44 protein-coding genes, 1 tRNA gene and 1 pseudogene (1 of these 46 cut by a window edge) are annotated in these 57,671 nt (G+C 70.5%); 17 read left to right on the top strand and 29 right to left on the bottom strand.

Features of this window, described 5'->3' with window-relative positions; all coding sequences use genetic code 11:
* The 4 genes from OHS16_RS20655 to OHS16_RS20640 form a co-directional block, all read right to left on the bottom strand.
* Window positions 1-1,153 carry the 5' portion of an LAETG motif-containing sortase-dependent surface protein gene (locus OHS16_RS20655; RefSeq protein ID WP_328538702.1) on the bottom strand. Its footprint begins 176 nt before the window's first position, so only the first 1,153 of its 1,329 coding nucleotides appear in the window; it begins with the start codon at window positions 1,151-1,153; its stop codon lies beyond the left edge, outside the window.
* 337 nt (window positions 1,154-1,490) lie between these two features.
* Entirely contained in the window at window positions 1,491-1,892 is a 402-nt protein-coding gene (locus tag OHS16_RS20650; RefSeq protein WP_328538701.1) for a single-stranded DNA-binding protein, read from the bottom strand.
* Between the two features lie 85 nt (window positions 1,893-1,977).
* On the bottom strand, window positions 1,978-4,023 hold the full coding sequence (locus OHS16_RS20645; protein WP_328538700.1) for a GTPase: 2,046 nt from the start codon (window positions 4,021-4,023) through the stop codon (window positions 1,978-1,980).
* Complete coding sequence (locus OHS16_RS20640; RefSeq protein ID WP_328540924.1) at window positions 4,020-5,624, bottom strand: dynamin family protein; 1,605 nt, start codon at window positions 5,622-5,624, stop codon at window positions 4,020-4,022. Before OHS16_RS20640 ends, OHS16_RS20645 begins: the two co-directional genes overlap by 4 nt.
* A 340-nt stretch (window positions 5,625-5,964) precedes the next feature.
* Between OHS16_RS20640 and OHS16_RS20635 the strand changes: the two genes are divergently transcribed.
* A tRNA-Arg gene (locus OHS16_RS20635) sits at window positions 5,965-6,037 on the top strand.
* 413 nt (window positions 6,038-6,450) lie between these two features.
* Window positions 6,451-6,906, top strand: coding sequence for a tellurite resistance TerB family protein (locus tag OHS16_RS20630; RefSeq protein WP_328540923.1), 456 nt, complete (start codon window positions 6,451-6,453; stop codon window positions 6,904-6,906).
* A 27-nt stretch (window positions 6,907-6,933) separates the two neighbouring features.
* Here the strand turns inward: OHS16_RS20630 and OHS16_RS20625 are convergent, their stop codons facing one another.
* From OHS16_RS20625 to iolC, 14 genes are all read right to left on the bottom strand, one after another.
* Complete coding sequence (locus tag OHS16_RS20625) at window positions 6,934-7,395, bottom strand: anthrone oxygenase family protein (RefSeq protein ID WP_328538699.1); 462 nt, start codon at window positions 7,393-7,395, stop codon at window positions 6,934-6,936.
* 110 nt (window positions 7,396-7,505) lie between these two features.
* The gene (locus OHS16_RS20620) at window positions 7,506-8,372 is read right to left on the bottom strand and encodes an ABC transporter permease (RefSeq protein WP_328538698.1); all 867 of its coding nucleotides are present in this window, start codon (window positions 8,370-8,372) and stop codon (window positions 7,506-7,508) included.
* Window positions 8,369-10,981 carry an alpha/beta fold hydrolase gene (locus OHS16_RS20615; protein WP_328538697.1) on the bottom strand — a complete coding sequence of 871 codons (2,613 nt, stop codon included), beginning with the start codon at window positions 10,979-10,981 and terminating at the stop codon, window positions 8,369-8,371. The genes OHS16_RS20620 and OHS16_RS20615 overlap by 4 nt, the downstream gene beginning before the upstream one ends.
* Before the next feature lie 9 nt (window positions 10,982-10,990).
* Window positions 10,991-11,731, bottom strand: a complete 741-nt coding sequence (locus OHS16_RS20610; protein WP_328538696.1) for a transposase — start codon at window positions 11,729-11,731, stop codon at window positions 10,991-10,993.
* A 250-nt stretch (window positions 11,732-11,981) separates the two neighbouring features.
* Entirely contained in the window at window positions 11,982-12,437 is a 456-nt protein-coding gene (locus tag OHS16_RS20605) for a hypothetical protein (protein ID WP_328538695.1), read from the bottom strand.
* A complete protein-coding gene (locus OHS16_RS20600) occupies window positions 12,437-12,856 on the bottom strand; it encodes a hypothetical protein (protein WP_328538694.1) in 420 nt (139 codons plus the stop codon). Before OHS16_RS20600 ends, OHS16_RS20605 begins: the two co-directional genes overlap by 1 nt.
* A 495-nt stretch (window positions 12,857-13,351) precedes the next feature.
* Window positions 13,352-15,232 (bottom strand): phospholipase C, encoded by a 1,881-nt coding sequence (locus OHS16_RS20595; protein ID WP_328538693.1) that lies wholly within the window; start codon window positions 15,230-15,232, stop codon window positions 13,352-13,354.
* A gap of 120 nt (window positions 15,233-15,352) precedes the next feature.
* Entirely contained in the window at window positions 15,353-16,582 is a 1,230-nt protein-coding gene (gene efeB / locus OHS16_RS20590) for an iron uptake transporter deferrochelatase/peroxidase subunit (RefSeq protein WP_328538692.1), read from the bottom strand.
* A complete protein-coding gene (locus OHS16_RS20585; RefSeq protein ID WP_328538691.1) occupies window positions 16,579-17,772 on the bottom strand; it encodes an EfeM/EfeO family lipoprotein in 1,194 nt (397 codons plus the stop codon). The genes efeB and OHS16_RS20585 overlap by 4 nt, the downstream gene beginning before the upstream one ends.
* A gap of 183 nt (window positions 17,773-17,955) precedes the next feature.
* Window positions 17,956-19,455 carry a CoA-acylating methylmalonate-semialdehyde dehydrogenase gene (mmsA, locus tag OHS16_RS20580; RefSeq protein WP_328538690.1) on the bottom strand — a complete coding sequence of 500 codons (1,500 nt, stop codon included), beginning with the start codon at window positions 19,453-19,455 and terminating at the stop codon, window positions 17,956-17,958.
* A gap of 11 nt (window positions 19,456-19,466) precedes the next feature.
* Window positions 19,467-21,344: a 3D-(3,5/4)-trihydroxycyclohexane-1,2-dione acylhydrolase (decyclizing) gene (gene iolD / locus OHS16_RS20575; RefSeq protein WP_328538689.1), complete on the bottom strand. Its 1,878-nt coding sequence runs from the start codon at window positions 21,342-21,344 to the stop codon at window positions 19,467-19,469.
* Window positions 21,341-22,213, bottom strand: a complete 873-nt coding sequence (iolB, locus tag OHS16_RS20570; protein WP_328538688.1) for a 5-deoxy-glucuronate isomerase — start codon at window positions 22,211-22,213, stop codon at window positions 21,341-21,343. The genes iolD and iolB overlap by 4 nt, the downstream gene beginning before the upstream one ends.
* Before the next feature lie 31 nt (window positions 22,214-22,244).
* Entirely contained in the window at window positions 22,245-23,135 is an 891-nt protein-coding gene (locus tag OHS16_RS20565; protein ID WP_328538687.1) for a Cgl0159 family (beta/alpha)8-fold protein, read from the bottom strand.
* Window positions 23,132-24,115 carry a 5-dehydro-2-deoxygluconokinase gene (gene iolC, locus OHS16_RS20560; RefSeq protein ID WP_328538686.1) on the bottom strand — a complete coding sequence of 328 codons (984 nt, stop codon included), beginning with the start codon at window positions 24,113-24,115 and terminating at the stop codon, window positions 23,132-23,134. Before iolC ends, OHS16_RS20565 begins: the two co-directional genes overlap by 4 nt.
* Window positions 24,116-24,243: 128 nt before the next feature.
* Between iolC and OHS16_RS20555 the strand changes: the two genes are divergently transcribed.
* A complete protein-coding gene (locus OHS16_RS20555; protein WP_328538685.1) occupies window positions 24,244-25,146 on the top strand; it encodes a sugar phosphate isomerase/epimerase family protein in 903 nt (300 codons plus the stop codon).
* Between the two features lie 288 nt (window positions 25,147-25,434).
* Window positions 25,435-25,632, top strand: a complete 198-nt coding sequence (locus OHS16_RS20550; protein ID WP_328538684.1) for a helix-turn-helix transcriptional regulator — start codon at window positions 25,435-25,437, stop codon at window positions 25,630-25,632.
* 5 nt (window positions 25,633-25,637) lie between these two features.
* Here OHS16_RS20550 and OHS16_RS20545 read toward each other — a convergent pair whose 3' ends face one another.
* Window positions 25,638-26,714 carry a zinc-dependent alcohol dehydrogenase family protein gene (locus tag OHS16_RS20545; protein WP_328538683.1) on the bottom strand — a complete coding sequence of 359 codons (1,077 nt, stop codon included), beginning with the start codon at window positions 26,712-26,714 and terminating at the stop codon, window positions 25,638-25,640.
* A gap of 154 nt (window positions 26,715-26,868) precedes the next feature.
* Here OHS16_RS20545 and OHS16_RS20540 point away from each other — a divergent pair, with 154 nt between their 5' ends.
* Window positions 26,869-27,126, top strand: a complete 258-nt coding sequence (locus OHS16_RS20540) for a heavy-metal-associated domain-containing protein (RefSeq protein ID WP_328538682.1) — start codon at window positions 26,869-26,871, stop codon at window positions 27,124-27,126.
* A 39-nt stretch (window positions 27,127-27,165) separates the two neighbouring features.
* On the top strand, window positions 27,166-29,331 hold the full coding sequence (locus OHS16_RS20535) for a heavy metal translocating P-type ATPase (RefSeq protein ID WP_443042657.1): 2,166 nt from the start codon (window positions 27,166-27,168) through the stop codon (window positions 29,329-29,331).
* Window positions 29,332-29,698: 367 nt separating this feature from the next.
* Here the strand turns inward: OHS16_RS20535 and OHS16_RS20530 are convergent, their stop codons facing one another.
* Together OHS16_RS20530 and recD2 are read right to left on the bottom strand one after the other, a co-directional pair.
* Window positions 29,699-30,988, bottom strand: coding sequence for a citrate synthase (locus OHS16_RS20530; RefSeq protein ID WP_328538680.1), 1,290 nt, complete (start codon window positions 30,986-30,988; stop codon window positions 29,699-29,701).
* Between the two features lie 128 nt (window positions 30,989-31,116).
* Window positions 31,117-33,390: an SF1B family DNA helicase RecD2 gene (recD2, locus tag OHS16_RS20525; protein WP_328538679.1), complete on the bottom strand. Its 2,274-nt coding sequence runs from the start codon at window positions 33,388-33,390 to the stop codon at window positions 31,117-31,119.
* A gap of 243 nt (window positions 33,391-33,633) precedes the next feature.
* On the opposite strand from recD2, the gene OHS16_RS20520 reads away from it, so the two are divergent.
* The 5 genes from OHS16_RS20520 (at window position 33,634) to rbsD (ending at window position 39,529) form a co-directional block, all read left to right on the top strand.
* Complete coding sequence (locus OHS16_RS20520; protein WP_328538678.1) at window positions 33,634-34,671, top strand: LacI family DNA-binding transcriptional regulator; 1,038 nt, start codon at window positions 33,634-33,636, stop codon at window positions 34,669-34,671.
* Window positions 34,668-36,212, top strand: a complete 1,545-nt coding sequence (locus OHS16_RS20515; RefSeq protein WP_328538677.1) for a sugar ABC transporter ATP-binding protein — start codon at window positions 34,668-34,670, stop codon at window positions 36,210-36,212. Before OHS16_RS20520 ends, OHS16_RS20515 begins: the two co-directional genes overlap by 4 nt.
* Window positions 36,202-38,157, top strand: a complete 1,956-nt coding sequence (locus tag OHS16_RS20510; protein ID WP_328538676.1) for an ABC transporter permease/substrate-binding protein — start codon at window positions 36,202-36,204, stop codon at window positions 38,155-38,157. Before OHS16_RS20515 ends, OHS16_RS20510 begins: the two co-directional genes overlap by 11 nt.
* 80 nt (window positions 38,158-38,237) lie before the next feature.
* Entirely contained in the window at window positions 38,238-39,143 is a 906-nt protein-coding gene (locus tag OHS16_RS20505; RefSeq protein WP_328538675.1) for a ribokinase, read from the top strand.
* Complete coding sequence (gene rbsD / locus OHS16_RS20500; protein ID WP_328538674.1) at window positions 39,140-39,529, top strand: D-ribose pyranase; 390 nt, start codon at window positions 39,140-39,142, stop codon at window positions 39,527-39,529. Before OHS16_RS20505 ends, rbsD begins: the two co-directional genes overlap by 4 nt.
* 285 nt (window positions 39,530-39,814) lie before the next feature.
* On the opposite strand, the gene OHS16_RS20495 is transcribed toward rbsD, so the two are convergent.
* From OHS16_RS20495 to OHS16_RS20485, 3 genes are read right to left on the bottom strand one after another with little or no spacing between them, the layout of a single operon-like run.
* A complete protein-coding gene (locus OHS16_RS20495) occupies window positions 39,815-40,663 on the bottom strand; it encodes a sugar phosphate isomerase/epimerase family protein (protein ID WP_328540922.1) in 849 nt (282 codons plus the stop codon).
* Window positions 40,664-40,695: 32 nt separating this feature from the next.
* Window positions 40,696-41,856, bottom strand: coding sequence for a dihydrodipicolinate synthase family protein (locus OHS16_RS20490; RefSeq protein WP_328538673.1), 1,161 nt, complete (start codon window positions 41,854-41,856; stop codon window positions 40,696-40,698).
* Window positions 41,853-43,004 carry a Gfo/Idh/MocA family protein gene (locus OHS16_RS20485; protein ID WP_328538672.1) on the bottom strand — a complete coding sequence of 384 codons (1,152 nt, stop codon included), beginning with the start codon at window positions 43,002-43,004 and terminating at the stop codon, window positions 41,853-41,855. Before OHS16_RS20485 ends, OHS16_RS20490 begins: the two co-directional genes overlap by 4 nt.
* 155 nt (window positions 43,005-43,159) lie before the next feature.
* Here OHS16_RS20485 and OHS16_RS20480 point away from each other — a divergent pair, with 155 nt between their 5' ends.
* The 3 genes and pseudogenes from OHS16_RS20480 to OHS16_RS20470 form a co-directional block, all read left to right on the top strand.
* Window positions 43,160-44,227: a LacI family DNA-binding transcriptional regulator gene (locus tag OHS16_RS20480; RefSeq protein WP_328538671.1), complete on the top strand. Its 1,068-nt coding sequence runs from the start codon at window positions 43,160-43,162 to the stop codon at window positions 44,225-44,227.
* A gap of 177 nt (window positions 44,228-44,404) precedes the next feature.
* Window positions 44,405-45,340, top strand: a complete 936-nt coding sequence (locus OHS16_RS20475; RefSeq protein ID WP_328538670.1) for a bifunctional helix-turn-helix transcriptional regulator/GNAT family N-acetyltransferase — start codon at window positions 44,405-44,407, stop codon at window positions 45,338-45,340.
* Between the two features lie 23 nt (window positions 45,341-45,363).
* Window positions 45,364-46,041 (top strand): annotated as a pseudogene (locus OHS16_RS20470) (sugar phosphate isomerase/epimerase family protein); the annotation flags it as partial.
* On the opposite strand, the gene OHS16_RS20465 reads toward OHS16_RS20470, so the two are convergent.
* Window positions 46,001-46,966, bottom strand: a complete 966-nt coding sequence (locus tag OHS16_RS20465) for an EamA family transporter (RefSeq protein WP_443042656.1) — start codon at window positions 46,964-46,966, stop codon at window positions 46,001-46,003. The pseudogene OHS16_RS20470 and the gene OHS16_RS20465 overlap by 41 nt on opposite strands.
* Before the next feature lie 104 nt (window positions 46,967-47,070).
* Here OHS16_RS20465 and OHS16_RS20460 point away from each other — a divergent pair, with 104 nt between their 5' ends.
* Both OHS16_RS20460 and OHS16_RS20455 read left to right on the top strand, forming a co-directional pair.
* Window positions 47,071-47,979: a LysR family transcriptional regulator gene (locus tag OHS16_RS20460; protein WP_328538668.1), complete on the top strand. Its 909-nt coding sequence runs from the start codon at window positions 47,071-47,073 to the stop codon at window positions 47,977-47,979.
* Between the two features lie 155 nt (window positions 47,980-48,134).
* Window positions 48,135-49,964 carry a glycoside hydrolase family 3 protein gene (locus OHS16_RS20455; RefSeq protein ID WP_328538667.1) on the top strand — a complete coding sequence of 610 codons (1,830 nt, stop codon included), beginning with the start codon at window positions 48,135-48,137 and terminating at the stop codon, window positions 49,962-49,964.
* Window positions 49,965-50,143: 179 nt separating this feature from the next.
* On the opposite strand, the gene OHS16_RS20450 is transcribed toward OHS16_RS20455, so the two are convergent.
* Window positions 50,144-51,568, bottom strand: a complete 1,425-nt coding sequence (locus tag OHS16_RS20450) for a S28 family serine protease (protein ID WP_328538666.1) — start codon at window positions 51,566-51,568, stop codon at window positions 50,144-50,146.
* Window positions 51,569-51,675: 107 nt separating this feature from the next.
* On the bottom strand, window positions 51,676-52,062 hold the full coding sequence (locus tag OHS16_RS20445; protein WP_328538665.1) for a hypothetical protein: 387 nt from the start codon (window positions 52,060-52,062) through the stop codon (window positions 51,676-51,678).
* A gap of 220 nt (window positions 52,063-52,282) precedes the next feature.
* On the opposite strand from OHS16_RS20445, the gene OHS16_RS20440 reads away from it, so the two are divergent.
* Window positions 52,283-52,768 (top strand): hypothetical protein, encoded by a 486-nt coding sequence (locus OHS16_RS20440; protein ID WP_328538664.1) that lies wholly within the window; start codon window positions 52,283-52,285, stop codon window positions 52,766-52,768.
* Between the two features lie 93 nt (window positions 52,769-52,861).
* Here OHS16_RS20440 and OHS16_RS20435 read toward each other — a convergent pair whose 3' ends face one another.
* A complete protein-coding gene (locus OHS16_RS20435; protein WP_328538663.1) occupies window positions 52,862-56,629 on the bottom strand; it encodes an ABC transporter ATP-binding protein in 3,768 nt (1,255 codons plus the stop codon).
* A 100-nt stretch (window positions 56,630-56,729) separates the two neighbouring features.
* Complete coding sequence (locus OHS16_RS20430; RefSeq protein WP_328538662.1) at window positions 56,730-57,596, bottom strand: serine hydrolase; 867 nt, start codon at window positions 57,594-57,596, stop codon at window positions 56,730-56,732.
* Window positions 57,597-57,671 lie beyond the last annotated feature (75 nt).

Genomic DNA, 57,671 nt, shown 5'->3' with positions numbered 1-57,671 from the left:
CCGACGACGGGGTGCTGGGAGCGGGGGTGCCGGCCGTCTTGCAGTCGAGGACGCCCTGGAAGCGCTTCTCGAAGCCGTTCGGGCCCTTGATCGTGAAGTCGTAGGCCTGGTCCTCGGCGACCGGGACGGTCACCGTCTGCGACTTACCGGCTTCGATGGTGTGCTTCTGGCCGCCCAGCTCGAAGGTGAACGGCTGGTCGCCCTTGTTGCTGGCGGTGATGTCGACGCCGCCCTTGGCGCAGTCCTTCTTGGCGGAGAGCGCCGGGATGGCGCCCTTGCTGGCCCAGTTAGCCGTGGCGACCGCACCGACCGAAGCGGTGCTGGTGCCCGCGAGGATCTGGGTCTGGCTCTTGGAGGCACTGACGAAGGCGCGGCCGATCGGCACGGTGGTCTGCGCGCTGACAGTCAGCTTGGCCGAGCCGGGCTGCGTGCCGGCGGGCACCTTGAAGAACAGCTGGGTGCCGTTGACGGCGCTGGTGACGGGCTTGCCGTCCTTGCCGACGACGGTGACGCCCTGCGGGGCGTCGGGAGCCAGCGCGACCTCCGCCTTGGCGGCGTTGGTGCTCACGGTCACCGGACCGAGCGACTCACCCGGGTGGCCCGCGACATCGGCGGGGCCGAGCGAGAGCGACGCCGCCGGCTCGGCGACGTTGGTCGCGGTCTTCTCCAGGTACTCGGTCAGGGTGCGGCCCGCGTCGTTCTTCGGCACCGCGTCGACGTGGTCCGAGAAGTGCCAGATCGCGGCCTGCGTCGCGGCGGCAGCCGTCGCGTCGGTCAGGTTGACGTGGAGCTGCTCACCGAGGGCCGCGGGCGTCACCTGCGGGTAGGAGTGCTCCAGGATCCAGCGGATCTTGCCCGCGTCGTCGTTGTGCGCCAGCGAGGACTGGGCCCAGGTGACCTCGTCGTAGGACGTGTTGGCCTGGGTGTGGTTGTACAGGTCGATGCAGTAGGTCTTGATGGTGCCGCCACCATTGACCTTCAGCTCGAAGAGACCGGCCGTCTCATCCTGGCCGCCGATGTCGACGTGGTCCCCGACGACAACGCCGGGGTTGTCCAGAGTGGCGGTGACGCCAGAGGAGTTCGTCGGAGCGTCGTCAGCGAACGCAGGCCCGGCGACGGCTGTCGTGCCGCCGGCAACCAGTCCTGCGACCACGGCCGCAGCGGCAAGACGGGAGGTGGCCCGACGCCGTATGGAAGAACCAGAAACCGCAGAAAACACAGAATTCCCTTCGGGCAAGGACCTTTCGCGCGTTGCGCGGCGCGGGTGCGCGTGGGGAGGTTCCTCGCTGGACTCAAATGCCCCGTGAGTATTCGGGAATCCTAGGGACGCAGGTGCAACACGGTCCCCACTCATGCCATCAGATAACCATTCTGAATCAGAATCGTTATCGCGCGCACCCGTCCCACCTGGGCATATCGACAAATCTCTACTCTCAGGGGCAGTTGGCCCCGATCCGGATCATTCCGCCGGAGAAGGCCATACGCACAGCTCAGGGCACCGGGTCCTTCGGACGTTCGGTGAGTGAGGTGTCCGCCTTCACCACTCGCTTGAACGCCGATGTCCCGCGCGTCAGATCGTGGCCCGCGGCCACCGCTTCGAGGTCCGCCGAGAATCTGCGCTGTCCGTCCCGCTGTTCCTCGCGCACCCGCAACCTGCCGTGCACCACGAGCGGTTCACCCACGGAGACCGATCCGGCCAGGTTCGCGGCGAGGGCCCGCCATGCCCAGACGGTGTAGAAACTCGTGGGCCCGTCCGACCAGATCCCCTTGCGCCGGTCCCAGCGGCGCGCGGTGACCGCGAACCTGAATCTGGCCAGACCGCCGGTCCCCGAATCCCGGTACTCCGGCTGCGTCGCCACATTGCCCACCAGTGTCACCAAGGTGTCGTTCATGGCCACTTCCCCTCCCCGCGCTGCCATTTGGTCCCTGTTCGGTCCATGGTTGCCCGCGGAGGGCGATCCTGCTCAGGCCTGTGGATTACTTGCCGGTTGTGGACAAACCGTCGACCGTTACGTACTGCTCGCGCACCTCCCGGTAGCGCAGCAGTTCACCGGCGACCGGGTCGAGGACTCTGGCCCGCCCGCACGCCCCGGCGGCCTCCCGCAGCCGTCGCTCGGCCTCCTGCCCGTACCGGCGCGCCGGGCCGCGTACGGCCATCCCGCAGAGCCACTCCACCAGCGGTCCGCCGGCGGTTCCCCCCAGGATGACGGCCACCGGCATCAGATGACCCGCATGGAGAGCGCCCGTCGCATCACCCACCAGCCAGAGCACACCGAGAATCTGGTGCACCGTGACCAGGATCTGGGTGAGTACCGCTGCCCGCCACCAGGCGGGCCGCGATGAGCGGTCGCCGCTCCTGCGGCCCACGGCCTGGACCGCCACTTCGTCCAGCGCCTCCGGCAGTCCGTCGGCGCCGCGCGACGCCGCCTCCCGCACGGCGACGGCCCAGGGCGCGGGCAGCCCGCACGTCGCCTCTTCGGCCACCCGGCGCACGGCCTGCTCGACCTGCTGCCGGGAGGTGTTCTCCGTCTCCGTGGGATCCGGTTCGCTCACCGCTGCCGGGCGCTCGGGGCCACCGGGCGCGCGGGTCGATCCGTACCAGTGCCAGAGCCGCAGCCATGGTGTCCTGCACGCCTTCATCGCGTCCAGGCCCCACTCGCGTTCCGCGGTCTCGCCGAGGGCCGCCGCGCCCATCGCGTCACCGAGCCGGTCGCCGAACTCCTGGCGGGACAGCTCGTCGAGGCCGGGGTGCCCATCGGCCACGTACACCGCGCGGAGCTCGGCTGCCGCCGCATCGACATCGGCCGACAGCCGCCGGGCCGCGGCTCCCCGCTCCCGTACGAACCGTCCCAGCAGCTCGCGGAGTTCGCCGACACCGTCGCCGGTGAGCGCCGAGAGCGCCATCACGGTGGCGCCGGGTTCTCCGTGCTCGCCGAGCGCCATGCCGTCGTCGTCGAGCAGTCTGCGCAGATCGTCGAGCACCTGGTCGGCCGCGTCCCCCGGTAGCCGGTCCACCTGGTTGAGCACCACGAAGGTGACCTCGGCATGTCCGGCCAAGGGCTTCAGATAACGGTCGTGCAGGGCGGCGTCGGCGTACTTCTCCGGATCGACGACCCAGATCACCGCGTCGACCAACTCCATCGCGCGGTCTACCTGTTCGCGGTGGGAGGTCATCGCTGAATCGTGGTCGGGCAGGTCGATGAGGACGAGTCCGTGCAGGTCGTCACCGGGACCCGCGCTCATCCACGGCCTGCGGCGCAGCCGGCCGGGGATCGCGAGCCGGTCGAGCAGTCCGGCCGCGCCGTCGGTCCAGCTGCAGGCCAGGGGGGCGGATGTGGTGGGCCTGCGCAGACCCGTCTCGGAGATCGCCACGCCGGCAAGGGCGTTGAAGAGGGTCGACTTCCCGCTGCCGCTGGCACCCGCGATGGCGACCACGGTGTGCTGCGAGGAGAGCCGCTGTCTGGCCGATGCCTCGTCGAGCACCCGTCCGGCCTCGGCGAGCGTGCTCTCCGCGAGCCGGGTACGGGAAAGCCCCACGAGCTCGCGCAGGGCGCCGAGACGGGAACGCAGTTCGGTGCCGTAGGACACCGAGCGTGGGAAGTCCTCGTACGGTTCGTGCAGCGGATTCCGCCCGTAGGCACCGGCGTCGAGGGGCGTCCTGTCCCGCGCGACCGCACGTCTCGCGATGAAGCCGTCGTCCCAGTCGTAGCTTCTCGGCCCGACGATCTCTGCTGCGCCGTCGGTCTCGGCTGTCTCCCGGGCCTCACCGGCCCCGGCTGCGCTCGCCGGCCCGGTGGCCCCTGCCGCCCCGCCGGCGTGGCGCGCGCCGCGGGTAACCGCCGCCGGCCCTGCTGCCGGCTGCCGGTCACCGCCCCGGTCCGCGGCAGTGACCGCGTCCGCGGTACGTTCCGTCCCGGCCGCATCGGCAGCCTCGCCCGCCGCACCAGCACCCGCCGGCCTTGCGGAGGCGTCGATCGTCCTGGAGGTTCCGGAGGTCTCGGAGCTCTCGGAGGTCTTGGTCATCGCGGGCACTTCTCCTTCTGCAGTACGGACAGCGCGGCGATCAGTTCGGCCTGGGGCTCGGGTCCCAGCTCGAGCGTGTCGAGCGGAGCGAGCCTGCGGTCCCGCTCCGCGTTGAGCACCTGGTCGATGCAGTCGCCGACCAGACCCGCACCCTTGTCACGGAGCCGCAGCGCCCCCTGCGCCCCGATCCGCTCGGCCAGGCGCTCCCCCGCGCGGCGCGCCCGCCGCCCGCCGAGCAGGGCGGCCGCGAGCAGCGCCGTGACCGCGTCGGGATCCGGAGCGGGCGACCGGTCGGCGTGCTGCACCTCCTCCTCGGCCAGTTCCTCGAGAACCCGTCTCCAGCGCCGCACGGCGAACCCGACCTGTTCCCCGGTCTCCCCCGCCGCCATCCGCAGTTCACCGGCGGCCGGCTCGTGGTGCCAGTGCTCACGCACCTGCTCGTCCGCGGCGGCCACCGCGCACTCCAGCAGCACCACCAGGCTCTCCACCAACGCGTCCAGCAGCTCGCCCGAGGTACTGACCAGCGGATAGCCCCGCCATCTGGTGCGCGCGTCACCGGCCAGCGCCGCACCGGCGCGCAGCCGTGCGCGGACCCGCGCCCCTTCCTTGGCATACGCCTTCTCGACCGCACCGGTGAGCCGTACGGCGGCCGCGTACTGCACGGCGACGGCGGAGGCCAGTTCAGGCATCCGGGTGCCGAGTGAATCGATCACCCCGCTCGCCGTGCGGTCCAGCGACTGCTGCCGGGCCGCGGGGTCCTGCACACGGTGGGTGAGCCAGGCCAGCAGCGGCGCGACGGCGGTGGTCGGCAACAGTCCGCTGCCGCCTCCCGCCGACTCGGGGAGTTCGGGGATGGTGAAGCGCGGCGCGTCGCCGAGCCCGGCCCGGGTGAGCAACGCTCCGTACTGCCGGGACACCTCGCCCACGATCTGATGGGGCACCCGGTCGAGCACGGTGACGAGCGTCGCGTTGTACTCCTTCGCGGTACGCAGCAGATGCCAGGGCACCGCGTCCGCGTACCGCGAGGCCGTGGTCACCAGGACCCACACATCCGCGGCGCAGACCAGTTCGGCGGCCAGCGCACGGTTGCCGGAGACGAGCGAGTCGATGTCGGGCGCGTCGAGCAGTGCGAGCCCACGCGGCAGCGTCTCCACCACCTCGATCCGCAGGGTGCTGCAGGTGCCCTCCTGCGGCTCGTGCGGTCCGTCGTCCTCCCCTGTGTCGTCCTGCTGCGGCAGCCACACCCGGGTGAGCTGCGGCAGTACACGCTGTCCCGCGAACCAGTGATGGTCGTCGGGGTGACAGACAAGCACCGGAGTCCGGGTCGTCGGCCGGAGCACCCCCGACTCGCTGACCCGCCTGCCCACAAGGGAGTTGACCAGTGTGGACTTCCCGGCACCGGTCGATCCGCCGATCACCGCGAGCAGCGGCGCCTCGGGAGATCTGAGCCGGGGCACCAGATAGTCGTCGAGCTGGGCGAGCAGTTCGGCCCGGGTCCTTCGTGCCCGCGGTGCGCCGGGAAGCGGGAGTGGAAGGCGCACGGCGGCGACACGGTCGCGCAGGGCGGAGAGTGCGTCAATCAGCTGAGGCCGTACATCCAAGGTCACCACATGTGCAGAATGCCCAATTTGGTTGGCTTTTTGAAGCGTATGGGCACTTCTGTGCGCCGATCGGGGCCGATCAGGGCCGTTCGGACACGCGGGACACTCGGGGCGAGTGGGACACAGGCATAACGAGTGCACAACACCCGGGGCGCGAGACGCCAAAAGCGGTGCGAGATTCGCACCTGCCTGCGATTATCGGTTCGCTTCACTGAACCTCCACAACGTGCCACGGAGGTGAAGCAACGGGGTGCAGGCGAACGGAGCCCTATCCTGTTCCCCGGCAAGGTCACGCACCCGTCCGATCCGGGGCTCCAGGCCACCGAGGCCACCATGTCCGGCCCCCGTAGCTCAGTGGATAGAGCAGGCGCCTTCTAAGCGCTTGGCCGCAGGTTCGAGTCCTGCCGGGGGCACACAGTCCGCAGCAGCACAGGCCCTCCCTCCGGGAGGGCCTTTTCGCTGGTCGTGGCACCGTAGCGAGAGCCCCGTAGCGAGGGCATAAGCGCCGACCCTCCCCAGGTCACGGCGGCGAGACTCCGGCACAGTCCCGGCGACCACAGGATTCCCGGCCCTGCCACGGAGGATATGCGGCGGCTGTCCGGTCCGCGCCCCGGGCGGCGCTGCCCGATCGCTGCTCTGCACGGACGGCCACAGAGCCGACCCTGCCGGCGACGGACCGGGTTCAGCGCGGTCTCAGCCGCCGCGCCCGGGCGGCCCCCGACGGCGGCCGGGCCGGGTGGTGTCCGGGCACTTCCCGTCGCGTCCGGCCGTTGTCCCTGCGTAGGCAGTACGAGCAGTCATCATGGTGAACGAGGAGACGGCTGATATGGCCCTGTGGGACCGGTTCAAGGACTCTGCGCAGACGATGCAGACGCAGCTCAACGCGAAGAAGAACGACCTCAAGAGCGGCGGGTTCCGGGATGCCAGCATGGCGATGTGCGCCCTCGTGGCCGCGGCGGACGGTTCGATCGATCCCTCCGAGCGGCAGCGGGTCGCCTCGCTGATCGCCACCAACGACGTGCTGCAGAACTTCGCGGCCGACGACCTGCAGGCCCAGTTCAACGACTACTGCCAGAAGCTCACCCAGGACTTCGACTTCGGCAAGGTCAGCATCCTGCAGACCATCGGCAAGGTCAGCAAGAAGCCCACCGAGGCGCGTGCGGTCATCCAGATCGGCATCGTCATCGGCGGCGCCGACGGCAACTTCGACAAGTCCGAGCAGGCCGTGGTCCGCGAGGCGTGTTTCGCGCTGGGCATCGCGCCGGTCGAGTTCGACCTGTAGGCCGGCGGGTCCGCACCGGGGCCGGGTCTACGCAAGGGCCGAGCAGGCCACCAGGGCGAAGGCAGTCGTCGACAACCCCGTCCTGACCAGGTGGAGGCGGTTCCAGCGGCCTTCGAAGGCCACCCTGAGCTCGGCGGCCCCCGGCCCGGCCTCGGCGGCGAGCGCGCTGTTCAGCGGGATGTTGCCGGCGATGGTCACCAGATGGCCGGCCACGGCGCACAACAGGCCGCCGGTCAGCAGCCACAGCGCCGTGTCGGTGCGGCCGTGCACCGGCACGGCCAGGGCCGCGGCCGGCAGCGCCACCACACACAGGAAGACCAGCAGGAACCACGGCCCCGGGACCTTCTCGTTGATCCGTCGCATCGCCGCGACGAACTGCTCGTCCGGCAGCAGCTTCAGCCCGGGCATGACACCGGCCGCGAAGGCGAACATGAAGCCCGCGTAGAGGCCGGTGGCCACGGCGGCGAGGACGAGCAGTACGGAGGCCATGCGCACATCATCACCGGGGGAACCGGCAGCGTCCACCGGCTCTCCCCGGCCCCCGCATGGCGCACCAGGCCGGCTGCGGCGCCTCGCCGCCCCTGCTCACGGGGCAGCCCTCAGGAGACGATGTCCTTCCTGGCGAACCCCCGGAAGGCGAGGGCGATGAGCACCAGCGCATAGGTCACCGAGACGGCCGCGCCCTTGAGCATGCCGCCCCATTCCAGCTGCGGCTGGAGCGCGTCGGCCCAGGCGAACTGCCAGTGCGCGGGCAGGAAGTCACGCCAGGAACCGAGCGCGGTCACCGCGTCCAGCACATTCCCCACGATGGTCAGGCCCACCGCCCCGCCCACCGCTCCCAGCGGCGCGTCGGTCCGGGTCGAGAGCCAGAACGCCAGTCCGGCGGTGACCAGTTGGGAAACGAAGACGAACGCGACGGCCAGCGCCAGGCGAGGCACCGCTTCGGCGGTGGCCAGGGAGCCCCCGGTCGGCAGCTCCAGTGGCCCCCAGCCGTACGCCGCGGTGCCCACGGCTAGTGCGACCACCGGCAGCACCACCATGGCCGCCAGGCTGAAGCCCAGGGCCACGGTCAGCTTGCTCCGCAGCAGCCTGGCCCGCGGCACCGGTGCGGCGAGCAGATAGCGCAGCGACGACCAGCCGGCCTCCGATGCCACCGTGTCGCCGCAGAACAGCGCCACCGGTACCACCAGCAGAAAGCCCGCCGAGACGAAGAGGCAGGTGGCTGCGAAGTTGGCGCCGGACGCCGTCGCGGTGTCCATCAGGGTGATGCGCCCGTTGTTGTCGCGCCCGCTGGGGGCGCCGCCGATCGCGAACGCCGCGACGAGCACGAACGGCAGGGCGGCCAGCACAGCGCCCATCACCAGCGTCCGCCTGCGTTTCCACTGGCGCCTGGCCTCGACGCGCAGCGGGAGGGTGTGCCGGGCCCGGTAGCCGGGCGCGGTCTCGTGGAGGGTGGTCGTACTCATCCGGAAGTGCCTCCGATCAGGGTGAGGAACGCGTCCTCGAGGCGGCGATGCGCTCCCACACCGGTCAACGGCACGTCCAGACGCACGAGTTCGGCGATCAGCTCGGCCGGAGTGGCTCCGTCGAGCCGCACCAGCAGCCCGTCGTCGGTCCTGACCGCCGACCCGATACCGGGCAGCGCGGCCACCTTCTCGGCCAGCACCTCCGGGATCCGTTCGGCGGCCGTCACGAGCAGGGTGTCTCCGCTGCCGGTGATCTCGGCGACCGGCCCGGCCTGGATCAGCCGTCCGCGGTCCATGACGACCAGGTGCGTGCAGGACTGCTCCACCTCGGCCAGCAGATGGCTGGAGACGATCACCGTCCGTCCCTCGGCCGCATAGCGGATCATCACGTCCCGCATCTCCCGGATCTGCGGCGGGTCGAGTCCGTTGGTCGGTTCGTCCAGAATCAGCAGATCGGGCATGCCGAGCATGGCCTGCGCGATGGCGAGCCGCTGGCGCATGCCCTGGGAGTACGTCCGTACCGCGCGTTCCAGCGCGTCGCCGAGCCCGGCGATCTCCAGCGCCTCGGTGACCCGGGAGTCCTCGGTGGGACGGCCGGTCGCCTGCCAGTACAGATCCAGGTTGGCCCGGCCGGAGAGGTGGGGGAGGAAGCCCGCCCCCTCCACGAACGCCCCGACCCGGGACAGCACCGGCGCGCCCGGGACGATCGCGTGGCCGAAGACCCGCGCCTCGCCGCCGTCGGGGGTGATGAGGCCCATCAGCATGCGCAGAGTGGTGGTCTTTCCCGCACCGTTGGGCCCCAGCAGTCCGAGCACCTGGCCCTTCTCCACCTGGAAGGAGAGATCACGGACCGCGTACCGGTCCGCGGACCGGGAGTACTTCTTCGACAGACCGGTGATCCGCAGGGGCACCGCGGCCAGGTCCGGATCGGGGGCCGGGACCGCCCTGCGACGGGTGGCGAGCAGACCCGCCGCGATCAGCGCGCCCAGTACCGGCAACCCCCATACCCACCAGCTGATCCCGGCGGTCGCAGTCTTCAGCGCGGGCACTTCAGGCAGCAGCAACGGGCCGGCCTGCGAGACGGTGTACGTCGCGGGCACAGCCGGGGACGCATAGCCGAGGTCGGTCGACGCGAGCACCAGCCGCAGCCGGTGTCCGGCCTCCACCGTGTGGTCGACGGCCGGCAGCGTCAGCCGTACGGTGCGGCCGGCCTTGGCGCCGGTCACCCGGACCGGGGCGACCAGCTGATGCGGGAGCACCTGCTGCTTGCCGCCGGGCCCCACGTCGTAGACCTTTCCGAAGAGCACGGCGTCGTCGCTGGTCGATCTGACCCTGATCCTGACCGACGGCGCGCCGGTGATCGTGCGGGCGGCGGTCAGCGGCGCGGAGTCGAACCGCGCGTACTGGCCCGGGAAGTCCAGTGACAGTCCCACACCGAGCCCCGAGAGCTGGGAGAGCGCCGCCACTCCGGGCACGGCGGAGATCGCGGGCGGCGCGGCCCCGGCGGGACTGTCGAAGCTCTGCTCGCGACCGGAGAGCACCAGGGGGCGCTCGTCGCTGCCGAGGCCGGGGTAGCGGTCGCTGCTCGCGCCTCTCAGCTGGGCCGCGCCGTCGGTCGAATCGATCCCGCCCGTTCTGGTGACCCGGAATTCCGGGCCGGTGCCGGTGCTCCTGTCGCCCTTGAGGTAGCGGTCGAACCAGGAGGTGATGCGTGCGTCGATGCGCCCGGTCTCCCGGTCGCCGCCATCGTGCCCGCCCGCGATCCAGTCGACCGAGACGGGTGCCCCGTTGGCGGCGATCTTCCTGGCCGCCGCGTCGGCCTGCCCCAGCGGGAAGAGCGAGTCGCTCTGCCCCTGGACGAGCAGCGACGGCACCCTGATCCGGTCTCCCACCGCCTCGGGGCTGCGCGCTTCGAGCACCCTGCGGGCAGCGGCGTCCGGCTTGCCTGCCTCGGCCACCCGGTTGTACATCGTGCAGAGCTGCGCCTCGAACCGGTCGCAACCGCCACCGGTGTTGATGAAGATCCCGGCCCAGAGCTTCTTGAAGACCCCGCTGGGGAAAAGCGCGTCGGCCAGACTCCAGTAGGTGATCTGCGGTGCGATGGCGTCGACGCGCCGGTCGTAGCCCGCCGCGAGCAGTGAGACCGCCCCGCCGTAGGACGACCCGGAGACCCCCACCCGAGGGTCACCCGCCTTGTCCAGCTGCACCTCGGGCCGTGCGGCCAGCCAGTCGATCAGCTTCGAGACGTCCTCGACCTCATGGCCCGGGTCGTTGAGCCCGATCCTGCCGGTCGACTTCCCGAATCCGCGCGCCGACCAGGTCAGCACCGCGTAGCCGCTGCGCGCCAGCTGCCGGGCCTGGGCGCGCACATCGTCCTTGCTGCCGCCGAAGCCGTGTCCGAGCAGCACGGCGGGGCGCCGACCCGGGCCGCCAGCGGTGAAGTACGAGGTGTCGATGTGCACCCCGTCCACCGCCAGCAGCCGGTCCTCGCGGTGCACGGGCGCCGGGTCGTCCGATGCGACGGCGGCCCAGGTGCCGGTCCCGGCCAGGACTGCGAGTGCGGCGGCCACTGCGGCGAACATCCGGCCGCGGGATCCGAATGGCTTCATATCCGAACCCTAGGCGCCGCTTCCGGCCTGCGATGCGGCCGCCGGGAGGAAGTGCCGGCGGTACTCCGGGATTACCGGGGCCGGGTCGGGTACCGCAGCGGGAGTAGCGGGGGCCGGGTGGGCTCCCCGCCCCCGGGGAGCAACCGTCGCACCTCCTCGCGGCTCCAGCAGCAACCGTGCGTAGGTGCCCGGCGAGCGCTGGCAGCGGGTCGGTATGGGGACGGACATCCCGCTGCACGGACTGTCGGCGGGCACCCGTCCTCCCCGGCGCCGGGGAGGACGGGTGCCCACCGCTTCACGTCTACCCGCGGCGTAGGTGCAGCGCGCGTCGGCGAGCGGCGGCAGCCAAGTTGAGGGTTCCTGGTCGCTCTTCGAGCGGTTCGACTTCGCCGTGACAGCAACGAGCGAGCGCTCGGCCCCGAGGTCGTTGGCATACGCCTCGCGCCGGGCCGCGGTCCACTGGTCGGTGCGCTGTGTGGTGCGCTCGCGCACCAGGCCGGCCTCCTCGAGGCGGACCAGCGCGAGGTCGAGGAGGCGGTCGGCGCGGTTACCCTCGGCGAGACGGTCTCGGAAGTCGGCCAGCACGCAGTGGTGGAAGCCGGGATCGTCCAGCTCCCGGGCCATGGCGTACGTGACGTCGATGCGGCAGCGCACCGCCTGCTCGGCCTGCCGGTCCGACAGGCCGAGCAGGAACTGCAGCACACAGACAGTGACCAGCTGAGCCAGGCGAGAGACCCGGACGCCCGTCACGCGGATACCAGTCAGCGACGTCCTCGTCACGCCACAACCCGTCCAGGCGGTCTCTCACCCATATCGCCGCCGTACCACCCGGGTTGTTCGCCCGCGCGATCTGCGCGGTCAGAAGCGGGACTTGCTCACCCGAACGAGGACGGAGCGACAACACACCTCGACAACTGCATAGGCTCTCGGAACACCCCGAGCATGCCCACCAGTCACGCCGACGCACCGGGCAACTCCAAGATCCCCGGCAGAGTCAAACTCAGCTATGGACTGTCTGTTTGACGCCATCCTTGTCGGTGATGCTGACGGAAACGCGCCACCGCGTCCGCTTGTCGACCTCGATCTTGACCGTACCGCCGAACTTCCGGCCATCCAGGTCCTTCGTCTTCATCGAGGCACCGTAGGTGGCGCTGTCGTCACACCCTTCGACCCCGGCGCGCAGCGCTGTCCCATTACTGACCTTCAGACCACCCGAGGGACCGAGACAGTCATACCGCACGGACAATGCGGCAATCCGGTCCGCAGCCACGGGCAGCTTCACCGTCCCCGGACCCAGCCGGCCCGGTGTCTTAGCACCCTTCTCAGGAATCTCCGGATCGGACACCAGCGCCGCTGCCTTCGAGGCACTCGGCGAAGTCGGCGTACTCTTCCCGCCGCTGCACCCGGACACCACAGCGGCGGACACCACCAGCAGAACGATCCCTGCGCTGCGCATCAGCTTTTCCCGTGCCACGTCTCGCGGCCGTTGCAGACCAGCCGCGCCGTTCCCTTGTGCAGCACCTTGGTCTTGCAGTTGGGCTCGGTGGTGTTGTGGTTCCACTTCGTGTACCTGGCCTTCACCCCGGCGTGCAGGTAACCGTGCTTCATCGTATTCGGCACCTTCCACGACCACGTGTGGGTGGAGCTGTTCGTCCACTGCCAGGCGAAATGGCAGTCGAACTCAGCCGACGCCTTGACGAACACCACCTTGGCTTCGCCGGAGACCGCCCCGCCGACCGTCGACGTCGTCGCCTTGCCCTTGTGGAAGGTGATGCTGATCGTCGTGCCGCTGTCCCCGCCGGAACGGGGTTCCATGTCCCTGTAATACGTGTAGCTGCCCGAGAAGTCGTAGCCCCGGTCGGGCGGGCAGCTCATCGGATGGACCTCCCGGCACTGGCGGGTACAGCACCCACAGCGGCAAGTGCGGCGACGGCGCAGCCGACTGCGACGATCTTGGGTATGGGGCGCACGTATTTCCCCGTGTTTCTCTCGAAGAAAGCGGCCCCGGCGACCGTCAGGAACTGACCCTAGGGAGCGACTCGCTTTCCCGTCACGGCAGTTGAGTGAAACATGAGGTTCAGGTCACCCTAGAAGATCTATTCCAAGGGGTGCCCGGAGAGACGTAAAACGAGGGTATCCAAGATCGTTGTGTGACGAACAACCTGGACACCCTCGCGACCGCACCGTGTGCTCCGCAGCGCCCTCCGGTGAAACTGCTTCCGTTGCGCAGCCCGAGTCTGATCCTGACTTCAGCGCGTTCGGCCGTCCCGCTCACGGAGATCTCCCGGTGCGCCGGAGACCCCACGCGGTGGGTGCGGTCGGGCATCGTGTCCGCACCCACCGCGTGGAAGCAACCCCCGCCGCCGCAACTCAGCGGCCGGTACGGGTCCTGCGGCGGTGGACCGTGAAGGCGACACCGCCGGCAGCCACCAGCGCGGCGGTGATGCCGGCCGGCAGGAGGGCCGCCGACGGCGCACCGCCGGTGAGGTCCTGCGTGGCGATCTCCGAGCGGGACCCCATCCCCGCCTGCGTCGCCACCGCGTCCTGCGGATGAGCGGGGTGCGACGACTGCTTCGGGATGTGCCGGACCGACTTCACCGAGCCGTCCGTGTTGAGCAGCACCTGCTTGTTGTTCGGGTGCCGGAAGTCGAAGGCCGACGTCAGCGAACCGGCGCGGGTGTCGAAGGAGGCGTCACCCACTCGTCCCGTGCGCCAGTTGTCCTCGATGAACCTGGTGATCGATGCCTGCTCGGTGCGCGTGTGATCGACCGAGTTGACCTTGCTGTACGGGGAGATGACCAGCAGCGGCTGACGGGTGCCGGGGCCGCAGCGGTCGGAGTAGCCGCCCGCTGACGAGGGCCCCGCCTGACAGGCGGGGCTGTCGGCGGCTTTGCCGCTGGATCCGGCCTTGGTGTCCTTGGAACCGTTCTGCGGCTTGGCGTAGGCGTGGTCGTACCAGCCGTCGGAGTCGTCGTAGGCGACGACGACAGCGGTGTCCTTCCACTGCGACGACTTCTGCAGCTTGTTGATCTGCCCGACGAGGAAGTGCTGTTCGTCGACCGGGTCGGAGTAGCCGGCGTGGCCGTCCTGGAACTCCGACGCCTTCAGGAAGCTCACCGCCGGAAGCCGGCCGGCCTGCAGGGCGGTGTCGAAGTCGGTCAGGTCGTAGTTGTGGTTCGCCTGCCCGCTGTGGCCGATCTCGCGGGCGTTCGCCGGCGGGAGGTGGTGCGGGTTGGACGTCGACCTGTAGTACTGGAAGGGCGAGTGGTGCGGGCTGTAGTCGACGGAAGCGGCGCCGCCCACGTTGGTGTGGGTGGTGCCCGCGCACCTGGCGTAGTCACCCTGCTTGCCGTTCCACGCGGTGCTGGGGCGGAAGCCGCCCTGGAACCATCCCCAGCTGACGTTCTTCCTGTTGAGCAGGTCGCCGATGTTGCCGCCCTGCATCGAGGCGAGCGCGTTCTTGCTGGTGTGGTCGGCGTCCGAGCAGTCGTCGTAAGCGGGGTCGGGGTCGTTGGTGACCGTGCCGACGCCCTTGGCGTCCGGGGTGACGACCGTGTACGGGTCGGGGGTGGCCGTCTGCTTCGGGTGCTCGGTGCCGGACGCCGGGTCGACGGAGACCACGCCATGGGTCTGGCCGGATATCAGGTTGAGCGCACCGGGTGTCGAGGGGCCGTAGGTGGAGCTGTAGGAGTTGTCGCCGAGCGAGTAGTGCTGGGCGTAGTTCCACAGTCCGGTGACGGTGTTGCCGTCGTAGTAGTCCATCACCAGGCCGGGCTCGCCGAACAGATTGCCCGAGCACTTGCCGGAGTCGGTGTTCTGGACGTACTGGTCGGCCCTGCCGCTGTTCGCCGCGTACTGCTCGGGTCCGTAGCTGTGGTTCTGGTCACAGGTCATGGCCTGCTGCGAGGACAGCCGCCCGGGCGCGTAGAGGTTGGGGTTCTTCTTCAGCAGCCCCGCGTTGCTGAGGGTGTTGATGTTCCGCGGCGTGTTCCGGTCGGCGGTGAACGTGGTGCCGTCGGTGTTCGCCGCCTTCGGGTAGGTGGCGAAGTAGTGGTCGAAGGACACGTTCTCCTGGAAGATCACCACCAGGTGCTTGACCGGGGTGGCTGCCGCGCCGCTCCCGTGGTGGCCGTACCTGTCGGCCGACGCGGGGAGCGCACCCCCGAGAACGGTGAGCGCCGCTGCCCCGGCAAGCGCCCCCCAGCGCACCGCCCGGCGCCCGGGTCCCGTGGTTCTTCCTGTGCTGACCATGCTCGTGTGCCTCCGCTGTCGACTGTCGCCGTGATCCTGCGGAGTGCGATGTTTCGGCAGACCGGCGACCGGACGGCTGCCCGGTCATGTCGCCGGGGTGAACAGCCGGTCAGGAATTCCTCAGGCGAGCAGGGTCCGCCCCAGCCAGTCGGTGCGGTCCCGCACACCGGGCAGCGCGAAGAAGTAACCACCGCCGAACGGCCTGACGTAGTCCACCAGCGGTTCACCGGCCAGCCGCTTCTGCACGGTCTCGAACTGCCGGGCCAGGTCCTGCTGGTAGCAGCAGAAGAGCAGCCCCATGTCGAGATTGCCGTTGGAGTCCATGCCCCGGTCGTAGTTGTACGCGCGGCGCAGGATCCGCTGGGAATCGGTCGTCGGAGTACGGGGGTTGGCCAGCCGGATGTGGCTGTCCAGCGGGATGACATCGCCCTTGGGGTCCTGCGGATACTTCGGTGCGTCGAACTCGCCCGTCCCGTCGAGCGGTGCCCCGGTGTCCCGGTTACGGCCGAACATGCGCTCCTGCTCGGTGATCGAGACCCGGTCCCAGAACTCCACCAGCATCCGGATCAGCCGCACCACCTGGTAGCTGCCGCCGGTGGTCCAGTCCGGTTCGGCGCCGGCGGCGTCCACCCAGACGAGACGGTCCATCGACGGCCCGTCGCCGCTGTCCGGGTTGGCGATGCCGTCCTTGAAGCCCAGGTGATTGCGCGGTGTTCCGCTCGGCCGGGACGGGCTGGTGAAGCCGTCCATGCGCCAGCGCACCTGCATCCCGCCCCTGGTGTGCCGGGCGACGTCGCGCAGCGCGTGCAGCACCACATCGGGGCTCTCCGCGCTGAACTGCAGACTGAGGTCGCCGTGGCACACGGCGGGATCGAGATCGTCGTCGGGGAAGGACGGCATCGAGGTGAGCCGCAGCGGCCGGCGGCTCCGCAGCCCGAAGCGTCCGTCGAAGAGCGAGGCGCCGACACCGGCCGTGACCGTGAGACCGCCCGCGGGGACCTTCGGTCCGAGCACCCCGGAGTCGGTGGGCGGTGCGGTGATCCCCGGCGAGGGCGGGGTGCCTCCGGCCGTCAGGAAACGAGCCCGTCCGGTGAGAGTGCGGAGCAGTTCGGTGAGCTCTCTGCGGCCGTCCGCCGTCACGTCGAAGGCGACGAACGCGGTGGCCCGCTGCGAGGGGCGGAGGATCCCGGCCTGGTTGGCCCCGTGAAATCCGGCGGTGGCGGCGTCCTGCCCGGCGGGCGCCCCGCCGGCAGCCGGCCGGTCCGCCCCCACCAGTCCGGCCGCTGCCACCGCCGACCCCACACCCATGGCCGCGCCCCGCAGGAAGCCGCGCCGTCGTACCTCGTTCATGCCGTCCTCCGCAGATCGCAGATGGCCGCGACCGACGAGAGCCGCTCCACCGCCTCGCCGATATCGCTGTTGAGCCGTTCGCGGTCCGCGCGGGACAGCCGGCCGACAGGCGTCCAGCGGCCGCCGTGGTCCGAAGCGTCCAGGGTGCGCTGCGTGCGGTCCAGCCAGGAGTCCAGCCGCGGCAGGGCCGGGTAGCGGGAGGTGAGCAGCGGACGCAGCACGCTGAGCAGTTCACGAGTGCCGTCGAGGTTGGCGCGGGCGGTGGCGAGGCCGGTGCCACTGCCGTGGTCGGTGCGCCCGGTGAGTTCGAACTGCTCGGTGTTCTCCAGGATCTCGTGCGCGCGCAGCCCCAGGTCGGCCGGATCCATCCGCTGCTGCGGCCAGCCGTCCCGCAGCGCGTGTACGGCCTGTGCGAGTCGGCCGGCGGGCGCGCGCAGCGCTGCGGCGGACTCTCCGTGCCACAGCCCGTACTCCAGGCGGTGGAAGCCCTGGAAGTCCCGGTCATGGATGCCCTTGGGCAGCCCGGCCCCGCTGCCGTTGATCACGGCGTCGGAGTCGCCGAAGGTGCCGTAGGCGGCGCCCATCCGCTCGTAGACCAGATGGGCGGGCAGCCATGCCTTCCGGGCCGCGTCGAGGTCGCCGCTGTCGACGGCCTTTCGCAGTACGTCCGTCCGGCGGGCGAGCTCCACCGTCCTCGCCCCGACCCACCGCTGGTAGGCCAGGGCCGGCTCCACGAGATCGTGCGCGGTCACCGGCACCGCGTGCGGGCCGCCGGCGGCCCGGCCAAAGACGCGGACGGTCGGTCCCGTCACCGCGTCGGCGTCGTCGGGCAGGCATCTGAAGGCGTACGAACCGCCGCCGAGTGCCACCCGCATCTCGCGGACCGTGCCGGGCGCCAGACCTTCCACCTCGCCGTAGACGGCGCCGGTTTCCGGGTCCATGAGATCCACCTCGGCCGGACCGGTCGAGGTGTTGCGCAGGTCGAAGACCTGGGTGCCGGAGCGGGACCCGGTCCAGCCCCGGCCGCAGGAACCGGGAGAGACCGTGACGGCGGTGTGCCGGGGGCCGCCGGACGCCGGCCCGGAGTGCGGTGACGGGCCGGCCGGCCCGTCGTCCGCGATGAAGGCGCCCAGGGTCGCGGTGGCGGCGACTGCCAGTACGGCCATCGCCGCCCATATGCGCGGGCGCACGGCGGCGGCCTCCGTGGAACCGGCGCGGCTGGGCACAGAGGGGCTCCGTTTCGGACGGCAGAGGGGGCGGCGCCGCTCATGCTAGGCAACGGCCGCACCCCGAACTGCCGTCCGAGTCCCGCTCGAGCCGGAGTTCCCGGAGAGTTCACCGCCAGGACATCCCGGCGGGTCCCCCGCCCGCGCTCAGTGGTTGCGCGGGAACCCGAGGTCCACCCCGGCAGGCGCGTCGGCCGGGTCCGGCCAGCGGGTGGTGACGACCTTCCCGCGGGTGTAGAAGTGCACGCCGTCGTTCCCGTAGATGTGGTGGTCGCCGAAGAGGGAGTCCTTCCAGCCGCCGAAGGAGTGGTAGCCGACCGGGACCGGGATCGGGACGTTGACGCCGACCATGCCGGCCTCGATCTCCAGCTGGAAGCGGCGTGCGGCGCCGCCGTCCCGGGTGAAGATCGCGGTGCCGTTCCCGAAGGGCGACGCGTTCATCAGGGCGACACCGTCCTCGTAGGTGTCGACGCGCAGCACACACAGCACAGGACCGAAGATCTCGTCCCGGTAGGCGTCCGACGTGGTGGAGACGTTGTCGAGCAGGGAGAGGCCGATCCAGTGGCCGTCCTCGTGGCCATCGACCGTGTACCCGGTGCCGTCCAGCACCACGTCGGCGCCCTGGGCGGCGGCGCCTGTGACGTAGGAGGCGACCTTGTCGCGGTGGGCGGCGGTGATCAGCGGGCCCATCTCGGACGACGGGTCGTTGCCGGGGCCGATCGTGATCCGCTCGGCGCGCTCGCGGATCTTCCCGACGAGTTCGTCGGCGATGGAGGCGACTGCCACGACGGCGGAGATCGCCATGCAGCGCTCGCCGGCGGAGCCGTACGCGGCGGACACCGCCGCGTCGGCGGCGGCGTCGAGATCGGCGTCCGGAAGGACCAGCATGTGGTTCTTGGCGCCGCCCAGCGCCTGGACGCGCTTGCCGTTGGCGGACGCGGTGGCGTGGATGTAGCGGGCGATCGGGGTCGACCCGACGAAGGAGACCGCGGCGACGTCGGGGTGGTTGAGCAGCCCGTCGACGGCGGTCTTGTCCCCGTGCAGGACGTTGAGCACACCGTCCGGCAGACCGGCCTCGGCCGCGAGCTCGGCCAGCAGGTTCGCGGCCGAGGGGTCCTTCTCGCTGGGCTTCAGCACGAAGGTGTTGCCACAGGCGATGGCCAGCGGGAACATCCACATCGGCACCATGGCCGGGAAATTGAAGGGCGTGATGCCCGCGACGACACCGACCGCCTGGCGGATGGATGAGACGTCGACGCGGGTGGAGACCTCGGTCGACAGCTCGCCCTTGAGCTGGGTGGTGATACCGCAGGCCAGCTCCACGATCTCCAGCCCGCGGGCGACCTCGCCGAGCGCGTCGGAATGCACCTTGCCGTGCTCGGCGGTGATCAGCGCGGCGATCTCGTCGCGGTGGGCGTCGAGCAGCGCGCGGTAACGGAACAGGACGGCGGTGCGGGCGGAGAGCGAGGACGTCCCCCAGGTCTCGTACGCGGCCTTCGCCGATGCGACCGCCGTGTCCACCTCGTCGACCGATGCCAGCGCCACCCGGGTGGTGACGGCGCCGGTCGCCGGATCGGTGACCGGGCCCCAGTTGCCCGACGTGCCCTCGACGGTCTTGCCACCGATCCAGTGGTTGAGGGTCTTCATAGATGCGCTCCTTAGAGATGGCGTCGTCGGGCTGCGACCTGCCGGTCGTACTCCTCCCGGGCTTCGACCGCCGACGGGCGGGTCGCGGTCTCGGCCACCGGAACATCCCACCACGCCTGGGCCGGGGGCGGCCCCGACACAGTGTCTGCCGTTTCGGTCTCCACGTAGACACATGTGGGCCGGTCCGACGCACGAGCGGTGGCCAGAGCTTCACGCAGCTCACCGACGGTCTTCGCTCGGAGGACGGTCAGCCCGAGACTCGCCGCGTTGGCGGCCAGGTCGACCGGCAGCGGGTCTCCGGTGTACGTCCCGTCCGGGGCCCGGAAGCGGTAGCCGGTGGCGAAGCGCTCGGCGCCCACCGACTCGGAGAGACCTCCGATGGAGGCGTATCCGTGGTTCTGCAGAACCACGATGTTGACCGGCAGCCCCTCCTGGACGGCGGTGACGATCTCGGTGGGATTCATCAGATAGGTGCCGTCCCCGACCAGCGCCCAGACCGGCCGGCCGGGAGCCGCGAGCTGGACGCCGATCGCGGCCGGGATCTCGTAGCCCATGCAGGAGTAGCCGTACTCGACGTGGTACTGGTCACGGGAGCGGGTCCGCCAGAGTTTGTGCAGGTCACCGGGGAGTGATCCGGCCGCGTTGATGACGATGTCGGCTTCGGTGACGGTGGCGTCGAGCACCCCGAGGACCTGGGTCTGGGTGGGCGGTGCCTCCTCGCGGTCCACCGCGAAGGCGGCGCTCACCTGCTTCTCCCAGCCGGCCTTGGCCTCGTGGTACGCGCTCTCGTAGCCGGGCGCCACCCGGTGGTTCCGCAGGATTCCGGTCAGCAGGTGGAGCGAGGTGCGGGCGTCCCCGACCAGCGGGAGCGCGGCCAGCTTGTGGGCGTCGAAGCCGGTGATGTTGAGGTTGACGAAGCGCACTCCCGGGTGCTGGAAGAGGGTCGCGGATGCTGTGGTGAAGTCGGAGTAGCGGGTGCCGACGCCGATCACCAGGTCGGCGGCGCGGGCGAGTTCGTCGGCGGTGGCGGTCCCGGTGTGGCCGATGCCGCCCACATCGGCCGGATGGTCGTGCGGCAGCGACCCCTTGCCCGCCTGCGTGGAGGCGACCGGAATGCCGGTGGTCTCGGCGAAGGACCGCAGGGCGTCCTCGGCGCCGCTGTGATGAACACCTCCGCCCGCCACGACGAGCGGGTGCCGGGCGGCCCGGATGGCATCGGCCGCCGCTTCGAGCTCCGCCTCGTCGGGGACCTGACGGCGCACCCGCCAGACTCGTTCGGCGAAGAACTCCTGGGGCCAGTCGTATGCCTCGGCCTGTACGTCCTGCGGAAGCGCGAGCGTCACCGCTCCGGTGCCGGCCGGGTCCGCGAGCACCCGCACGGCCGCGAGCGCGGCCGGGATCAGAGCCTCCGGTCGGGTGATCCGGTCGAAGTACTTCGACACGGGCCGGAGACAGTCGTTGACGGACATCTCACCCGCATGAGGGACCTCGAGCTGCTGGAGCACCGGGTCGGCGGGGCGGGTGGCGAAGGTGTCGCCGGGGAGCAGCAGGACCGGCAGGTGGTTGATGGTGGCGAGGGCGGCCCCGGTGACCAGATTGGTCGCGCCCGGACCGATGGACGTGGTCACGGCATGCGCGGACAGCCGGTCCGACTGGCGGGCGTAGCCGACGGCCGCGTGCACCATGGCCTGTTCGTTGCGGCCCTGGTGGTACGGCATCTCATCGGCGCCCGCCTCGACCAGCGCCTGTCCGATTCCCGCGACGTTCCCATGGCCGAAGATCCCCCAGGTGGCGGCGACCAGACGCTGCCGCTGTCCGTCGCGCTCGGTGTACTGGCGGGCCAGAAAGCGGACCAGGGCTTGGGCCGTGGTCAGTCGGCACGTGGTCATCGGGGCTCCTCCGGTCCGTAAAGGGGCAGTCGTGGGTCGACGGGCTGTGCGTCCCAGGTCGTACGGATCCAGCTGTGGTCCGGGTGGTCCCGGATCAGCCATTCGCGTTCCGCGCCCGGGCCCGCCATGACGTTGAGGTAGTACATGTCGTGTCCCGGGACCGCCATCGACGGGCCGTGCCAGCCGTCCGGGATCAGTACCGTGTCCCCGCTGCGGATCTCGGCCAGCAGATCGGTTCCACCGCTCCTCGACGGGGACACCCGGTGGTATCCGGGACCTTCTCCGGCGATCTCGAAGTAGTAGATCTCCTCCAGTTGCGATTCCTCCCCGGGACGGTTCTCGTCGTGCTTGTGGGGCGGGAAGGAGGACCAGTTGCCGCCCGGGGTCAGTACCTCGACGGCGATCAGCCGGTCGCACTCGAACGTGCCGGCGGCGGCGAAGTTGTTGACCTGCCGCGAACAGCTGCCGCTGCCGCGCAGTTCGACGGGTACCTCCGGCGCGGGGCCGTAGCGGGCGGGGAGACGTCGCCCGCACTTCGCTCCTGCCAGGGCGAAGCGGCCTCCCGCGCCGGAGGAGATTCGTGCACGGGCGTCGCGCGGTACGTAAGCGAAGTCGCTGGCCGCGCTGAACACCCCTGCTCTGCCACCGAGTTCGATGGTCTCTCCGTCGACGGCGACCGTACAGCCTCCGGTCAGGGGCAGGACGATCCATTCGCTGTCATCGGTGGAAAGAACGTGTGAACCGCCGGGGTCGAGTCGCAGTATCCGCAGCGCGCAGTGCGCCCAGCCGGCCCGTTCGGGCCCGATGTCCAGGGCGTAGGGCCCATGGGCCTCGCTCCCGGCGCGGACCACGAGATCGTTGTCGTTCATCGGCGCCTCCGGGGGCAGTCGGGGGGTTTCGCTACAACAGTCCCACCGCGGTGTCGACGGCGCCCGCCACATCGCCGTCGGCCGGGTAGAGCAGGGAACGTCCGGCCACCAGGCCCTGGACGGTGGGCAGCCGCAGCGCCTTGCGCCACTTCTCGTAGGTGCCCTCCTGATCACCGCCGGGTTCGCCGCCCAGCAGCACAGCGGGCAGCGTCGAGGTCTCCATGACCCGCGCCATGTCGTCCGGATCCGCGGTGACGGGGACCTTGAGCCAGGTGTAGGCGGAGGTGCCCGCGAGGCCGGACGCGATGGCTATGGAGCGGGTCACCGCTTCGGCGCTCAGGTCGCTGAGCAGCCTGCCGTCCGCACGGTGGCAGATGAACGGCTCGACGAAGACCGGCAGCCGGTGGGCGGCCATCTCGTCGATGGCACGGGCCGTCGAGTGCAGCGTGGTGAGCGAGCCCGGATCCTGGTAGTCGATGCGGAGCAGCAGCTTGCCCGCGTCGAACCCGAGGCGGGCGAGGTCCTCGGCACGGTGCCCGGTGAACCGGTCGTCGAGCTCGAAGGAGGCGCCGGCCAGCCCACCACGGTTCATCGAGCCCATCACCACTTTGCCCTCGAGGGCTCCGAGCAGCAGCAGGTCCTCGAGTATGTCGGCGGTGGCGAGCACACCGTCGACTCCCGGCCTGGAGAGCGCGAGGCACAGCCGCTCCAGCAGGTCCAGCCGGTTGGCCATGGCGAGGGCGTGGTCGCCGACGGCGAGCGAGCCGCGCGCCGGGTGGTCGGCGGCCACGATCATCAGCCGGCCCCGGTCCCCGAGCAGCGAGCGCCGGGCGCGCCGGGCGGCGGCCTCGGCGATGGCCTCCGGATGGCGGGTGCGGACGTTCACCAGGCCGGCGATGGAGATCGGTCCGACGCCGGTCACGGCGCCGCCCCTTCGACGGCCGCAGCGACCTCGGCCGGGTACGGCATGGCGGAGGAACAGGCGAGCCGGGAGGCGACGATGGCTCCCGCGGCGTTGGCGTACCGCATGGTGTGCTCCAGGTCCCAGCCGGCGAGCAGCCCGTGGCAGAGCGCGCCGCCGAAGGCGTCGCCCGCGCCCAGGCCGTTGACGACCTCCACGGGGACCGGTGGGACCTCGGTCATGGTGCCGTCCCGGTGCACGGCGAGTACCCCCTTGGGGCCCTGTTTGACGACGGCGAGTTCGACTCCGTGCTCCAGCAGGGCCAGGGCGGCGGCATGCGGTTCGCGCTCGCCGGTGGCGACCTCCACCTCGTCGAGGTTGCCGACCGCGACCGTGGCGTGGCGCAGGGCCTGTTCATAGAAGGGGCGGGCCTCGCCGGGGTCCGCACCGGCCGCGCCCCCGCAGGCGCGGCCCTCCCAGAAGACGGGCCGCCAGTCCAGGTCGAAGACGGTGGCGGTGCCGGCCCGTGCGGGGTCCCGTGCGGCCAGGGCGGCAAGCGTCGCCGACCGGCTCGGTTCGGCGCACAGCCCCGTTCCCGTCATCCAGAACACCCGTGCCGAGCGGATCGCGTCGAGGTCCAGTTCGTCCGCCGAGATCTCCAGGTCCGGTGCCTTCGGCTGCCGGTAGAAGTACAGCGGGAAGTCGTCCGGCGGGAAGATCTCACAGAACGTCACCGGAGTGGGCAGCCCCGGCACGGGTGTCACCCAGCGGTCGTCGACACCGAAGTCCCGCAGCGCCTGGTGCAGGTACGCGCCGAACGGGTCCGCACCCGTCCGGGTGACGACCGCGGCCCGCCGTCCCAGCCGCGCCGCGGCGACCGCGACATTGGTGGCGGACCCGCCGAGGAACTTCCCGAAGGTGTCGACCTGCGCCAGCGGTACCCCGGCCTGCAGGGGGTAGAGGTCCACCCCGATCCGGCCCATGGTGATCAGGTCGTACACCGTGCACGTCCTCTCGGTCGGCTGATGTTCCCAAGGTCTAACTCTCCCCTCGACCCGCTGTCAACGCATTGTCCTTACATTCGGACGAACGCTTGACAGCTTTCCGTGAGGGGCGGAAGCCTGGTGCCATGACGCACATCCGGATCGGCTCAGCACCCGACTCCTGGGGGGTGTGGTTCCCCGAGGATCCGCTCCAGGTCCCCTGGACCCGTTTCCTCGACGAGGTCGCGGAATCCGGCTACGAGTGGATCGAACTCGGCCCGTACGGTTATCTGCCCACGGACCCGGCGCGCCTCACCGATGAGATCACCCGGCGCGGGCTGCGGGTGTCCGCGGGAACGGTGTTCACCGGTCTGCACCACGGACCCGCCGTGTGGGACGCCACCTGGGCCCATGTGTCCGACATCGCCGCGCTGGCCCGGTCGACGGGGGCGGAGCATCTCGTCGTCATCCCGTCCTTCTGGCGCGACGACAAGACGGGCGAGGTGAAGGAGCCCGCCACACTCGACGCCGCACAGTGGCGGGATCTGACCACCCAGACCGAGCGGCTGGGACGCGAGGTGCGGGACCGCTTCGGGCTGCGCATCGTCGTCCATCCGCACGCGGACACGCACATCGACACCGAGGAGAACGTCGCCCGCTTCCTGGACGCCACCGACCCGGCTCTGGTCTCCCTCTGCCTGGACACCGGGCACTACGCGTACTGCGGCGGGGACAGCGTCCGGCTCATCGAGACGTACGGCGAGCGGATCGGCTATCTCCACCTCAAGCAGGTGGACCCCGCGGTGCTCGCCGAAGTACGCGCCGCCGACCTGCCGTTCGGGCCCGCAGTCGCTCGCGGCGTGATGTGCGAGCCGCCGCACGGTGTGCCCGCACTCGGGCCCGTGCTCGACGCGGCACGGAAACTGGACCGGGAGCTGTTCGCGATCGTCGAGCAGGACATGTATCCCTGTCCGCCCGACCGGCCGCTGCCGATCGCCCGCCGCACCCGGGCCTTCCTCCGCTCCTGCGGGGGCTCCGGCACCCCGTAGGCCCCGGGGGAACCGAGTGCGTGGAGGTCACCTGGGTCCGACGTCCCGGGCCTCTGGAGTCATTTCATATGGTTTGCCCTCATGTGCCGCCTACGTCACATGAGTTGCCTTCCTGTCACGCATGTCTCCATTACGCGTGCTTTCCGTCACAGGAGATCAACAGCCCCTTCCCCCGTCTCTTCGCCGGCCGTTGACCGGGGAGAGGCTGAATGATCACCAATGCGCTGTTCCGCGACTCCCCCGACGGCCCCCAGGCCGACGTCACGATCCGCGCAGGAAAGTGCTGACATGACCGACCACACGCTCTGGTCCTACAAGGAGATCGCAGCGCACATCCGGGTGCAGCCGGACACCGTCCGCTCGTACCGCAAACACGGGCTGCTGCCACCGCCCGACCAGGTGGAGCACGGCAAGCCGTACTGGTATCCGGAGACCATCCGGATCTGGGTGTCACGCCGGCCGAGCAACCGGGGCCGGGGCGACTGACGCGGTCACCGCCGGGGCTCGACGACGGTGACGCCGGGCCCCCGCGCCGCGCCCATCGCGGCCAGCGCCGCTGGAGCGTCCGCCAGTCCGATCTCCGACGTGACCAGCAGGCCGGGACGGAGCGCGCCGGATGCCACCAGCGCCATCATCGGGGCATAGGCGTGCGCGGCCATGCCGTGGCTGCCGAGCAGTTCGAGTTCCCAGCCGATCACCTTTTCCCAGATGCCCGCCGGTGACACGGCGGTGGAGCCGCCGCCCGTGGCCGCCCGGCCCCCGGCGGCCGACGGCAGCAGCCCGACCTGGACATGGCGTCCGCGCCGCCGCAGAGACCCCACCGATGCCGCACAGGTCCCGGGTGAGCCGAGGGTGTCGAGTGAGAGGTGCGCGCCGCCGCCGGTCGCGTCCCGTACCGCATCCGCGGCCCCGCCACGCCCCGCGTCCACGCAGACGGCCGCGCCGAACCCGCGGGCCAGCTCCAGAGCACCCGGTGCCACGTCCACCGCCACCACCCGCGCCCCGCAGGCCGCGGCGATCATGACGGCGGAAAGACCGAGGCCTCCGCAGCCGTGCACCGCGACCCACTCCCCCGCAGCGGCCCGGCCCCGGTCGACGACGGCGCGGAAAGCGGTCGCGAACCGGCAGCCGAGCACGGCGGCGGTGGTGAAGGACATCGCGTCGGGTACCGCCACCAGATTGACGTCCGCGTGCTCCAGGGCCACGTAATCGGCGAAGGACCCCCAGTGCGTGAACCCCGGCTGGGCCTGCCGTTCACAGACCTGCTGATCTCCCGCCGCGCAGGAGGCGCAGCGGCCGCAGGCGCAGACGAACGGCACCGTGACCCGGTCCCCGCTGCGCCAGCCGGTGACGGAGCCGCCCACCTCCTCGACGACACCGGCGAGTTCATGGCCGGGCACATGGGGCAGGACGATGTCCGGGTCGTGCCCCTGCCAGCCGTGCCAGTCACTGCGGCAGAGCCCGGTGGCCTCGACACGGACCACCGCACCGTGGGGGGAGGGCCGCGGGTCCGGTACGTTCCGTACCCCGGCGATCTGTCCGAATTGCTCATACACCACTGCGCGCATCACCCGGACACGCTACTCATCCGGCAGCCTGCGGGACACCGGCTCGCACATGTACCCCCTAGGGGTATACCGTGGAGAGTGTCGGAGTGACCCGGCATTCTCGGGAAACTCTCACGCACCATGAATTACGCACATCTGTCCAGAGGAGAGCGATATGACCGCCGAGACCCGGACCTCCCAGGCCGCCCCCGAGAACACCGCCGTCACCACCGTCTTCCAGGTGACCGGGATGACCTGCGGTCACTGCGAGGGCGCCGTCTCCAGCGAGATCGCCGAGCTCCCCGGCGTCGGTTCGGTCCAGGCCGTCGCGGCCACCGGCCTGGTGACCGTGGCCTCCGCGGCCGCGCTGGACGACGAGGCCGTACGCGCCGCGGTCGACGAGGCCGGTTACGAGCTCACGGGCCGGGCCTGATCCACCGTGCCCGGCACCGTCGAACTCTCGGTCGGGGGAATGACCTGCGCCTCGTGCGCGGCCCGCGTCGAGAAGAAGCTCAACCGCATGGACGGGGTCGAGGCCACCGTCAACTACGCCACCGAGAAGGCGAAGGTCTCCTTCGGGGACGGCATACAGGTCGCGGACCTGATCGCGACCGTCGTCAGGACGGGCTACACGGCCGAGGCGCCGGCCCCGCCCGCTGCCGCGGAGCGGCCCGGCACGACCGTCGGCCCCGGGGCCGGCGCGCTGCGGCAGCGGGTGCTGGTCTGCGCCGTGCTCAGCCTGCCGGTGATCGTCCTTGCCATGGTCCCGCCGCTCCAGTTCGACAACTGGCAGTGGCTCTCCCTGGCGCTGGCCGCGCCCGTCACGGTCTGGGGCGCACTCCCCTTCCACCGGGCCGCCTGGACCAATCTGCGGCACGGCGCGGCGACCATGGACACCCTGGTCTCGCTGGGCACCCTCGCCGCCTTCCTCTGGTCGCTGTGGGCACTGTTCCTCGGCGACGCGGGGATGCCGGGGATGCGCCACGGGTTCAGCTGGACGGCATCGCCCGCCGACGGCACATCGACGATCTATTTCGAGGTCGCGGCGGGCGTCGTCACCTTCATCCTGCTCGGCCGCTATCTGGAGGCGCGGTCGAAGCGCAGCGCCGGGGCCGCCCTGCGGGCGCTGCTGGAACTGGGCGCCAAGGACGTGTCGGTGCTGCGGGACGGAACCGAGATCCGCATCCCGGCCGGCCGGCTCGCCGTCGGCGACCGCTTCGTCGTACGCCCCGGGGAGAAGATCGCCACCGACGGGCTGGTGATCGAGGGCGCGTCCGCCGTGGACGCGTCCATGCTCACCGGCGAGTCGGTTCCGGCCGACACCGGCCCGGGCGACCCGGTCACCGGCGGCTGCGTGAGCACATCGGGCCGGATCGTCGTGGAGGCGACCCGGGTCGGCGCGGACACCCAGCTGGCCAGGATGGCCCGTCTCGTGGAGGACGCGCAGAACGGCAAGGCCAGGGTGCAGCGGCTGGCGGACCGGGTCTCCGCCGTCTTCGTGCCCGTCGTGCTGCTGCTCTCGCTCGGCACCCTGGCCGGATGGCTGCTGGCCACCGGCGACATCACCGCGGCTTTCACCGCGGCGGTGGCGGTGCTGGTCATCGCCTGCCCGTGCGCGCTGGGGCTCGCGACCCCCACCGCACTGATGGCCGGCACCGGCCGCGGGGCGCAGCTCGGCATCCTGATCAAGGGTCCCGAGGTGCTGGAGTCGACCCGCCGGGTGGACACCGTCGTGCTGGACAAGACCGGGACGGTCACCACCGGGCGTATGCGGCTGCTCGAGGTGCACACGCTCGGGGATACCGACGAGAAGGAGTTGCTGCGGCTCGCAGGCGCCCTGGAACACGCATCGGGTCATCCCGTCGCCCTGGCCGTCGCGGCCGCCGCACAGGAGCGCGCTGGGGATCTGCCGGTGCCCGGGGACTTCGAGGACGTGCCCGGGCTCGGAGTGCGGGGCACCGTCGACGGGCTCCGGGTGCTGGCCGGGCGGGCCAGGCTGCTGACCGACGCGGGCATCGAGCTGCCCGGGTTGCCCGCACAGGCCGCCGGAGCCACCACGGTGCACGTCGCCTGGGACGGAAAGGCCCGGGGCGTACTGACGGTCGCGGACGCGGTGCGGGAGACCAGCGCCGAGGCCGTGCGGCGGCTGCGCGGGCTCGGCCTCACCCCGGTGCTGCTGAGCGGCGACAACCGGGCGGTGGCCGAAGCCGTGGCCGCCGAGGTCGGCATCGACAGCGTCCGGGCCGAAGTCCTGCCCGAGGACAAGGCCGACGTGATCAGAGGGCTGCAGGCCGAGGGACGCACGGTCGCGATGATCGGCGACGGGGTGAACGACGCGGCCGCCCTGGCGACCGCCGATCTGGGGCTCGCCATGGGCACGGGGACCGACGCGGCGATCGAGGCCGGTGACCTCACCCTGGTACGTGGAGATCTTCTGGCGGCCGCCGACGCGATCAGGCTCGCCCGCCGGACCCTGGGGACCATCAGAGCCAACCTTTTCTGGGCCTTCGCGTACAACGTCGCAGCCCTGCCTCTGGCGGCTGCGGGCCTGCTCAACCCCATGACCGCAGGTTTCGCAATGGCGTTCTCTTCGGTGTTCGTAGTGACAAACAGCCTGAGATTGCGTACCTTCACATGACGTTCACATCGAGATTTAGATCACATGCTTTAAGGGGTAACCATTCGGGTGCCCCGAGTGTCTAAGTGAGCGATGCCATGGATGTCTTGGGGGACATCCGACGGAGTGTCTTGGGGGACGCTCCAGGCAAGCGTGGGCCGGGGCACGTACCGCGGGGAGCTTTGAGCGGCCCTCCCGTCGGGTGCGTACCCCGGCAGACCGCGCAGCAGTGCTTCGGCGCACCCAGACGCCCGGAGCGGATCCCGTGGGGGGAATCCGACCGGGGAATGGAAAGCGCCCCGTACGTCGACCCGTGGGGGGATCGGCGGCGGGGCGCTTTTCGATACGTGCACCTGCTCTCGCGCGGTGCGGCGACCGGGACTCGGGGTCAGCGGCCTTCGACCGGCGTGAAGTCGCGAAGGACCTCACCGGTGTAGATCTGGCGCGGGCGGCCGATACGGCTTCCCGGCTCCTTGATCATCTCGTGCCACTGGGCGATCCAGCCGGGCAGCCGGCCGATCGCGAAGAGCACGGTGAACATCTCGGTGGGGAAGCCCATCGCCCGGTAGATCAGACCCGTGTAGAAGTCGACATTCGGGTAGAGCTTCCGCTCGACGAAGTAGTCGTCGGCCAGCGCGTGCTCCTCGAGCTTCAGCGCGATGTCGAGCAGCTCGTCGTCCTTGCCCAGCGCCGAGAGGACATCGTGCGCCGCCGCCTTGATGATCTTCGCCCGGGGGTCGAAGTTCTTGTAGACGCGGTGCCCGAAGCCCATCAGCTTCACGCCGTCTTCCTTGTTCTTCACCTTGCGGATGAAGGTGTCGACGTCGCCGCCGGCCTGCTTGATGCCCTCGAGCATCTCCAGCACCGACTGGTTGGCGCCACCGTGCAGCGGGCCCCAGAGCGCGCTGATGCCCGCCGAGATCGACGCGAACATGTTCGCCTGCGAGGAGCCGACCAGACGCACGGTCGAGGTCGAGCAGTTCTGCTCGTGGTCCGCGTGCAGGATCAGCAGCTTGTCCAGCGCCGAGACGACGACCGGGTCCGGTACATACTCCTGCGAGGGGACCGAGAAGGTCATCCGCAGGAAGTTCTCCACGTACCCGAGGTCGTTGCGCGGGTAGACGAACGGGTGGCCGATCGACTTCTTGTACGCGTACGCCGCGATGGTCGGCAGCTTCGCCAGCAGGCGGATCGTCGAGAGGTGCCGCTGCTCCTCGTCGAACGGGTTGTGGCTGTCCTGGTAGAACGTGGACAGCGCGCTGACCACCGAGGACAGCATGGCCATCGGGTGCGCGTCACGGGGGAAGCCGTCGAAGAACCGCTTGACGTCCTCGTGCAGCAGCGTGTGCTGGGTGATCTCGTTCTTGAAGGTCGAAATCTCGTCGACCTTGGGAAGCTCGCCGTTGATCAGCAGATATGCCGTCTCGAGGAAGCTCGACTGCTCGGCCAGCTGCTCGATCGGATAGCCGCGATAGCGCAGGATGCCCTGCTCGCCGTCGAGGTAGGTGATCGCGGATTTATAGGCGGCGGTATTGCCGTAACCGCTGTCCAGCGTAACCAGACCGGTCTGGGCCCGGAGCTTCCCGATGTCGAAGCCCTTGTCGCCCACGGTGCTGTCGATCACCGGGTAGGTGTACTCGCCATCGCCGTACCGCAGTACTACAGAGTTGTCGCTCACGTCATCCCTCACCGACGTCGTCCTCTTCTTCGAGGTGCCCTGACTGTCTCTACCATCCCCCACTTGGCTCAGCAGAGTGCACTCGGGGTCGCCCATTGGGCTAATTCACGGCACTCAGTGCCGCCAACCTATTCATCCTGCCCTGTTCGCCCCGGTTCCGAAAGCCCGGGTGACGTTTCCCACGGCACGCCGTCGGGTCTCCCTCCGGCCAGCCTGTGGTCCAGAGCGGTGAAGCGCCGGCCCGCGGAGACCGTGCGCACCGCCTGGCCGATGGCCTTGCGGGAGCCGACGAGGACGACGAGCTTCCTGGCCCGGGTCACCGCGGTGTAGAGCAGGTTCCGCTGGAGCATCATCCAGGCCCCGGTGGTGACCGGAATGACCACCGCCGGATATTCGCTGCCCTGTGAGCGGTGGATGGTCACCGCGTAGGCGTGCGCCAGCTCGTCCAACTCGTCGAAGTCGTAGGGCACTTCCTCGTCCTCGTCGGTGAGGACCGTGAGCTTCTGATCGTCCGGGTCCAGCGCGGTGACCACACCCACCGTGCCGTTGAAGACTCCGTTCGCGCCTTTGTCATAGTTGTTTCTGATCTGCGTGACCTTGTCTCCCACCCGGAAGACCCGCCCGCCGAATCTCTTCTCGGGCAGTCCCGGTCTCGCGGGGGTGATCGCCTGCTGGAGCAGCGCGTTGAGGGTGCCGGCGCCGGCCGGGCCACGGTGCATGGGGGCCAGCACCTGGATGTCCCTGCGCGGGTTCAGGCCGAACTTCTGCGGGATCCGGCGGGCCGCCACATCGACCGTGAGCCTTCCCGCCTCCTCGGTCTCGTCCTCGACGAAGAGGAAGAAGTCGGGCAGGCCCTGAGTGATCGGGTGACTGCCCGAGTTGATGCGGTGCGCGTTGGTGACCACCCCCGACTGCTGGGCCTGGCGGAAGATCCGGGTGAGCCGCACACGCGGCACCGGACCCGACGCCACCAGAAGATCACGCAGCACCTCGCCCGCGCCGACCGACGGCAGCTGGTCCACATCGCCCACCAGCAGCAGATGCGCTCCCGGCGCGACCGCCTTGACGAGTTTGTTGGCGAGCAGCAGATCGAGCATCGACGCCTCGTCGACGACCACCAGATCCGCGTCGAGCGGCCGGTCCCTGTCGTACGCCGCGTCGCCCCCCGGCTTGAGTTCGAGGAGGCGGTGCACGGTGGAGGCGTCGGCCCCGGTCAGCTCGGAGAGCCGCTTGGCGGCCCGTCCGGTGGGGGCGGCCAGCACGACCTTGGCCTTCCTGGCCCGGGCCAGCTCCACCACCGAGCGGACGGTGAAGGACTTCCCGCAGCCGGGGCCGCCGGTCAGTACGGCGACCTTCTCGGTGAGCGCGAGCCGGACGGCCGCCTGCTGTTCGGGGGCCAGTTCAGCGCCGGTGCGTTCCGCGAGCCAGGACAGGGCCTTCTCCCAGTCGACGTCCCGGAAGCCCGGCATCCGGTCCTCGTCGGTGCGCAGCAATCGCAGCAGCTGCGCGGAGAGCGAGAGCTCGGCGCGGTGGAAGGGGACCAGGTAGACCGCGGTGACGCGTTCCTCGCCGCCGTCGGGTCCCGGCACCTGCTCCCTGACCACGCCCTCCTCCGCTGCCAGCTCGGCAAGACACTCGATGACCAGGCCGGTGTCGACCTGGAGCAGCTTCACCGCGTCGGAGATCAGCTGGTCCTCGGGAAGGAAACAGTGCCCCTGCTCGGTCGACTGGGACAGCGCGTACTGCAACCCGGCCTTCACCCGCTCCGGTGAGTCGTGCGGAATGCCGACGGCCTGGGCGATGCGGTCGGCGGTGAGGAAGCCGATCCCCCAGACGTCGGCGGCCAGCCGGTAGGGCTCGTCACGCACCACGGAGATCGAGGCGTCGCCGTACTTCTTGTAGATGCGGACGGCGATCGAGGTGGAGACACCGACCCCCTGAAGGAAGATCATCACCTCCTTGATGGCCTTCTGTTCCTCCCAGGCCGCGCCGATCATCTTCGTGCGCTTGGGCCCCAGGCCGGGGACCTCGATGAGGCGCTTGGGCTCCTGCTCGATCACATCGAGGGTGTCGGTGCCGAAGTGCGTGGTGATCCGGTCGGCCATCACCGGGCCGATGCCCTTGATGAGCCCGGAGCCGAGATAGCGCCGGATGCCCTGGATGGTGGCGGGGAGGATCGTCGTGTAGTTCTCCACGGTGAACTGCTTGCCGTACTGGGAGTGCGAGCCCCAGCGGCCCTCCATGCGCAGCGATTCGCCGGGCTGGGCGCCCAGCAGCGAGCCGACGACGGTCAGCAGGTCGCCCCCGCGTCCGGTGTCGACGCGGGCGACGGTGTAGCCGTTCTCCTCGTTGGCGTAGGTGATCCGTTCCAGGACCCCTTCCAGCACTGCCATGTTGGACATGGAGCGACGCTACCGCCCGGGGCCGACAGGCCACCACGGAGGAGCGGCGCCCGCGCCTCTTCCCGACGGCGGAGGCCGCACTCGTAGCGGAACGGTGCCGGGACCGCATCGGCTCCGGGGCCGCACCCGCCCCATCACGATCGAGTCACGGATGCCCCGCCACCCCTTGACCGGCGATCGTGTAATCGATTCCAATCACCCGTGTAATCGATTCCATGCGGCCCACAAGGAGGTGGTCCTGCGATGGCGAGCATCAAGGACGTCGCAGCCGGTGCCGGCGTTTCCGTCGCCACGGTGTCCCGTGCCCTGAACGGCCACCCCTCGGTCCGCCCGGACACCCGAGCCCGGGTTCTGGCCACCGTCGAGGCCCTGGGCTACCGGCCCAACGCGGTCGCCAGATCGCTGCGCACCGACCGGACCCGTACGCTCGGCCTGGTCATCAGTGACGTCATGAACCCCTACTTCACCGAGCTGGCCCGTTCGGTGGAGGACGAGGCCCGGGCACACGGCTACAGCGTCATCATCGGAAACGCCGACGAGCAGCCCGCCCTCCAGGACCACCACGTCCGCACCCTCCTCGACCGTCGCATCGACGGCCTGCTGGTGAGCCCCACCGACGGCGGCTCCCCGCTGATGCTGGACGCGGTCCGGGCCGGCACCCCGATGGTGTTCGTCGACCGCTGGATCCCCGGCGTCGATGTCCCCGTCGTACGGTCCGACGGCCGCGCCGCGGTCCGCGAACTGGTCGCCCATCTGTACGGCATCGGCCACCGCAGACTCGCCATCATCGCGGGCCCGGCCACCACGACCACCGGAAACGAGCGCATCGAGGCCTTCCGCGACGCGCTGCACGACCACGGACTCCCGCTTCCCGAGGCGTACATCGGGCACGGCGACTTCCAGGCGGACAGCGGCCGCCGGGAGACCGGCCGCTTCCTCTCGCTCGCCGAGCCGCCGGACGTGGTGTTCGCCGCCGACAACCTGATGGCTCTCGGGGCCATGGACGCGATCCGCGGCCGGGGTCTGCGGATCCCCGAGGACATCGCGCTGGCGGCCTTCGACGACATCCCGTGGTTCGTGCACACCGATCCACCGGTCACCGCCATCGCCCAGCCGACCGGTGAACTCGGCAGGGCCGCCGTGCGGGCGCTGGTCGACCGGCTCGAGGGCAGGCAGCCGCAGTCCGCGATCCTGCCCGCCCGGCTGGTGATCAGACGCTCGTGCGGCGAGCCGAATCCCCCGCGCCCAGCGGCCCCCACGACGAACAGGAGCAACCGGTGAGCAACCCCGACGAGTTGCTGCGTATCGAAGCCATACGCAAGACCTTCCCCGGCGTGGTCGCCCTCGACAGCGTCGACTTCGATCTCCGTCGCGGCGAGGTCCACGTACTGCTCGGCGAGAACGGTGCGGGCAAGAGCACCCTCATCAAGATGCTCTCGGGCGCCTACCGCCCGGACAGCGGCCGGATCCTCGCCGGTGGCCGTGAAGTGCGCATCCACGGTGCGCAGGACGCCGAGCGTCTCGGTATCGCCACCATCTACCAGGAGTTCAACCTGGTGCCGGATCTGACGGTCGCCGAGAACATCTTCCTCGGCCGCCAGCCGCGGCGCTTCGGGATGATCGACCGGGCCCGGATGGAGGCGGACGCCGGGGAACTGCTGCGCCGGGTCGGGGTCGACGTGTCGCCAAGGACCATCGTGCGCGAACTGGGCATCGCCCGGCTGCAGATGGTGGAGATCGCCAAGGCGCTCAGCCTCGAGGCCGAGGTCCTGATCATGGACGAGCCGACCGCCGTGCTCACATCGGGTGAGGTGGAGAAGCTCTTCGAACTGGTCCGCAGCCTGCGCTCGGACGGCGTCGGCATCATCTTCATCACCCACCATCTGGAGGAGATCGCCGCGCTCGGTGACCGGGTCACCGTGCTGCGCGACGGGCGCAGCATCGACCAGGTGCCCGCGTCCACCCCCGAGGCCGAACTGGTCCGGCTGATGGTGGGCCGCTCCATCGAGCAGCAGTTCCCCCGCGAACGCCCCGAGGCCGGTGAGCCGTTGCTCTCGGTGCGCGGGCTGAGCAGGGGCGGTCACTTCCAGGACGTCAGCTTCGAGGTGCGGGCGGGCGAGGTGGTCGGCCTGGCCGGTCTGGTCGGCGCGGGGCGGACCGAGGTCGCCCGCGCGGTCTTCGGCGCCGATCCCTATGACTCGGGCACCGTCGACGTCATCGGCAGACAGCTGACCCGGCACGATGTGAGCGCCGCGATGAGCGCGGGAATCGGGCTGGTGCCCGAGGACCGCAAGGGCCAGGGCCTGGTGCTGGACGCGTCGGTCCAGGAGAACCTCGGCCTGGTCACCCTGCGGTCCGCCACCCGTGCCGGTCTGGTGGACCTCAAGGGCCAGCAGAGCGCCGCGGCGCGGATCGCCGGGCAGCTCGGCGTACGGATGGCGGGACTCGGCCAGCACGTACGCACCCTGTCCGGCGGCAACCAGCAGAAGGTCGTCATCGGCAAATGGCTGCTCGCCGACACCAGGGTGCTGATCCTCGACGAGCCGACCCGCGGTATCGACGTCGGCGCCAAGGTCGAGATCTATCAGCTGATCAACGAGCTGACAGCGTCCGGTCACGCGGTGCTGATGATCTCCAGCGATCTGCCCGAGGTGCTCGGGATGAGCGACCGGGTGCTGGTGATGGCCCATGGCCGGATCGCCGGCGAACTCGCCGCTGCCGAAGCCACCCAGGACGCGGTGATGGCGCTCGCCGTCACCACCGCGGCCCCCTCCACCCCTCACACCGGAACGAAGGAAGCAGAGGCCCGTCGTGACCGCTGACACGCATCTGAGCACAACGGGCGCGCGTGGCGCCTCCGCGGTCCGCCGCATCCTGCTCGACAACGGCGCACTCAGCGCCCTGGTGGTCCTGGTGGTGGCGATGTCGCTGCTGTCCGGCGACTTCCTCACCACGCAGAACCTGCTGAACGTCGGGGTACAGGCCGCCGTGACGGCGATCCTGGCGTTCGGTGTCACCTTTGTGATCGTGTCGGCGGGCATCGACCTCTCGGTCGGTTCGGTGGCCGCGCTGTCGGCGACCGTGCTGGCCTGGACGGCGACCTCCGAGGGGCTGCCGGTGTGGCTCGCCGTGGTCCTCGCCATCGGTACGGGTGTCGCCTGCGGTCTGGTCAACGGCATGCTCGTCTCGTACGGCAAACTCCCGCCGTTCATCGCGACGCTGGCCATGCTCTCGATCGGCCGCGGCCTCTCGCTGGTCATCTCGCAGGGCTCCCCCATCGCCTTTCCCGGCTCGGTCTCCTCGCTCGGCGACACGCTCGGCGGCTGGCTTCCGGTCCCGGTCATCGTGATGATCGTGATGGGGCTGATCACCGCCCTGGTGCTGTCCCGTACCTACATCGGGCGTTCGATGTACGCGATCGGCGGCAACGAGGAAGCGGCCCGGCTCTCCGGTCTGCGGGTCAAGCGGCAGAAGCTCGTGATCTACGCGCTCTCCGGCCTCTTCGCCGCTGCCGCGGGCATCGTCCTCGCCTCACGGCTCTCCTCCGCCCAGCCGCAGGCCGCTCAGGGGTACGAACTCGACGCGATCGCGGCGGTCGTCATCGGGGGCGCCAGCCTCTCCGGCGGTGTCGGCAAGGCGTCCGGCACCCTGATCGGCGCCCTGATCCTCGCCGTGCTGCGGAACGGCCTGAACCTCCTCTCGGTGTCCGCCTTCTGGCAGCAGGTCGTGATCGGTGTGGTCATCGCGCTGGCGGTGCTGCTGGACACGCTGCGCCGGCGCGCCGGGTCGGGTACCGGCCCGACGGCTGCGGCCGGCGCCGGCGGGCCGGGCCGCAAGGGCCCGCAAGCCGTGAAGATCTCGATCGCCGTGGTCTGTGTGGCTGCTGTGGCGGCCGGTGTGTCCTTCTTCAATTCGGGTTCGTCGGGCACCAGGCTCAAGGTCGGTCTCTCCCTGTCCACCATGAACAACCCCTTCTTCGTCCAGATGAAGGCGGGTGCCCAGCAGGAGGCCAAGGCCGAGGATGTCGGTTTCACCGCGACCGACGCCCAGAACGACGCGTCCCAGCAGGCCAACCAGATACAGAACTTCACCAGTTCGGGCGTCAAGTCCATCATCATCAACCCGGTGGACTCCGACGCGGCGGGCCCCTCGGTCCGGTCCGCCAACACGGCGCACATCCCGGTGATCGCCGCCGACCGGGGCGTCAACAAGGCTGATGTGGCGACCCTGGTCGCCTCCGACAACATCGCTGGCGGCAAGCTCGCCGCGAAGACACTGGCCGGGAAGCTCGGCGGCAAGGGCCGGATCGTCGAACTGCAGGGCACCGCGGGCACCTCGGCCGGCCGTGAGCGCGAACAGGGCTTCGCCGAAGGCATCAAGGCCTATCCGGACATCACGGTGGTCGCGAGCCAGCCCGCGGACTTCGACCGCACCAAGGGCCTCGACGTGATGACCAACATGCTGCAGGCGCACCACGGGGTTACCGGGGTCTTCGCCGCGAACGACGAGATGGCCCTCGGTGCGATCAAGGCACTGGGCAGCAAGGCCGGCAATTCCGTCTCGGTGGTCGGTTTCGACGGGACCCCCGACGGGTTCAAGGCGGTCCGGGCCGGCACGCTCTACGCGTCGGTCGCCCAGCAGCCGGCGGAGCTCGGCAGGCTCGCCGTGCGCAACGCGGTTGCCGCCGCACAGGGCAAGAAGGTTCCGAAGGCGGTGAAGGTGCCGGTCAAGGTCGTCACCAAGAAGAACGTCGCCGACTTCTCCTGACCCGCCCGACCGCACCCTTCGGCCATCCCCCGGGCCGCCCCCCCGGCCGCCTCGAGCGGCCCTCGGAAAGCAGGACACACATGTACGACTACGACCTGCTGGTCGTAGGGTCGGCCAACGCCGATCTGGTGGTCGGCGTCGAACGCCGTCCCTCGGCCGGCGAGACCGTGCTCGGCTCCGATCTTGCCGTTCACCCCGGCGGCAAGGGGGCCAACCAGGCGGTGGCCGCCGCCCGGCTCGGCGCGCGCAGCGCGCTGCTCGCCAGGGTCGGGGACGACGCCCACGGACGGCTGCTGACCGAGGCGCAGCGCGCGGCCGGCGTGGACACCTCCGGTGTGCTGGCCGGCGGTGCGCCCACCGGGGTCGCACTGATCACCGTTGATCCTTCGGGCGACAACAGCATCGTGGTCTCGCCGGGTGCCAACGCCCTGCTCACCCCCGGGGACATCCGGGCGGCGGGCGGCCTGATCGCGGCGGCCCGGGTGGTGTCGGCGCAGTTGGAGATCCCACTGGAGACGGTGGCCGAGGTGGTCCGTACCCGCCCGGAAGGCACCCGGTTCGTCCTGAACCCCTCGCCTCCGGCGCCGCTGCCCCCCGAGGTGCTGGCCGCCTGCGATCCGCTGGTGGTCAACGAGCACGAGGCCCGGGTCCTGATCGGAGACACCGCGGGATCCGGCCCGGAGGGCTGGGCACGGACCCTCATCGGGCTCGGCCCGCGCTCGGTGGTGATCACCCTGGGTGCGGAGGGCGCCCTGGTCGCCGACCGCCGTACGGATGTGGTCACCCGGGTGCCGAGCCCCCGGGTCGAAGCGGTGGACACGACCGGCGCGGGTGACGCCTTCACCGCCGCGCTGGCCTGGCGTCTGGGCCTGGGCGAAGGTCTCGTGGAGGCGGCGGGCTACGCCGCGCGGGTGGGTGCCACCGCGGTCACCGGGACCGGGGCGCAGGAGTCGTACCCCACCGCCGAGGAGGTCGTAGCACCGTGAAGAGGACCGGAATTCTGAACCGGCAGCTCTCCGGAGCGCTGGCCGAACTGGGCCACGGCGACGGGGTGCTGGTCTGCGACGCGGGAATGCCGGTGCCCAGCGGGCCCCGGTTGGTCGATCTGGCGTTCCGGGCCGGGGTGCCCTCCTTCGACGAGGTGCTCGACGGGCTGCTGGCGGAGCTGGTCGTGGAGGGCGCGACAGCCGCCGATGAGGTACGTGAGGCGAATCCGGCCGCGGCGGGGCTGTTGCGCGGGCACTTCCCCGGCCTGGAGCTGGTCCCGCACGAGGAGCTGAAGTCGCTGTCCGCGGGGGCGCGTCTGATCGTACGGACGGGTGAGGCCACGCCGTACGCGAACGTACTGCTGCGGTGCGGGGTCTTCTTCTGACACTGCTCGGCCGCACGGCACTCGGTCGGATGCCGCGCGGACGCGCCGCCCCCCGGCGGGTGCCGGCCCGGCATGGCGAGGGAGTCCGGTCGTGGACCGGACCCCCAACGCATTCCCCTCCCCCAGAGTCAGAGCTCCCCGTTTCCCCCCGGATCCGTCCCCCTTGAAGCCCTGATGACATGTACGACTGCGCTCACCCGGAAAGGGTTGTACGGCTGCGGGCAGTAATTTTCACGGGTCCCGTCCGCGCTCCCCGCGGAGAGCGCGGAGGGGTGCGATCGCGCCTCACCGGACGACGAATCGTGCGAACCTCTCCGCGGTTTCGCGCAGCACCGCCACACCTTCGCGCTCCCACAGGGCCTCGTTGAACAGCTCCACCTCGATCGGGCCGCGATAGCCGGCGGCGTCCACCAGTTCGCGCCATCGCCGCAGGTCGATCGCACCGTCGCCGATCTGGCCGCGTCCGTTCAGCACCCCGGCCGGCAGCGGAGTCGTCCAGTCCGCCACCTGGAAGGTGTGGATCCGCCCGGCCGCGGGCCCGCCGCCGGATGCCGGGGCCGCGCCCTGGCATCCCTGGTTCTCTCCCGCCCGGGCGATCTGGGCGGGAGCCCGGTCGTCCCACCAGACGTGGTAGGTGTCGACGGCCACGCCCACCTGCCCGGCCGGGAAACGTTCGGCCAGATCGAGGGCCTGGCCGAGGGTCGAGATCACACAGCGGTCGGCGGCGAACATGGGGTGCAGTGGTTCGAGCGCCAGCCGGACCCCGTGCCCGGCCGCGTACGGACCCAGTTCGGCCAGTGCGTCCGCGATCCGCTCCCGCGCCCCGTGCAGGTCCTTCGAGCCGGCCGGAAGGCCGCCCGAGACCAGCACCAGCGTGTCCGTGCCGAGCGTCGCCGCCTCGTCGACGGCCGCGCGGTTGTCCGCCAGCGCGGCGGCCCGCTCGGCCGGGTCTGCCGCGGTCAGGAATCCACCCCGGCAGAGCGTGGTGACGGCAAGACCCGCTTCCCGCACCAGCTTCGCGGCGGCCGCGAGGCCGTACTGCCGCACCGGCTCCCGCCAGAGGCCGACGCCGGGAATCCCCATGTCCAGGCAGGCATCGACCAGTTCGGGCAGGGAGAGCTGCTTCACGGTCATCTGGTTGATGCTGAGGCGTGAGAGGTCCTGGGTCACTGCTGGACTCCGTACACATGCAGAAGCGAGGTCATCCGGGCCTGGGCCAGCGCCGGATCCGGGAACAGGCCGAGCCGGTCGGCCAGTTCGTAGGCCCGGGAGATGTGCGGCAGCGAGCGGGCCGACTGCAGGCCGCCGGCCATGGTGAAGTGCGACTGGTGGCCCGCGAGCCAGGCGAGCAGGACGACACCGGTCTTGTAGAAACGGGTCGGCCGCTGGAAGAGATGGCGGGACAGCTCGACGGTGGGATCGAGCATGTCCCGGAAGCCTGCGCGGTCACCGCTGTCCAGCACCCGGACCGCGGCGGCGGCGAGCGGGCCCAGCGGATCGAAGATGCCGAGCAGGGCGTGGCTGAATCCGTGTTCGTCGCCCTCGATCAGCTCCGGGTAGTGGAAGTCGTCCCCGGTGTAGCAGCGCACCCCGTCGGGGAGGCGGCGGCGGAGATCCACTTCCCGCTCCGCGTCGAGCAGCGACACCTTGATGCCGTCCACCTTGCCCGGGTGGGCCGCGATGACCTGCAGGAAGGTCTCGGTCGCGGTGTCGAGGCCGGACGAGCCCCAGTAGCCGTCCAGCGCCGGGTCGAACATCGGGCCGAGCCAGTGCAGGACGACCGGTTCGGCGCACTGCCGCAGCAGGTGGCCGTAGACCTCCAGATAGTCGTCGGGGCTCTTCGCGGCCGCCGCGAGCGCTCTCGAGGCCATCAGGATCGCCTGAGCTCCGGTCTCCTCGACCAGGGCCAGCTGGGCCTCGTACGCCTCGACGACCTCGTGCAGGGCCGCCGGGCCCGGACCGAGCTGATCGGTGCCGACGCCGCAGGCGATGGCTCCGCCGACCGATGCGGCCTCGGCCGCGGACCGGCGGATCAGCTCGGCTGCGCCGTTCCAGTCGAGGCCCATACCGCGCTGGGCGGTGTCCATCGCCTCGGCCACGCCGAGACCGTGCGACCAGAGATGGCGGCGGAACGCCAGTGTGGCCTCCCAGTCCACGGCGGCCGGGGAATCCGGCGAGACGTCCGCCCAGGGATCGGCGACGACGTGCGCGGCCGAGAAGACCGTGCGGGAGGTGAGCGGAGCGCCGCCGGGAGCGAGCACCGCGGGCTCGGTGCGCGGGGTGTAGCGATACGTGCCGCCGCCGGCCCGCGGGAGCAGAATCGTCACAGCGAGAGCTCCGGAACGTCGAGACGGCGGCCCTCGGCTGAGGACGCGAGCCCCAGCTCCGCGAGCTGCACTCCGCGCGCCCCGGCCAGCAGGTCCCACTGGTAGGGCTCGTCGAGCGCCACATGGCGCAGGAAGAGCTCCCACTGGACCTTGAAGCCGTTGTCGAAGTCACGGTTGTCCGGGACCTCCTGCCACTGGTCGCGGAACGAGTGGGCGGCGGGCAGGTCCGGGTTCCAGACCGGCTTCGGGGTAGAACCTCGGTGCTGGATACGGCAGTTGCGCAGACCGGCGACAGCCGAGCCTTCGGTGCCGTCGACCTGGAACTCGACCAGTTCGTCGCGGTTGACCCGCACCGCCCAGGAGGAGTTGATCTGCGCGACCACGCCGCCCTCGAGCTGGAAGACGCCGTAGGCGGCGTCGTCGGCGGTGGCGTCGTAGGGCTTGTGCCGCTCGTCCCAGCGCTGCGGGATGTGGGTGGCGGTGAGCGCCTGCACGGAGGTGACCCGGCCGAAGAGTTCGTGCAGGACGTACTCCCAGTGCGGGAACATGTCGACGACGATGCCGCCGCCGTCCTGTGCGCGGTAGTTCCACGAGGGGCGCTGGGCGTCCTGCCAGTCGCCCTCGAAGACCCAGTAGCCGAACTCCCCCCGCACGGACAGGATCCGCCCGAAGAACCCCCCGTCGATGAGGCGCTTGAGCTTCAGCAGGCCCGGCAGGAACAGCTTGTCCTGGACCACGCCGTGCTTGATCCCCGCGGCCTGCGCGAGCCTGGCCAGCTCCAGGGCGCCGGCCAGGCCGGTGGCGGTCGGCTTCTCGGTGTAGACGTGCTTGCCGGCCGCGATCGCCTTCCGCAGCGCTTCCTCACGGGCCGACGTGACCTGCGCGTCGAAGTAGATCCCGACGGCCGGGTCGGCGAGTACCGCGTCCAGGTCGGTGGACCAGTGCTCGAGACCGTGCCGGGCGGCGATCGTCCTCAGCGCGTGCTCCCGGCGGCCGACCAGCACGATCTCGGGCCACAACTCCGTGCCGTCGCCCAGGTCGAGGCCGCCCTGCTCGCGCAGCGCGAGGAGGGAACGGACCAGGTGCTGCCGGTATCCCATCCGGCCGGTCACGCCGTTCATGGCGATCCGCACTGTCTTACGCGTCACGAAGTTCCTCCAAGCGGCGATAGCAAGCGCTTTCTACGCGCTATGAAGCTAACCTGCGCTGACCGGCCCCGACAAGGGGCCCCTGCCGCAGCACGGTCGAGAGCACAGCCAGGAAGCGCGGCCGGACCGCGCAGTGAAGTGTCACGGAGGCAGAGATGACAACGACCCTCGCGGATGTGGCGGCCCGTGCCCGGGTCTCCCCGGCGACGGTGTCCCGTGTGCTCAACGGCAACTACCCCGTTGCCGCTTCCACCAGGGAGCGGGTGCTGCGGGCGGTGAACGACCTGGACTACGTGCTGAACGGACCTGCCAGTTCACTGGCGGCCGCCACGTCCGACCTGGTCGGGATCCTGGTCAACGACATCGCCGACCCCTTCTTCGGGATCATGGCCGGCGCGGCGCAGTCCGAGATCGGCGGCCAGGAGGGCACCGGGCGGGGCGGCGGCGAGAAGCTGGCCGTGGTCTGCAACACCGGCGGCTCCCCGGAGCGCGAACTGACCTATCTCACCCTGCTCCAGCGCCAGCGCGCCGCGGCGGTCGTGCTGACCGGCGGCGCGATCGAGGACCCGGCGCACACCGCCGCGGTCTCGGCCAAACTGGTGAGGCTGGCCGACGCGGGCACCCGGGTGGTGCTGTGCGGCCGGCCACCGCTGCCCGGCAGCGAGTCCGCCACCACCACGCTGACCTTCGACAACCGGGGTGGCGGACAGCGCCTCACCGAGCATCTGCTGTCACTGGGCCACCGCCGGATCGGCTATGTCGCGGGCCCCGTCGAACGCACCACCACCCGCCACCGGCTGGAAGGCCACCGTGCGGCGCTGGCCGATGCGGGTCTGGTGGACGACATGGACCAGGACCGGTTGACCGTCCATGGCCCGTACGACCGCGGCGCCGGTTACGACGCCACTCTGGAACTGCTGCGCAGGGAGCCCTCCCTGACCGCGATCGTGGCCGCGAACGACACAGTGGCGCTGGGCGCGTGCGCGGCGCTGCGTGAGCAGGGCCTGCGCATTCCCGGGGACGTATCGGTCGCGGGCTTCGACGATCTGCCCTTCTCGGTCGATGTGGTGCCCGCGCTGACGACGGTACGGCTGCCGTTGCACGAGGCGGGGGCATGGGCCGGGCGGCTGGCGATGGGACGGGAGGAGGCACCCGCGGACGGGATCGCGATGGTGCCGTCGGAGCTGATCGCCCGGTCCTCCACGGCGGCTCCGGGGCGGTGACCTGCCATCCGTCAAGGAGAGGTGCGGGCGCCGGGTGACCGCCGGGACGCGGGGAGCACCCGGCCGGCCCCCGGGGCGGGCCCTGACCGGGGGTCCGCCCGGACGCCCCGTCTTGCCGGGTGATCCCCACCCCCTTACCGTTGACGGAGTCAAGGAAATGATCCGGGGAGCGGCCGCATGCCCGTCCATGAGATCCGTGCTTTCAACCGCTTCTACACCAACCTCATCGGCACCCTCGACTACCGCAAGCACCTCCATACGCCCTACAGCCTCACCGAATCCCGCGTCCTCTACGAGCTCGCCCACGCCTCCCGTACCGACGCCGCCGACCTCCGCGCGGAGCTCTCTCTCGATGCGGGGTATCTGAGCCGTCTGCTGGCCAGGTTCGAACGCGAAGGGCTGGTCGAACGGGCCCCCTCCCAGCTGGATTCGCGACGTCAGAGCATCACGCTCACCCCCCATGGCCGCGAGGCCGCCGCACTGCTCGACGAACGGTCGAGAGAAGCCGTCAGCACCCTGCTCGCGACCGTGGCACCGGACGACCGGCCCCGGCTCGCCGAGGCCATGCGGACCGTCCGTGAGATCCTCCGGGACCCTCGCCCCACGGGCGGCGCCCGCCCGGCCCTCCGGGACCCCGGCCCGGGCGACCTCGGCTGGATCGTGCAGCGTCATGGCGCGCTGTACGCGGCGGAGTTCGGGTGGAACGCGGACTTCGAGGGGCTGGTGGCCAGGATCATCGCCGATTTCACCCAGGACCACGATCCTTATCTGGAGCGGGTCTGGATCGCCGAGTTCGACGGCAGGCCGGCGGGCGCGGTGATGTGTGTACGGGACGGATCGCCCGGCACGGCCCGGCTCCGGCTGCTGCTCGTCGAGCCGGAGGCCCGCGGTCTCGGACTCGGCGCCCAACTGGTGCAGGCAGTGGTCGATTTTGCCCGGGATGCGGGGTACCAGGAGTTGGTGCTGTGGACCAACGACGTGCTGGCAGCGGCACGCAGGATCTATCAGGGCGCCGGGTTCTCGCTCGTCGCCGAGAAGCCGCACCGTTCCTATGGAGCGGATCTGGTCGGACAGGACTGGCGGCTCGGTCTACAGGAAGGAACAGTGCGTTGAAGTTCGCGTTCTCCACCCTCGGGGTGCCAGGAATCTCCGTCCAGGACGTGGTGCGGCTGGCCGCCGGCGCCGGATACCAGGGGGTCGAGCTGCGGGCACACCCCGATGAGGCGCTGCATCCGGGCACCGGCCTGGCCGAACGGCAGGCGGCGGTCGAGGAGTTCACCCGCGGCGGGATCGAGATCCTGGGCGTCGCCGGATACGCCAGGGCCGCCGCCCCCGGCGACGACAAGGCGATCGAGGGCGAGATCAGCGAGCTGGTCCTCCTCGCCGCCGATCTAGGTGCCCCGTTCGTCCGCGTCTTCCCCGGCGGCGGAGATCAGGACCCCGAGGTGGCCGAGGCGGCCGCTGCCAGGAGGCTGGGTGTGGCGGCCGAGCTCGCCGCCGACAAGGGCGTGAGGATCCTGCTGGAGACCCACGACTCGCACCGCACCGGCGCGGACGCGGCGCGCATCATCGGCCCGGTCGGCCACAAGAACGTGGGCGCGCTCTGGGATGTGATGCACACCTGGCTGGGCGGTGAGTCTCCGGCGGCCAGCCATGCGGTGCTCGCCCCGCACCTCGGCTACACCCAGGTCAAGGACATCGCGTCGGCCGATGACACGACCCCGCTCGCGCTGGGCGCGGGTGTGCTGCCGCTCGCGGAGTGCGCGGAGCTCCTCAACTCGCCGGAGGGGTGGCTGTGCTGGGAGTACGAGAAGCGCTGGTACCCGCAGGCGGCGGAGCTGCCGCCGCTGCTGGCTGACGGGCGGGAGTTCCTCGGGAAGCTGACCGGGAGCCCGGCAGCGAGGTGAGGGCGACCCCGCCCACCAGCAGCACAGCCGCGCACCAGCGCAGCGGTGTGATGCTCTCGTGGAGTACCAGGGCGGCCGACGACATCCCGAACACCGGGACGAGGAGGCTGAAGGGGGCCACCGACGACGCGGGATGGTGGCGCAGCAAATATCCCCAGGCCCCGAAGCCGAACACCGTGGTCACCCAGGCGACATAGACGATGATCCCGGCGCCGCCCCAGTCGATCGACGCCATGGCTTCGGCGTCCGCCCTGGGCCCTTCGAAGAGCAACGAGAGCCCGAGAAGCGGCAGTACGGGCACGGTGGACACCCAGATCATGAAGCTGAAGCCATCGGGCGGCGCGGCCCTGCGGGTGAGTACGTTGGAGGCTCCCCAGCAGGCCGCCGCCGCCACGACCAGCGCGAAAGCGGTGAGCGGACCGCTGAGGCCCTCGTCCACCGCCGCGACCGCCACACCCGCGAGCGCGACCGCCATACCGGCGATCCGCGCCCGGCCCGGACGCTCACCCAGCGCGACGGCCGCGAAGAGTGCGGTGAAGACGGCCTGGACCTGCAGGACCAGGGACGAGAGCCCGGCATCCATGCCGTGGTCCATCCCTGTGAAGAGCAGCCCGAACTGGGCCACCCCCAGGACCAGCCCGATGGAGACGACCGACATCCGGGGGACCCCCGGGCGGCCCACGAAGAACACGGCGGGCAGCGCCGCCACCAGAAAGCGCAGCGCGGAGAAGAGCAGCGGCGGGAAGTGGCCGAGACCGACCTCGACGACAGTGAAGTTGATCCCCCAGACCGCGGCGACGGCCACGGCCAGAGCGAGGTGCAGAGGACGCATGCACCGAGCATCACCGCATCCGTCCATGTAGCACCAGAGCGGATTTCTTCATGGTTGAATTGAGCATTGCTTATGTGTTCAGCTGACGAACGGAGCACCGTCGAATGCTCGATCTGCCCCGGCTGCGTGCGCTGCACGCGATATCGGTCCATGGTTCGGTGGCCGCGGCCGCCGCCGCGCTGGGCTACACCCCCTCCGCGGTCTCGCAGCAGATCACCAAGCTGGAGCGGGAGACCAGGACCACCCTCCTCGAACGCCGGGGCCGCGGGATCGCGCTCACCGACGAGGCGCTGCACCTGGCCGATACCGCACAGCAGTTGCTCTCCATCGTGGAACACGCCGAGACCACCCTGGAGGAGCGCAGGGGCCTGCCGGCCGGGCGCCTGACCATCGCCGCCTTCGCTTCGGCCGCGCGCGGACTGCTGCCCGCCGTCCTGGCCGAACTGGCCGTGTCGCACCCCTCGCTCGACGCCCGGCTGAGCGAGGTCGATCCCCATCTCTCGGTCGATCTGGTGGCCAAGGGCGTGACCGATCTGGCGGTGGTCCACGACTGGGACATCTCACCGCTGCCCACCCCCGAGGGTGTCGAGCAGGCGGTGATCGGTGACGACGGGTGCGATCTGCTGGTGCCCGAAGGACATCCGCTCGTGGGACGCACCGGGGTGCTGCGCGAGGAACTGGCCAGGGAGCGGTGGATCTGCCAGCCACCCGGTCGGATCTGTCACGACTGGCTGGTGCGCACCCTGCGCAGCTCCGGCCACGAGCCCGACATCGTTCACCAGGCGGAGGAGAACCACACCCTGCTCGCCCTGGTCGCGGCCGGGCTCGGGGTCGCCCTGATCCCCCGGCTCGGGCGCGGGCCGCTGCCGCCCGGAGTGGTGGCCGTGCAGCTCGACCCGGTGCCCGTGCGGCGGCTGTACGCACTGTGGCGGACCGGGGCCGCCAGGCGTCCCGCCATCACCGAGACGGTACGCAGACTCCAGGAGCACTGGCCGCCCCGCCAGGTCGCGTGAGAGGAGTATCGGCGTTCGCCCGGAGGGCGGGCCCCGCGGTTTCTTCTGCGTGTCGTTCTGCCCGCGCTCTTGACTTGGCAGTAATTTTCCGGCTATCCGTGCTGATTGGAAGTTTCCTTCAATTACCTTGCGCAGCATGGCCGGAAGGAGCACCAGTGCAGCACCGCACGTCCAGACGCTCCCTGCTCACCGCTACCGCCGCAGTGGCCGCAACAGCAGCCACCGGCACCACGGCCAACGCCGACCCCCGCAGTCCGGGTCACGACCCCGACCCCGACCTCAGCCGGCAGCTCAAGAGACTCGTCTCGCACATGAGCATCGAGGAGAAGATCGGCCAGCTCTTCGTCATGCGGGTGTACGGACACTCCGCGACCGCGCCCGATCAGGTGGACATCGACGCCAATCTCCGCGAGATCGGGGTCCGTAACGCCGCCGAACTGATCGCCACGTACCACGTCGGCGGCATCATCTACTTCACCTGGGCGCACAACACCCGCGACCCGCAGCAGATCGCCGCTCTCTCCAACGGCATCCAGCGCGCCGGGCTCGCCCAGCACACTCCGGTTCCGCTGCTGATCGCCACCGATCAGGAACACGGCATCGTCTGCCGCGTCGGCTATCCCGCCACCCTCTTCCCCGGAGCCATGGCGCTCGGCGCGGGCGGTTCGCGCGACGACGCCTACATGGTCGGCCGCATCGCCGGCGCGGAGCTGGGCGCCATCGGCATCCGGCAGAACTACTCACCGGACGCCGACGTCAACATCAACCCGGCCAACCCGGTCATCGGGGTCCGGTCCTTCGGCGCCGAGTCCGCCGCGGTCGCCAGGATGGTGGCGGCCGAGGTCCGGGGCTACCAGAGCTCGATGACCGCCTCCACCGCCAAGCACTTCCCGGGCCACGGCGACACGGCCGTCGACAGCCACACCGGGATCCCCGTCATCACCCACACCCGTGAGGAGTGGGAGCGCATCGACGCCCCGTCCTTCCGGGCCGCCGTCGCCGCCGGTATCGACTCGGTCATGACGGCGCACATCCAGTTCCCCGCGCTGGACCCGAGCAACGACCCGGCCACCCTCTCCCACCCGATCCTCACCGGAATCCTGCGCGAGGAACTGGGCTACCGGGGCGTGGTGATCACCGACTCGCTGGGCATGCAGGGCGTCCGGGACAAGTACGGCGACGACCGGGTCCCGGTGCTCGCGCTCAAGGCCGGCGTCGATCAGCTGCTGGACCCGCCCGCCCTCGCCACCGCGTGGAACGGGGTGCTCTCCGCGGTCCGCAGCGGTGAGATCACCGAGCAGCGTCTGGACGAATCGATCCTGCGGATCCTCCGGCTCAAGCAGCGGCGCGGCCTGTTCCAGCGCCCCTACGTCGACGTCCGCCAGGTGGGCCGTACGGTCGGCACCCGCGCCCATCTCGCCACCGCGGACCGGATCGCCGAGCGGACCACCACCCTGCTGGTGAACCGGGGCGCGCTGCTCCCGCTCTCCCGGCGCCGTGAGAGGAACCTCCTGGTGGCCGGCGCCGATCCGGCATCGCCGTCGGGCACCACTGGACCACCGACCACGGTGCTCGCCAAGGAGCTGACCGGATTGGGCTTCACCACCACGGTGCTGTCCACCGGTACCGCGCCCGCCCCTGGGGTGATCGCGGCGGCCGTCGCCGCGGCCGCAGGCAAGGACGCGGTGATCGTGGGGACGTACAACATCCAGGCGGGCGACGCCCAGTCCCGGCTGGTGGCCGCGCTGCTCGCGACCGGTACTCCGGTGGTGCAGATCGCGATCCGCAACCCGTACGACATCGCCTTCCTGCCGGGCGTCGGCGCGGCCCTCGCCACGTACAGCTGGACCGATGTCGAACTCAGGGCCGCGGCGCGGGTGATCGCGGGCCGGGCGGAACCGCGGGGGCGGCTGCCCGTGCCCGTCCAGCGCGCCGACGCTCCCACGCAGGTGCTGTACCCGGTGGGCCACGGCTTGTCGTACTGATGTCGTGAGCCGGGTGGGCGAGTCCGGTGTCCCGGGGCGGCGATCTGCCGGCGAGCCGGCGGTGTACCGGCGTGAGGGCTCCGTACGGCCGCGCCCGCCGTCCGACCGGATCCGGTCGGACGGCGGGCGTACACGGTGCCGGGTGACAGCCCTTTCAGGGCATCGGCGACGGCTGGTCCTCAGGGCCTCAGCGACGGCTCGTGCTGGACCGCCCGCCGGTCGAGCTTCGCGTCGTAGCCCGCGAGCGGCCGGGCCTTCGACGGGTTCGACCGCACCTCCGCGGGCGCGACACCCGCCCAGGCCAGGATCCGGGCGGTGGCCTTCGTGTTCTCGTCGGCGGCCAGTCCCGCGACATTGGCACCGTGGTTCATCCCCGGCGCGGTGAAGACATAGCTGTCGTCGGCGTGCCGGCCGACGCTGAAGCGTTCGGCCCCCCACGGGTCGTTCTGCCCGTACACGAACATCATGCGGTGGGCGTGGTGCCTCACCCAGTTGTCCACGTCGTCCATCACGTACGGCTGGAACCGCATCGGGATGGACCGCGGAACGTAGTGCCGTGGCGGCTGGTAGCCGTACCGGCTCAGCTTGCCCAGCCACGGCTGTGTGATATCGGGCGAACCGAGCTGGGTGCCTGCCTGGTAGTAGTACGGCGTGTACGGCTCGAGCCCCTGATCGGTGTAGAAGGAGAAGCCGGAGATCGTGTCGATGGAGTCCCAGATCGCCTGATCGGTCGCGTGCGGTGCGTCCGCCGGGATGGTGGCGCAGTCGGAGAGCAGGCTGTACTGCCAGAAACCCCAGATGTAGTCGAGCACCACGGCCTCGTACGCCTTGTCGAGGCTGCCCACGGTGGTGAAGGTGTAGCCGTTGGTCTCGGCGTAGTCGGCGTACTTCTTCTCCAGCGGCTTACGCCGGACGAGTGCCTCGCGCTGGACACCCTGCAGCTTGGCGCGGCACTCCTTGGTCCCCACGTTCTCGAAGAACCGGTCGTACGCCGAGTCCTCCTTGTCGACCACGTCATTGGGTGCGACGTAGGCGACGACACCGTCCATGTCGTGCGGGAAGTAGCGCTCGTAGTAGGTCGCGGTCATGCCGCCCTTCGAGCCGCCGGTGGTCAGCCAGTTCTTCGGGTAGACCGGCTTCAGCGCCCTGTACAGCCGGTGCTCGTCACTGGCGGCCTGCCAGATGTCCAGTTTGGACCAGTCGGCGGGCTGCGGCCGGGACGGTGTGAAATAGCGGTACTCCAGCGACACCTGGTTGCCGTCGATGATCCGGGTGGGCTCGGTGCGGCCGGGGGTGGTGGAGACGTTGTAGCCGCCCGTGTACAGGACTGTGGGCCGGCTGGTGTCCTTGTGCAGCAGCGTGAAGCGCTGCTCGAAGGTGCCCTTCGAGGGGTGCCGGTGGTCAATCGGCTGGGTGTACTCGAACACGAAGTAGCGGTAGCCCGTATAGGGCTTCTCCTCGACCAGGTTCATCCCCGGTATCGCGAGGATCCGGTCCTTGATATCCGGCTCCGCGGCGGTTGCCGCTCCGGCCGATCCTCCTGCCGCGCTTACGGTGCCTATGAGCACCACCAGCGCGAGCAGCCATCTGAGCGCCTTGCGCATTCGCCCTCCCCTGGGTCACAACGGGTCGCCGCGAACCTAGCTGGCGCAACGCACGTCACGCCAGACCCAGTTGACCATGGACCGGCGGAACGGGAGAGCTCAGCGGCTCAGCAGAGTATCCAGCCGGAGGCGCCCTGCTTGCCGGAGACCGCACCAACCGCGCGTACACAGCGGTTCATGGCACGGACCTTCACCGGGCCCGCCAGACGGGTGAAACGGCCGCTGTCCACGACCGGAGTGGCACCTCGCGCCTGGAGCAGGACGGACATCTGGCGCCTGGGCCCCGGGGACTTGGCGAGAGTGACGGCACAGACGTTCTCACCGCTGCGGAAGATCTCCAGCGTTCCGGTGGTGAACCGCACGCTCTTCACCCGGTGTCCCGGGCATCCTGACGCGGCGTCCGCATGCGCGGCGCCCGGACCGGCCAGCGTCATCGTCAGCGCGGCCGCGATCGCGAGCGTCAGCGCACCCCGGCGGCGCGGTGCGCGGCTCACCTGTCCGGACCCCAGTCGCCCCTCGAACACCTTTTCCCTCTTCCATCACTTGTGCGTGTACATCTACGGACGCGCGACACTCGCGGCCGGTTGCATCCCGCGAGCGGGACGGACAGGGACCCGTTCCGGTGCAACCAAACCAGCACAGCACCGGTCTTACGGGATAGTCCGCGCGAAACAGACCGCGCGGGTCGTTGCGCGCGAAAGGGCAGGTCTTGCCATGGCACATCCACGTACGGGCCGCATTCTTCTGACAGCCGCACTTCTGACGTCCATCGCGGTGGTCCCCGCGGCCGCCGCCACCGAGCGGCCCACCGCTCCGCACGCCGCCGCAGCCGCGGTCAGCGGCACTCCCGAGGTCGCCTATCACCATGTCGCCGACTTCTACGGCTCCTACATCGACGCGATCTACGACGGGGACAGCAACAACCTGTCCCGGACGCTCCGGACGTTCTATCTGACACCGCAGCTGCGGAAGCGGCTGGCCGCATGGGAGTCGAAGAACCATGCGGACGGCGTGCTGCGGGCACAGAACGTACCGACCGGATGGCGGGTCACCGCCGGGAACAGCGGGGCGGGGCACACATGGTCGGAGGTGCGGCTGACCTGGGGGTCGCCGTCACATCCGTCCTACACCTACCTGGCGATCCAGTCCGACCTGGCGACCCGGAAGATCTCCGACATCAAGGCGGGCCGGAACCGGTAGTCCGCCGTACGGGTGCGCTTCGCTGCCCCGCCGCCCCCAAGGGCGGACGGGCAGCGGGGCAGCGCCCCGCCACACACCGCCCGCCGTGTCCCGTCAGGACACCACTCCCACCGGCTCCCCCACGAACGTGCCCCACAGCCGCGCATAGCTCCCGCCCAGCGCCAGCAGTTCCTCGTGGGTGCCGTCCTCGATCACCCGTCCGTGGTCCATGACGACCACCCGGTCCGCCCGCGCCGCCGTGGTCAGCCGGTGCGCCACCACCAGGGTGGTCCGGCGGCCGGCGATCCGGTCCGTCGCCTGGTTGACCAGCGCCTCCGATGCGAGGTCCAGGGCCGCTGTGGCCTCGTCGAGGAGCAGGATGTCGGGGTCGACCAGCTCCGCCCTGGCCAGTGCGATGAGCTGCCGCTGGCCGGCCGAGAGGTTGCGGCCCCGTTCGGCGACCTCGTGGAGATAGCCGTCGTCCAGAGTGGCGATCATGTCGTGCGCCCCGACCGCCCGTGCGGCCGCCTCGACCTCGGCGTCCGTGGCGTCCGTACGTCCGTAGGCGATGGCGTCCCGGACCGTGCCCTCGAAGAGGTACGCCTCCTGCGGCACGACCCCGAGCCGATGGCGGTAGGCCGTCATGTCCATCGACCGCAGGTCCCTGCCGTCCGCTGTGACCCGACCCGATGTCGGGTCGTAGAACCGGGCGACCAGTTTGACCAGGGTGGACTTGCCTGCCCCGGTCTCTCCGACGAAGGCGACCGTCTGACCGGCCGGGATGCGCAGATCGATACCGCTGAGCGCCGCCTCGGGGGCAGCGGTCCCCTCCGGCACGTCGTCGGATCGGTAGGAGAACGACACGTGCTCGAAGGCGATGTCACCGCGCAGCGACGTGACATCCAGCGGATCGGCCGCCGCCACGGTCGACGTGGGCTCCCGGAGGAGTTCCTGGATGCGCCGGAGCGAGACGCTGGCCTGCTGGTATCCGTCGAAGACCTGCGACAGCTGCTGCACAGGGGCGAAGAACAGGTCGATGTAGAGCAGATAGGCGACCAGCGCACCCGTGGTGAGGGTGCCCGCCGCGATCCGGTCCGCTCCCACGATCAGCACGGATGCCGCGGCCACCGATGCGAGCAGCTGGACGAAGGGGAAGTAGACGGAGATCAGCCACTGGCCGCGCACCCGGGCCTGCCGGTAGTGGTCGCTTCGGTCGGTGAAGCGCCGCGTGCCGGTGCCCTCGCGCTGGAAGGCCTGCACGATGCGCAGTCCGGACACCGACTCCTGGAGATCGGCGTTGACGACGGAGACCCGCTCCCGCGCCAGCTCGTACGCCTTGACGCTCTTCTTCCGGAAGACATAGGTGCCGGCGATCAGGAAGGGCAGTGTCGCGAAGACGACCAGCGCCAGCTGCACATCGATCACCAGCAGCACGACCAGAATGCCGAAGAAGGTGACGACGGAGACGAAGGCGGTGACCAGACCGGTCTGCAGGAAGGTGGACAGGGCGTCGATGTCCGTCGTCATCCGGGTCATGATCCGGCCGGTCAGTTCGCGCTCGTAGTAGTCGAGCCCGAGCCGCTGGAGCTGGGAGAAGATCTTGAGGCGCAGTGAGTAGAGGATCCGTTCGCCGGTCCTCCCGGTCATCCGGGTCTCACCGGTCTGCGCCACCCACTGCACGGCCACGGTCAGCAGACCGAGCCCGGCCGCTGTCCAGACCGCGCCGGTGGCCAGCTGGGTGACGCCCTGGTCGATGCCGTGCCGGATCAGCACCGGGAGCAGCAGCCCCATGCCGGCGTCGATCGCGACCAGCAACAGGCTGATCAGCAGTACGGGGCCGAAGCCACGGAGCAGCCGGCGCAGCCCGTAGGACGTCTCGGCCGTGACCGCGCGTACCTCGTCGACGTCCGGGGTGTCGGTCGCGGGCGGCAGGGCGGCGACCTGCGCCAGCAGTTCCGGTGTGGCGGGCATCCCGCCGGGGGCCGCGTCCTCCGCCTTCTCGGGGCGGACCCAGAGCGGCGGAGTGATACCGCGTTCGGCATCGAACTCGGCGTCCAGCTCGTCCCGTACCGAGGTGTCCTCCATCTCCTCCGGGCCGGCCGCGGCGACATGTCCCGGTGACATGCCGCCCAGTTCGTCCGGGTCGGTCAGCAGTCTCCGGTACAGCGCCGAACGTTCCTGCAGCTCCTCATGGGTGCCGATGTCCGCGAGGCGCCCGCCGTCCAGGACAGCTATGCGGTCGGCGAGGTTGAGGGTGGAGCGGCGGTGCGCGATGAGCAGGGTGGTGCGCCCGGCCATGACCCCGCGCAGCGCCTCGTGGATCTCGTGCTCGACCCGGGCGTCGACGGCGGATGTGGCGTCGTCGAGAAGCAGCAGTCTGGGGTTGGTGAGGATGGCGCGGGCCAGTGCGACGCGCTGGCGCTGGCCTCCGGAGAGCGTCAGGCCGTGCTCACCGACCATGGTGTCGTAGCCGGCCGGCAGATCGGCGATGAAGCGGTCGGCCTGGGCGGCACGGGCCGCGGTGAGGATCTGTTCCTCGGTGGCGTCGGGGAAGCCGTAGGCGATATTGGCGCGCACCGTGTCGGAGAACAGGAAGCTGTCCTCCGGTACGAGTCCGACGGCCGCCCGCAGCGAACGCAGCGTCAGCTCCCGCACATCGTGTCCGCCGATGAGGACCGCGCCGTGGGAGACATCGTAGAAACGCGGCAGCAGCAGGGAGACGGTGGACTTGCCGCTGCCCGACGCGCCCACCACGGCGACGGTCTCGCCGGGCGCGATGCTCAGCGAGAAGCCGTCGAGCACCGGGCGGACGTCCTCGTAGCCGAAGGAGACGTCGTCGAACTCGACACTCGCCTCCGCGTCCGCGGGAAGCTCCTTCGTGCCGTCGGCGATGGACGGCTCGGTGTCGATCAGTTCCAGTACGCGTTCGACGCCGGCCCGCGCCTGCTGGCCGACGGTCAGCACCACGGCCAGCATCCGGACCGGCCCCACGAGCTGGGCGAGGTAGGAGGAGAAGGCGACGAACGTGCCGAGAGTGATCTCGCCTCGGGTGGCGAGCAGGCCGCCGAGCGCCAGCATGGCGACCTGGCCGAGGGCGGGCACGGCCTGGAGCGCGGGGGTGTAGCGGGAGTTCAGCCGGATGGTGCGCAGCCGTCCCGCGAAGAGCCGGCGGCTCACCTCGCGGAGCTTGCCGGTCTCCTGATCCTCCTGGCCGAATCCCTTCACCACCCGTACGCCGGTGACGGCTCCGTCGACGACGCCCGCGACGGCTGCGGCCTGTCCCTGGGCGTACCAGGTGGCGGGAAAGAGCCGGGTCCGGCTGCGCCTGGCGATGAACCAGAGGGCGGGAGCGACGGCCACCGCGATCAGTGTCAGCAGCGGCGAGAGCCAGGCCATGATCACCAGGGAGATCAGAAAGAGCAGCACATTGCCGATGGTCATCGGCAGCATGAAGAGCAGGCCCTGGATCAGCTGAAGGTCGCTGGTGGCGCGGCCGACGACCTGTCCGGTGGACAGCTCGTCCTGCCGCCGCCCGTCCAGCTTCATGATCGTCCCGTACATCTCGGTACGGAGATCGTGCTGGACGTCGAGGGCGAGGCGGCCGCCGTAGTAACGGCGGACATAGGTGAGCGCGTACACCACGGCCGCGGCACCGATCAGTGCGCCCGTCCAGACCGCCAGGGACCGGGTGTGATCGCCGATGACATCGTCGATGATCACCTTGGTGACCAGCGGAACGAGGGCCATGACGGCCATTCCGGCCAGTGAGGAACCGAGCGCGAGCAGCACGTTGCGCCGGTACCGCCAGGCGTAGCCGGCGAGCCTTCGCCCCCAGCCCGGCTCTCGCGATGCCGTGGCGTTGAGCTGTGCGGCGTCCGCCACTGGTGCCTCCCGTTGTCCGATACCACCGGAAGACTCCAACGCGGCCACCAGGGGATTTCATCCCGCCGCAACAATCCCGGACGAAGACCGGTCTCTGGTCCTAGGTCTTCGGGACCGCGGCGGCGAGGTCCTTGTGCACCGCACGGGCGACGGCCTGGATGGTGTTCACGCCGTCGGCCATCGTCTTGTTGTCCTGGGTGAGCACGGTGATCGTGCAGTCGTGCCCCTTGCCGGTGAAGGCGCCTATGGAGTGCACACGCCATCCATGGGTGGAGCGCTGGAGCCAGCCGTTCTTCACCTGCACGGTGGCGCCGGACGGGGCTCCGGCCGGGGTGCCCCAGCGCTGCGACGCGACGACCTTGTGCATCAGCCCGAGCTCGTACGCCCGCGAGCCGTCGCTCAGTACGGAGTTCTTGGCGGTCAGCAGGGACAGCAGTCTCTGCTCGTCACGGACGGTGATCTGGGTGAGCCCCCAGTAGCCCCCCGCGCCGGGCACGGTCTGCTTCATGCCGGCGGCCGCGAGGAAGCCCTTGACCTTGGCCGCACCGAGCTGCTTCCAGAGCGCACTCGTGGAGTCGTTGTCGGACTTTGTGATCATCGCGGTGGCGAGGCTGTTCTCACGCGAGGTCAGGTAGCGGTTGTGCTTCTTGTTGTCCCAGAGGAGCGTCGCCAGCACGGTGGCCTTCACCACGCTCGCCGAGTCGTACTTCGTGTCACCGCGGAGGCTGCAGTCCGTACCGGTCGTCCGGTCGTGGACACCGACCGCTGCCGTGGTCTTCCGGTTCTTGAGCGCGGCGTCGATGTCCGTCTTCAGCTTGGCCGCGAGCCCGGCCTTCGCCGAGGTGCACCCGACGGTGGGCGCCACCGCTCCGGCAGCCGGCGCGAGGGCCATCGGCCCGATGACCCCGGCGGCCAGCGCCACGGCGCCCGCGCCGAGGGCCCGGCCGGATATTCGGTGCAGTGTCATGGACGTGCCGCTCCCCTGTGTCATGCCCCTGTGTCCTGTGTCGTGTGTGTCCTGCGTCGTGCCGGATGTCATGCG

The sequence above is a fragment of the Streptomyces sp. NBC_00344 genome (assembly GCF_036088315.1).
Lineage (GTDB): Bacteria > Actinomycetota > Actinomycetes > Streptomycetales > Streptomycetaceae > Streptomyces.
The sequence above is the reverse complement of the archived record's forward strand: the minus strand, read 5'-3'. Positions and strand labels throughout refer to the sequence as shown.

Excerpts from the sequence above, each read along its gene's own strand:
- OHS16_RS20620 (WP_328538698.1), bottom strand. The coding sequence starts at position 8,372 with ATGAGTACGACCACCCTCCACGAGACCGCGCCCGGCTACCGGGCCCGG.
- OHS16_RS20630 (WP_328540923.1), top strand. The coding sequence starts at position 6,451 with ATGGCCCTGTGGGACCGGTTCAAGGACTCTGCGCAGACGATGCAGACG.
- OHS16_RS20535 (WP_443042657.1), top strand. The coding sequence starts at position 27,166 with ATGACCTGCGCCTCGTGCGCGGCCCGCGTCGAGAAGAAGCTCAACCGC.
- OHS16_RS20475 (WP_328538670.1), top strand. The coding sequence starts at position 44,405 with ATGCCCGTCCATGAGATCCGTGCTTTCAACCGCTTCTACACCAACCTC.
- OHS16_RS20625 (WP_328538699.1), bottom strand. The coding sequence starts at position 7,395 with ATGGCCTCCGTACTGCTCGTCCTCGCCGCCGTGGCCACCGGCCTCTAC.
- OHS16_RS20615 (WP_328538697.1), bottom strand. The coding sequence starts at position 10,981 with ATGAAGCCATTCGGATCCCGCGGCCGGATGTTCGCCGCAGTGGCCGCC.
- OHS16_RS20545 (WP_328538683.1), bottom strand. The coding sequence starts at position 26,714 with ATGCGCGCAGTGGTGTATGAGCAATTCGGACAGATCGCCGGGGTACGG.
- OHS16_RS20600 (WP_328538694.1), bottom strand. The coding sequence starts at position 12,856 with ATGAGCTGCCCGCCCGACCGGGGCTACGACTTCTCGGGCAGCTACACG.
- iolD (WP_328538689.1), bottom strand. The coding sequence starts at position 21,344 with ATGACCACGTGCCGACTGACCACGGCCCAAGCCCTGGTCCGCTTTCTG.
- OHS16_RS20505 (WP_328538675.1), top strand. The coding sequence starts at position 38,238 with ATGTACGACTACGACCTGCTGGTCGTAGGGTCGGCCAACGCCGATCTG.
- OHS16_RS20440 (WP_328538664.1), top strand. The coding sequence starts at position 52,283 with ATGGCACATCCACGTACGGGCCGCATTCTTCTGACAGCCGCACTTCTG.
- OHS16_RS20495 (WP_328540922.1), bottom strand. The coding sequence starts at position 40,663 with ATGACCGTGAAGCAGCTCTCCCTGCCCGAACTGGTCGATGCCTGCCTG.
- iolB (WP_328538688.1), bottom strand. The coding sequence starts at position 22,213 with ATGAACGACAACGATCTCGTGGTCCGCGCCGGGAGCGAGGCCCATGGG.
- OHS16_RS20520 (WP_328538678.1), top strand. The coding sequence starts at position 33,634 with ATGGCGAGCATCAAGGACGTCGCAGCCGGTGCCGGCGTTTCCGTCGCC.
- OHS16_RS20550 (WP_328538684.1), top strand. The coding sequence starts at position 25,435 with ATGACCGACCACACGCTCTGGTCCTACAAGGAGATCGCAGCGCACATC.
- OHS16_RS20645 (WP_328538700.1), bottom strand. The coding sequence starts at position 4,023 with ATGACCAAGACCTCCGAGAGCTCCGAGACCTCCGGAACCTCCAGGACG.
- OHS16_RS20605 (WP_328538695.1), bottom strand. The coding sequence starts at position 12,437 with ATGCGCAGCGCAGGGATCGTTCTGCTGGTGGTGTCCGCCGCTGTGGTG.
- OHS16_RS20465 (WP_443042656.1), bottom strand. The coding sequence starts at position 46,966 with ATGCGTCCTCTGCACCTCGCTCTGGCCGTGGCCGTCGCCGCGGTCTGG.
- mmsA (WP_328538690.1), bottom strand. The coding sequence starts at position 19,455 with ATGAAGACCCTCAACCACTGGATCGGTGGCAAGACCGTCGAGGGCACG.
- recD2 (WP_328538679.1), bottom strand. The coding sequence starts at position 33,390 with ATGTCCAACATGGCAGTGCTGGAAGGGGTCCTGGAACGGATCACCTAC.
- OHS16_RS20460 (WP_328538668.1), top strand. The coding sequence starts at position 47,071 with ATGCTCGATCTGCCCCGGCTGCGTGCGCTGCACGCGATATCGGTCCAT.
- OHS16_RS20595 (WP_328538693.1), bottom strand. The coding sequence starts at position 15,232 with ATGGTCAGCACAGGAAGAACCACGGGACCCGGGCGCCGGGCGGTGCGC.
- OHS16_RS20540 (WP_328538682.1), top strand. The coding sequence starts at position 26,869 with ATGACCGCCGAGACCCGGACCTCCCAGGCCGCCCCCGAGAACACCGCC.
- OHS16_RS20650 (WP_328538701.1), bottom strand. The coding sequence starts at position 1,892 with ATGAACGACACCTTGGTGACACTGGTGGGCAATGTGGCGACGCAGCCG.
- efeB (WP_328538692.1), bottom strand. The coding sequence starts at position 16,582 with ATGAACGAGGTACGACGGCGCGGCTTCCTGCGGGGCGCGGCCATGGGT.
- OHS16_RS20555 (WP_328538685.1), top strand. The coding sequence starts at position 24,244 with ATGACGCACATCCGGATCGGCTCAGCACCCGACTCCTGGGGGGTGTGG.
- OHS16_RS20450 (WP_328538666.1), bottom strand. The coding sequence starts at position 51,568 with ATGCGCAAGGCGCTCAGATGGCTGCTCGCGCTGGTGGTGCTCATAGGC.
- OHS16_RS20480 (WP_328538671.1), top strand. The coding sequence starts at position 43,160 with ATGACAACGACCCTCGCGGATGTGGCGGCCCGTGCCCGGGTCTCCCCG.
- OHS16_RS20430 (WP_328538662.1), bottom strand. The coding sequence starts at position 57,596 with ATGACACTGCACCGAATATCCGGCCGGGCCCTCGGCGCGGGCGCCGTG.